General features: G+C 66.9%; 61 protein-coding genes and 3 pseudogenes (1 of these 64 cut by a window edge). 18 read left to right on the top strand and 46 right to left on the bottom strand.

Features of this window, described 5'->3' with window-relative positions; all coding sequences use genetic code 11:
- Positions 1–1,063, top strand: the 3' portion of a protein-coding gene (locus ON36_RS31685; RefSeq protein ID WP_157225130.1) for a phage exclusion protein Lit family protein. 362 nt of this gene lie to the left of the window's left edge; 1,063 of the gene's 1,425 nt are visible here — the last part of the coding sequence; the start codon falls outside the window, past its left edge; its stop codon occupies positions 1,061–1,063.
- A complete protein-coding gene (locus ON36_RS35255; RefSeq protein WP_043661500.1) occupies positions 1,060–1,401 on the top strand; it encodes a hypothetical protein in 342 nt (113 codons plus the stop codon). Before ON36_RS31685 ends, ON36_RS35255 begins: the two co-directional genes overlap by 4 nt.
- Positions 1,402–1,581: 180 nt before the next feature.
- Here ON36_RS35255 and ON36_RS37005 read toward each other — a convergent pair.
- A pseudogene (locus ON36_RS37005) lies at positions 1,582–1,683 on the bottom strand (alpha/beta hydrolase domain-containing protein); the annotation flags it as partial.
- Between the two features lie 562 nt (positions 1,684–2,245).
- On the opposite strand from ON36_RS37005, the gene ON36_RS31675 reads away from it, so the two are divergent.
- Positions 2,246–2,947, top strand: coding sequence for a TetR/AcrR family transcriptional regulator (locus ON36_RS31675; protein ID WP_281004933.1), 702 nt, complete (start codon positions 2,246–2,248; stop codon positions 2,945–2,947).
- 25 nt (positions 2,948–2,972) lie between these two features.
- Here ON36_RS31675 and ON36_RS34375 read toward each other — a convergent pair whose 3' ends face one another.
- From ON36_RS34375 to ON36_RS31660, 3 genes are all read right to left on the bottom strand, one after another.
- Positions 2,973–3,245, bottom strand: a complete 273-nt coding sequence (locus ON36_RS34375; RefSeq protein ID WP_157225128.1) for a site-specific integrase — start codon at positions 3,243–3,245, stop codon at positions 2,973–2,975.
- Positions 3,246–3,330: 85 nt separating this feature from the next.
- Positions 3,331–3,588, bottom strand: a complete 258-nt coding sequence (locus tag ON36_RS34370) for a hypothetical protein (RefSeq protein WP_043661496.1) — start codon at positions 3,586–3,588, stop codon at positions 3,331–3,333.
- Positions 3,589–3,724: 136 nt separating this feature from the next.
- Positions 3,725–4,042: a hypothetical protein gene (locus ON36_RS31660; RefSeq protein ID WP_043661493.1), complete on the bottom strand. Its 318-nt coding sequence runs from the start codon at positions 4,040–4,042 to the stop codon at positions 3,725–3,727.
- 105 nt (positions 4,043–4,147) lie between these two features.
- On the opposite strand from ON36_RS31660, the gene ON36_RS31655 reads away from it, so the two are divergent.
- The gene (locus ON36_RS31655; protein ID WP_043661490.1) at positions 4,148–5,002 is read left to right on the top strand and encodes a hypothetical protein; all 855 of its coding nucleotides are present in this window, start codon (positions 4,148–4,150) and stop codon (positions 5,000–5,002) included.
- Positions 5,003–5,244: 242 nt separating this feature from the next.
- Here the strand turns inward: ON36_RS31655 and ON36_RS31650 are convergent, their stop codons facing one another.
- On the bottom strand, positions 5,245–5,442 hold the full coding sequence (locus ON36_RS31650) for a site-specific integrase (protein WP_157225127.1): 198 nt from the start codon (positions 5,440–5,442) through the stop codon (positions 5,245–5,247).
- Positions 5,443–5,636: 194 nt separating this feature from the next.
- On the opposite strand from ON36_RS31650, the gene ON36_RS31645 reads away from it, so the two are divergent.
- The 6 genes and pseudogenes from ON36_RS31645 (at position 5,637) to ON36_RS33210 (ending at position 11,605) form a co-directional block, all read left to right on the top strand.
- On the top strand, positions 5,637–6,542 hold the full coding sequence (locus tag ON36_RS31645) for a hypothetical protein (protein ID WP_043661486.1): 906 nt from the start codon (positions 5,637–5,639) through the stop codon (positions 6,540–6,542).
- Positions 6,478–6,669, top strand: a pseudogene (locus ON36_RS37095) (NucA/NucB deoxyribonuclease domain-containing protein); the annotation flags it as partial. The gene ON36_RS31645 and the pseudogene ON36_RS37095, both read left to right, overlap by 65 nt.
- 63 nt (positions 6,670–6,732) lie before the next feature.
- On the top strand, positions 6,733–6,906 hold the full coding sequence (locus ON36_RS36515) for a hypothetical protein (RefSeq protein ID WP_245558287.1): 174 nt from the start codon (positions 6,733–6,735) through the stop codon (positions 6,904–6,906).
- 17 nt (positions 6,907–6,923) lie between these two features.
- Positions 6,924–8,021 carry a hypothetical protein gene (locus tag ON36_RS31640; protein ID WP_043661483.1) on the top strand — a complete coding sequence of 366 codons (1,098 nt, stop codon included), beginning with the start codon at positions 6,924–6,926 and terminating at the stop codon, positions 8,019–8,021.
- 487 nt (positions 8,022–8,508) lie between these two features.
- Positions 8,509–10,521 (top strand): AAA family ATPase, encoded by a 2,013-nt coding sequence (locus tag ON36_RS31635; RefSeq protein WP_043661482.1) that lies wholly within the window; start codon positions 8,509–8,511, stop codon positions 10,519–10,521.
- 295 nt (positions 10,522–10,816) lie between these two features.
- A complete protein-coding gene (locus ON36_RS33210) occupies positions 10,817–11,605 on the top strand; it encodes a hypothetical protein (protein ID WP_052314597.1) in 789 nt (262 codons plus the stop codon).
- A gap of 535 nt (positions 11,606–12,140) precedes the next feature.
- Here the strand turns inward: ON36_RS33210 and ON36_RS31625 are convergent.
- Positions 12,141–13,049, bottom strand: coding sequence for a hypothetical protein (locus ON36_RS31625; RefSeq protein ID WP_157225125.1), 909 nt, complete (start codon positions 13,047–13,049; stop codon positions 12,141–12,143).
- 154 nt (positions 13,050–13,203) lie between these two features.
- On the opposite strand from ON36_RS31625, the gene ON36_RS35240 reads away from it, so the two are divergent.
- Positions 13,204–13,806 carry a hypothetical protein gene (locus ON36_RS35240; RefSeq protein WP_157225124.1) on the top strand — a complete coding sequence of 201 codons (603 nt, stop codon included), beginning with the start codon at positions 13,204–13,206 and terminating at the stop codon, positions 13,804–13,806.
- 118 nt (positions 13,807–13,924) lie between these two features.
- Here the strand turns inward: ON36_RS35240 and ON36_RS31620 are convergent, their stop codons facing one another.
- Positions 13,925–14,296, bottom strand: coding sequence for a hypothetical protein (locus ON36_RS31620; protein WP_157225123.1), 372 nt, complete (start codon positions 14,294–14,296; stop codon positions 13,925–13,927).
- 398 nt (positions 14,297–14,694) lie between these two features.
- On the opposite strand from ON36_RS31620, the gene ON36_RS31615 reads away from it, so the two are divergent.
- Entirely contained in the window at positions 14,695–15,357 is a 663-nt protein-coding gene (locus ON36_RS31615) for a hypothetical protein (protein ID WP_157225122.1), read from the top strand.
- Between the two features lie 98 nt (positions 15,358–15,455).
- The gene (locus ON36_RS35235; RefSeq protein ID WP_157225121.1) at positions 15,456–15,707 is read left to right on the top strand and encodes a hypothetical protein; all 252 of its coding nucleotides are present in this window, start codon (positions 15,456–15,458) and stop codon (positions 15,705–15,707) included.
- 48 nt (positions 15,708–15,755) lie between these two features.
- Here ON36_RS35235 and ON36_RS31605 read toward each other — a convergent pair whose 3' ends face one another.
- Entirely contained in the window at positions 15,756–16,898 is a 1,143-nt protein-coding gene (locus ON36_RS31605; protein ID WP_043661470.1) for a hypothetical protein, read from the bottom strand.
- A 1,533-nt stretch (positions 16,899–18,431) separates the two neighbouring features.
- Here ON36_RS31605 and ON36_RS31600 point away from each other — a divergent pair.
- Positions 18,432–18,689, top strand: coding sequence for a DUF8176 domain-containing protein (locus ON36_RS31600; protein ID WP_043661468.1), 258 nt, complete (start codon positions 18,432–18,434; stop codon positions 18,687–18,689).
- Positions 18,690–21,268: 2,579 nt separating this feature from the next.
- On the opposite strand, the gene ON36_RS33205 is transcribed toward ON36_RS31600, so the two are convergent.
- The 3 genes from ON36_RS33205 to ON36_RS31585 form a co-directional block, all read right to left on the bottom strand.
- Entirely contained in the window at positions 21,269–21,682 is a 414-nt protein-coding gene (locus tag ON36_RS33205; protein ID WP_245558286.1) for a DUF6283 family protein, read from the bottom strand.
- Positions 21,679–21,945, bottom strand: a complete 267-nt coding sequence (locus tag ON36_RS31590) for a hypothetical protein (protein ID WP_043661466.1) — start codon at positions 21,943–21,945, stop codon at positions 21,679–21,681. The genes ON36_RS33205 and ON36_RS31590 overlap by 4 nt, the downstream gene beginning before the upstream one ends.
- 401 nt (positions 21,946–22,346) lie before the next feature.
- Positions 22,347–22,919, bottom strand: a complete 573-nt coding sequence (locus ON36_RS31585) for a hypothetical protein (protein ID WP_043661463.1) — start codon at positions 22,917–22,919, stop codon at positions 22,347–22,349.
- 151 nt (positions 22,920–23,070) lie between these two features.
- Here ON36_RS31585 and ON36_RS35230 point away from each other — a divergent pair, with 151 nt between their 5' ends.
- Complete coding sequence (locus ON36_RS35230) at positions 23,071–23,217, top strand: hypothetical protein (RefSeq protein ID WP_157225120.1); 147 nt, start codon at positions 23,071–23,073, stop codon at positions 23,215–23,217.
- 32 nt (positions 23,218–23,249) lie between these two features.
- On the opposite strand, the gene ON36_RS31580 is transcribed toward ON36_RS35230, so the two are convergent.
- From ON36_RS31580 to ON36_RS31455, 26 genes are all read right to left on the bottom strand, one after another.
- Positions 23,250–24,098 (bottom strand): hypothetical protein, encoded by an 849-nt coding sequence (locus ON36_RS31580; protein WP_043661461.1) that lies wholly within the window; start codon positions 24,096–24,098, stop codon positions 23,250–23,252.
- A complete protein-coding gene (locus ON36_RS33200; protein WP_052314596.1) occupies positions 24,095–24,940 on the bottom strand; it encodes a DUF4913 domain-containing protein in 846 nt (281 codons plus the stop codon). Before ON36_RS33200 ends, ON36_RS31580 begins: the two co-directional genes overlap by 4 nt.
- Positions 24,937–26,802 (bottom strand): type IV secretory system conjugative DNA transfer family protein, encoded by a 1,866-nt coding sequence (locus ON36_RS31570; protein ID WP_052314595.1) that lies wholly within the window; start codon positions 26,800–26,802, stop codon positions 24,937–24,939. Before ON36_RS31570 ends, ON36_RS33200 begins: the two co-directional genes overlap by 4 nt.
- Positions 26,803–26,814: 12 nt before the next feature.
- Positions 26,815–28,083, bottom strand: coding sequence for a hypothetical protein (locus tag ON36_RS31565; protein WP_043661458.1), 1,269 nt, complete (start codon positions 28,081–28,083; stop codon positions 26,815–26,817).
- Positions 28,084–28,264: 181 nt separating this feature from the next.
- Complete coding sequence (locus tag ON36_RS31560) at positions 28,265–29,218, bottom strand: hypothetical protein (RefSeq protein WP_157225119.1); 954 nt, start codon at positions 29,216–29,218, stop codon at positions 28,265–28,267.
- Positions 29,218–29,382 (bottom strand): hypothetical protein, encoded by a 165-nt coding sequence (locus tag ON36_RS31555; protein ID WP_157225118.1) that lies wholly within the window; start codon positions 29,380–29,382, stop codon positions 29,218–29,220. Before ON36_RS31555 ends, ON36_RS31560 begins: the two co-directional genes overlap by 1 nt.
- Positions 29,376–30,101 (bottom strand): hypothetical protein, encoded by a 726-nt coding sequence (locus ON36_RS31550; protein WP_043661451.1) that lies wholly within the window; start codon positions 30,099–30,101, stop codon positions 29,376–29,378. Before ON36_RS31550 ends, ON36_RS31555 begins: the two co-directional genes overlap by 7 nt.
- 92 nt (positions 30,102–30,193) lie before the next feature.
- Complete coding sequence (locus ON36_RS31545; protein ID WP_157225117.1) at positions 30,194–31,051, bottom strand: hypothetical protein; 858 nt, start codon at positions 31,049–31,051, stop codon at positions 30,194–30,196.
- A 21-nt stretch (positions 31,052–31,072) separates the two neighbouring features.
- A complete protein-coding gene (locus tag ON36_RS31540) occupies positions 31,073–32,068 on the bottom strand; it encodes a hypothetical protein (RefSeq protein WP_043661446.1) in 996 nt (331 codons plus the stop codon).
- 52 nt (positions 32,069–32,120) lie between these two features.
- A complete protein-coding gene (locus ON36_RS31535) occupies positions 32,121–32,426 on the bottom strand; it encodes a hypothetical protein (RefSeq protein ID WP_043661443.1) in 306 nt (101 codons plus the stop codon).
- A gap of 158 nt (positions 32,427–32,584) precedes the next feature.
- Positions 32,585–33,157 (bottom strand): hypothetical protein, encoded by a 573-nt coding sequence (locus ON36_RS31530; protein WP_157225116.1) that lies wholly within the window; start codon positions 33,155–33,157, stop codon positions 32,585–32,587.
- A gap of 83 nt (positions 33,158–33,240) precedes the next feature.
- Positions 33,241–34,368 carry a C40 family peptidase gene (locus ON36_RS31525; protein WP_245558285.1) on the bottom strand — a complete coding sequence of 376 codons (1,128 nt, stop codon included), beginning with the start codon at positions 34,366–34,368 and terminating at the stop codon, positions 33,241–33,243.
- 14 nt (positions 34,369–34,382) lie between these two features.
- The gene (locus tag ON36_RS31520) at positions 34,383–36,074 is read right to left on the bottom strand and encodes a putative type IV secretion/conjugal transfer ATPase (RefSeq protein ID WP_052314594.1); all 1,692 of its coding nucleotides are present in this window, start codon (positions 36,072–36,074) and stop codon (positions 34,383–34,385) included.
- Positions 36,071–37,546, bottom strand: a complete 1,476-nt coding sequence (locus ON36_RS31515; protein WP_043661438.1) for an SCO6880 family protein — start codon at positions 37,544–37,546, stop codon at positions 36,071–36,073. Before ON36_RS31515 ends, ON36_RS31520 begins: the two co-directional genes overlap by 4 nt.
- Entirely contained in the window at positions 37,543–38,943 is a 1,401-nt protein-coding gene (locus ON36_RS31510) for a hypothetical protein (RefSeq protein ID WP_043661435.1), read from the bottom strand. The genes ON36_RS31515 and ON36_RS31510 overlap by 4 nt, the downstream gene beginning before the upstream one ends.
- Entirely contained in the window at positions 38,940–39,749 is an 810-nt protein-coding gene (locus ON36_RS31505) for a DUF8175 domain-containg protein (protein WP_043661432.1), read from the bottom strand. The genes ON36_RS31510 and ON36_RS31505 overlap by 4 nt, the downstream gene beginning before the upstream one ends.
- A gap of 9 nt (positions 39,750–39,758) precedes the next feature.
- Positions 39,759–40,364, bottom strand: coding sequence for a DUF8175 domain-containg protein (locus ON36_RS31500; protein WP_052314593.1), 606 nt, complete (start codon positions 40,362–40,364; stop codon positions 39,759–39,761).
- 14 nt (positions 40,365–40,378) lie between these two features.
- The gene (locus ON36_RS31495; RefSeq protein ID WP_043661431.1) at positions 40,379–40,609 is read right to left on the bottom strand and encodes a hypothetical protein; all 231 of its coding nucleotides are present in this window, start codon (positions 40,607–40,609) and stop codon (positions 40,379–40,381) included.
- Positions 40,609–41,460: an alpha/beta fold hydrolase gene (locus tag ON36_RS31490; RefSeq protein WP_157225115.1), complete on the bottom strand. Its 852-nt coding sequence runs from the start codon at positions 41,458–41,460 to the stop codon at positions 40,609–40,611. Before ON36_RS31490 ends, ON36_RS31495 begins: the two co-directional genes overlap by 1 nt.
- Positions 41,460–41,756 (bottom strand): hypothetical protein, encoded by a 297-nt coding sequence (locus ON36_RS31485; protein ID WP_043661427.1) that lies wholly within the window; start codon positions 41,754–41,756, stop codon positions 41,460–41,462. The genes ON36_RS31490 and ON36_RS31485 overlap by 1 nt, the downstream gene beginning before the upstream one ends.
- Positions 41,753–42,349 carry a hypothetical protein gene (locus tag ON36_RS31480; RefSeq protein ID WP_157225114.1) on the bottom strand — a complete coding sequence of 199 codons (597 nt, stop codon included), beginning with the start codon at positions 42,347–42,349 and terminating at the stop codon, positions 41,753–41,755. Before ON36_RS31480 ends, ON36_RS31485 begins: the two co-directional genes overlap by 4 nt.
- 59 nt (positions 42,350–42,408) lie before the next feature.
- A complete protein-coding gene (locus tag ON36_RS33195; RefSeq protein WP_052314591.1) occupies positions 42,409–42,906 on the bottom strand; it encodes a DUF8176 domain-containing protein in 498 nt (165 codons plus the stop codon).
- Between the two features lie 335 nt (positions 42,907–43,241).
- A complete protein-coding gene (locus ON36_RS31470; protein WP_169334760.1) occupies positions 43,242–44,684 on the bottom strand; it encodes a cutinase family protein in 1,443 nt (480 codons plus the stop codon).
- A gap of 208 nt (positions 44,685–44,892) precedes the next feature.
- Positions 44,893–45,996 carry a lipase family protein gene (locus ON36_RS31465; protein ID WP_083885584.1) on the bottom strand — a complete coding sequence of 368 codons (1,104 nt, stop codon included), beginning with the start codon at positions 45,994–45,996 and terminating at the stop codon, positions 44,893–44,895.
- Positions 45,993–47,219 carry a cutinase family protein gene (locus ON36_RS31460; protein ID WP_245558284.1) on the bottom strand — a complete coding sequence of 409 codons (1,227 nt, stop codon included), beginning with the start codon at positions 47,217–47,219 and terminating at the stop codon, positions 45,993–45,995. The genes ON36_RS31465 and ON36_RS31460 overlap by 4 nt, the downstream gene beginning before the upstream one ends.
- Positions 47,216–47,815, bottom strand: a complete 600-nt coding sequence (locus ON36_RS31455; protein ID WP_052314588.1) for a hypothetical protein — start codon at positions 47,813–47,815, stop codon at positions 47,216–47,218. The genes ON36_RS31460 and ON36_RS31455 overlap by 4 nt, the downstream gene beginning before the upstream one ends.
- Before the next feature lie 918 nt (positions 47,816–48,733).
- On the opposite strand from ON36_RS31455, the gene ON36_RS31450 reads away from it, so the two are divergent.
- Entirely contained in the window at positions 48,734–49,540 is an 807-nt protein-coding gene (locus tag ON36_RS31450) for an MmyB family transcriptional regulator (RefSeq protein WP_083885583.1), read from the top strand.
- A 456-nt stretch (positions 49,541–49,996) separates the two neighbouring features.
- On the opposite strand, the gene ON36_RS31445 is transcribed toward ON36_RS31450, so the two are convergent.
- The 4 genes and pseudogenes from ON36_RS31445 to ON36_RS31435 form a co-directional block, all read right to left on the bottom strand.
- The gene (locus tag ON36_RS31445; protein ID WP_043661421.1) at positions 49,997–50,185 is read right to left on the bottom strand and encodes a YegP family protein; all 189 of its coding nucleotides are present in this window, start codon (positions 50,183–50,185) and stop codon (positions 49,997–49,999) included.
- 345 nt (positions 50,186–50,530) lie between these two features.
- Positions 50,531–50,839 (bottom strand): DUF1214 domain-containing protein, encoded by a 309-nt coding sequence (locus tag ON36_RS36510; protein ID WP_245558290.1) that lies wholly within the window; start codon positions 50,837–50,839, stop codon positions 50,531–50,533.
- Positions 50,840–51,360: 521 nt separating this feature from the next.
- Positions 51,361–51,528: pseudogene (locus tag ON36_RS36505) on the bottom strand (DUF1254 domain-containing protein); the annotation flags it as partial.
- A gap of 205 nt (positions 51,529–51,733) precedes the next feature.
- A complete protein-coding gene (locus tag ON36_RS31435) occupies positions 51,734–52,270 on the bottom strand; it encodes a hypothetical protein (protein ID WP_157225113.1) in 537 nt (178 codons plus the stop codon).
- Between the two features lie 186 nt (positions 52,271–52,456).
- On the opposite strand from ON36_RS31435, the gene ON36_RS31425 reads away from it, so the two are divergent.
- Positions 52,457–53,512, top strand: coding sequence for a hypothetical protein (locus ON36_RS31425; protein WP_157225112.1), 1,056 nt, complete (start codon positions 52,457–52,459; stop codon positions 53,510–53,512).
- Between the two features lie 9 nt (positions 53,513–53,521).
- Positions 53,522–53,926 carry a hypothetical protein gene (locus tag ON36_RS31420; RefSeq protein WP_157225111.1) on the top strand — a complete coding sequence of 135 codons (405 nt, stop codon included), beginning with the start codon at positions 53,522–53,524 and terminating at the stop codon, positions 53,924–53,926.
- Between the two features lie 20 nt (positions 53,927–53,946).
- On the opposite strand, the gene ON36_RS31415 is transcribed toward ON36_RS31420, so the two are convergent.
- The 5 genes from ON36_RS31415 to ON36_RS36500 all read right to left on the bottom strand — a co-directional run bounded on the left by ON36_RS31415 (position 53,947) and on the right by ON36_RS36500 (position 56,591).
- Positions 53,947–54,207 (bottom strand): hypothetical protein, encoded by a 261-nt coding sequence (locus ON36_RS31415; protein ID WP_218001268.1) that lies wholly within the window; start codon positions 54,205–54,207, stop codon positions 53,947–53,949.
- A 115-nt stretch (positions 54,208–54,322) separates the two neighbouring features.
- Positions 54,323–54,550, bottom strand: coding sequence for a hypothetical protein (locus ON36_RS31410; RefSeq protein ID WP_043661412.1), 228 nt, complete (start codon positions 54,548–54,550; stop codon positions 54,323–54,325).
- 356 nt (positions 54,551–54,906) lie between these two features.
- The gene (locus ON36_RS31405; RefSeq protein ID WP_043661409.1) at positions 54,907–55,413 is read right to left on the bottom strand and encodes a hypothetical protein; all 507 of its coding nucleotides are present in this window, start codon (positions 55,411–55,413) and stop codon (positions 54,907–54,909) included.
- Positions 55,410–55,664: a hypothetical protein gene (locus ON36_RS31400; RefSeq protein WP_043661408.1), complete on the bottom strand. Its 255-nt coding sequence runs from the start codon at positions 55,662–55,664 to the stop codon at positions 55,410–55,412. The genes ON36_RS31405 and ON36_RS31400 overlap by 4 nt, the downstream gene beginning before the upstream one ends.
- A gap of 45 nt (positions 55,665–55,709) precedes the next feature.
- Positions 55,710–56,591, bottom strand: coding sequence for a hypothetical protein (locus ON36_RS36500; protein WP_245558283.1), 882 nt, complete (start codon positions 56,589–56,591; stop codon positions 55,710–55,712).
- Positions 56,592–57,022 lie beyond the last annotated feature (431 nt).

The raw sequence follows: 57,022 nt of genomic DNA, 5'->3' as shown, positions 1-57,022 counted from the left end.
GAGTCGTTTTCGACTGTTATCACTGGGAAGGCGTATGTGGGCGGCGCACCGCGGCACGCTCGCCGAGACCAGCGATATGATTCTCGCCGGTGCCGCCAGCATCCGATACAACATCCTCTCGCAGCGGATCGAGGGTAGTTCGTCGCAGGTCGGTGTGCCTATCCGACTGAGTGACAGTGCACGCGTGGACGACGGGGTGCCCGCACTCCTTGCGTTGACGTTTTTCGTGGCTCACGAACTCGGGCATATCGTTCTCGGACACACGCGGCGCGCGCATGACGCTACCAGTGCCGTACGTCGCGATCTCGAGTTCGAGGCGGATGCCTTCGGATTCGACCTGGTGGTTCGATCGTTGGGCGGGCCGAAGGCGGCGACCCTGGTCGCGCAAAGCGCGGTCATCGGGTTGTCCGCTATTACCATCGGCGCGGACTCGCTGTTCATCCGATCGCCGGAGACGCATCCGAGCACCGCTGATAGAGTTGCCCGAATCGCCGCACGAAGTGGCGTCGACGCCACCGCGCTGGCCGCATTGGGTCACGGAACGTCGGCCATGGTCCGTCTGGGCGCCGATATGCGGGAGCCACTCGATCCTCGCTGTTGGGACATGCTGTTCTCCTCGCCGGCTTTCGACACAACGCTCAATGCGCCCGCGACCTATAAACTCGTGAGAGGGTACGACACATGGCTGGACGCTGATCCGTCTCGCACGAAGGGATTCCTGCGCACTATGCAACAGGACCGAGACACCCCGATGGACGACGATCTCGCGCTGGTCGACTTCGACGCATTGATCCGTGGCGTGGAATACTTCGAATCTGATGGTCCCCGTGCAGCATTGCGCTGCTGGGGTGTACGTCGGTTCGAACGACTCGTCGATACCAAGCGCTCGTTGTCCTTTCACGGACTCATGACCGCTGTCATCGATTCATCGGCATTCATCGACCTCCCTCCCGACCAAGCCGAACTTCCTGGTCGGGTCGAAAGCAACCTGTTTCTCAGACAGACGATCGCCATGACATTGACCAGTACCATCGCGAATTCCTTGAGGAGAGCCGAACCATGACCGAGATTCTGAGCCTGCTGAACGACAGTGACGATGACGAACTGTACGCCCTGCTCGGTGCTGAACTGTTGGGAGTTGGTTTCGGTGCGGGTGCGATGGACGACGACCAGAACCGGCGTTTCGGCATGCAATGGTTCGAGGATCGGATAGAGAGTTTCCGTGATACGGTATGCGCGACCGAGGTCATGGCAGCTTTGACCGGTGAATTCAATACTGATGCCGCTGCGATCGCGGGCGTACTCCCGATTCAGGACAACAAGATTCTGGCTCTCACCGTCGCCGCGATAATTCTGCGCCGGGGGCTGGCAGCGTTTTGCCGAAACCGCTTGCCCGCCTGATCCCACTTGTCGCTTGCCCGCCTGATCTGTATTGAAAGGCCGAAAAGTTCTTTTGCCCAAGGGTTTCGTCGCAAACCTTGGACGGGGCAGGCAAGCGACAGTGTCGGAGTCCAGGACCGAACGCCCGCCCAGCGGTGCGGCGGGGCCGAACCGCGAGTGCACCAGATACCCGCCGAAGATCTCGGCGAGGTGCGTGACGGCGTTGACGTAGGTGGTCAGGAACATGCCCGACTGGGACTCGCCGACCGCCAGGATCCGTTCGGGGCACAGTTCGCCGAGCAAATCCGCGCTCCGGCACCGCAGCGCCCCGACTTGTCCGGCTGCGGTGTACGGTTATTCCAGGACCGACGTTGCGACAGCCTTGCGGATCTCAACGGTTTCCCACCGAGCTCGGGTGCACGCAACATAGAGCACCCGATTCTTTTTCATTTTCAAGTGGAAGCCTTCGTTCAGCGTCGGGCGTGCTCGTTCGGTCAAAACCACACCGACCCGATCCCATTCTTGGTCTCGCGTTCATGGTTCGATCCCGTTCATTGAAGTGATGAAGCCGGGAACCCAGAGTAGCCTCGAGTTGACGAAATCTAGCTTGTACCAGTGGATTTCCGCAACGTTGCGTGCAGCACCGGCCTTCAGGTCGAGCTGCAGCTGGATGTCCGGCGCGACCGCCGAAAACCAACGGATATGGCGTAGTCGCAGCTGATCGTTGGTGAGGCCGGGCCGCGATGTCAGCGGCGAAGCGGCGGTGGCGTTTGGCCTATGTCTGACTGCTGCTGGTGTTGTCAGGCTGCTCCGGTTGGGTGCCCAGTGCTGTGAGCATCGCGAGGGTGTCCTGGTATTCGCCCCAGTGGGTGATCTCGCGCTGCCAACCAGCCCTGCCGCCACAACCCGGAAACGCGCACCACGCGGCGGTCTCACCCCGGATCGGATCATCGAGGTGGCGATGGGAATCATCGAGGCCGACGGGTCCGATGCCCTCACGTTCCGGCGGCTCGGCACAGAACTCGGCGTCGACCACACCGCGGTCTTGCGGCACTTCCGCGGCAAGGACGATCTGATGCTGGCCCTGGCCGATCGGCTGATGACCGAAGCGCTCGCCGGTGTCGAAGTGAGCAGCGACTGGCGAGCCACGCTCAAAGGCCTGGCGCAGCGTGTGAGGCTCGCCTGCCACGCGCTCCCGCAGGTCGCGGTAGTTGTTTCCGGTCGCACCACCCGCCGGGCATCAGAATTCGAGGGCGCCGAAATCGTCCTCGGCGCCCTGCGGCAAGCGGGCCTGCGAGGCCGCGAAGCCGCATCGTGCTACCGGGCGCTGGTCGAAATCGCGCTGGCCTACGCCTCCATGGAAGCCACGCTGATGGCCTTACCCGCAGAAGCCATGGCCAGGGACCGCGACGCCTGGAGCCGCGAATATCTCGCCCTGCCCCCGGCTCAATACCCCAACATCGCCGCGGTCGCCCCGTACCTGGCCGAAGTGGACGAGGAAGACCAGTTCGACATCGCGCTCGACCTGTTCATGGACGCCATCGAGGTACGAGCAAGCCGCAAGTGACATGCCTCAGCTCCTGGTGGACTTTCTACAGCCCGGGGTCGACGCGGGCGGAGCATCGTTGGCGGTTTCGATCGTAGGACAGGGCGGTGGCGGGGTTGGCCCAGCGACCCAACGCCATGACGTCTTCGAGGGGGTTGCCGCGGTCGAAGGCTTCGGTGCCCGCGCCGACGCGTAGGGAGTAACCTTTCAGGTCGGGGTATCCGGCGGCGGCGCCGCGGGTGGCGATGACGCGGGCGATCTGGCGGTCCGACAGCCGCCCGTCCTGCGGCAGCCCGGTGCGGCCCAGCGGCCGCAACAACGCCCCGTCCGGTCGGTCACCGGCGCGCCCGCCGCAGCCAGGCAGGCAGCGGGTGCGCGGTTCGGCGGCGGGTCGAGGGCGTCCATCATCGTGGTCCTGTCTGGTTGTCGATCATCGCGTCTGCCGCGCGTTCTCCGATGCGGGCGAGCAGCCGCTCGGCGGTTTCGGCCCGCGCGAGCTGGCTGTCGGGCAGGTCGTGCTCGGCCCCCTCGCGCCGGCGGGCGGCCCACTCTTGCAACGCGTCGGTGAGCACGAAGTACAGGTCGTCCTCGGCCGGGTCGTCGAGGTCGATGGTGATCTGGTGGCGGCGCTGGCTTTCCAGTGCGGCGAGCACGGTGGTCAAACAGTGATCGGCTACCCGGCGTCATCCTTGGGGATGGATGACTCCTCCAGCGCCCCAGTTGTCCCCACGATCATTGACGATCTTCCGACTCTGCCGCCGCCCGGATCTCGCTTTCGCGATTTCCTGTGCATGCCATTCATCGGCGAGCGACCTCGACCGTCGCGATCAAGTTGCCGCTCGGGACTTCGGTGATGGTGGCAGTGCGGACCTCGGTGTACCGGCGAGCCAGGTCCAAAAGCTGGTCGCCCGTCACGAGACTCTCGTCATCTGCATCGAGCGCGGCCTGGACCAACTGTCGATCCGCCTCTAACTGGCGGATCTCCAGCTCCTTCAGCCTTCTCGGCGCAGACGATCCATGGGCGACAACGGGCGCCATACTGCCAGCACCGCGCTCCAGTGTGTTGTCGATGGAATCCCGGATCCGGGTCAGCGTGGTCTTCCGAAGCGGTCTCATGCATCGATGCTGGCACGCGCAGCAGCTTGCTTGCGCCTTCTCGTCCGCGTGGCGACCCACCCGACTTCGTGTCGTTGCACTAACTTTCGGGCAAACTGGGCTGCCATGGACACGATCTCCACCGCCACGCTGGGACACCTCATCCCGCTGGCCAGCCAGCTCTCGACTACGATCCTGCGCGAACTGCTCCTGCAGTCGAACGTATTCGACGTGTCCGGTCTATCCGACTCGCACCTCGATTCCGCCCAGAACAAGAGCGAACTCCTCCTACAACCCCTCCTCAAAGCGCAGAGGAAGGCGGCGAAAGGTGGCACAGACGCACACACTGCGGTCATCGAATTCATCACCTTGTGGTTGCGTCGCCGGGGTAGTCACAACCTCATCCCCGGCGCTAGCTTTCGGATCAAGATCGAGCCGCTGCTCGAGTCCCTGCGCAGTGACGGCTACGAACTGGATCTGCCGGCCGACGGCGAACCTCGGCTCCTCCCCACCGGATCGAGCGCGGTACCTTTGACAGACGAGATCACCGCGTTGACCACCGAACTCGCTGACCGCGGCTATACCGAGGCACTCGAAAACTACAACAGCGCGGTACGCGCTCTGCGGAACAACGAGTACGAAGCCGCGAACAGCCGCACACGTACAGCACTCGAGTCACTGCTGATGAGCTTGGCGACACATCACACAGGCTTCACAGCGACCAAGGCCGGGCAAGGACGTTCAGCGCTGCAGTCCCTCGTGAAAGGTCAACCTGCGCAGGGTGTGAAGTACGTCGACAGCATGCGCGGCGAACCTCTGGAGCACCACGACGGTGGCCAGCTGGTGGAGGGATTCTGGGAGATCTGCCACACGAACGGAGCGCACCCGGGGCGCTCCAACGCCAGGGAAGCGCGAATGCGACTGGGGATGATGACGTACATCGCGCTCTATCTGCTGGATCACTTTCCACACCGCGAGTGAGCAACCGATGGGAGGCGCGGCGGCCAGCCCGCGCTGGCCGCCCGCAACAAACCTCGCCTACGCCTACGAGTCGGCGGGCCGACTTGAGCAGACGATCGCGCTGTACGAACCGACCCTCGGCGCCGAACACCACGCCAGACTTGCGACGGTTTTCAGAAGACTGTCGGAGGTCGGTAGCTGCCGCCCCAGGCTGCTCGTGTCAGGTTGATTCTCTATAGGCCGAGGTCGACGCGGCCGGAGCGTCATTGGCGGTTGCGGTCGTAGGACAGGGCGGTGGCGGGGTTGGCCCACCGGCCCAACGCCACGACGTCTTCGAGGGGGTTGCCGCGGTCGAACGCCTCGGTGCCCGCGCCGGCGCGCAGGGAGTAACCTTTCAGGCCGGGGTATCCGGCGGCGGCGCCGCGGGTGGCGATGACGCGGGCGATCTGGCGGTCCGCCAACCGCGCGTCCTGCGGCAGTCCAGTGCGGCCCAGCGGCCGGAACAACGCCCCGTCCGGATCGGCGGGTTCGGGCCACGCGCTCGTGCAGCATCCTCGGTTCCGCTCACCCGCCGGCTGGACTCCTTCCTCCGGCAACACGCGACAGTGAAAACGAGTTGTCACCAGTCGTCCGCCCATGAGGTTAGGGTTTACTCGTGGCCGACACCTCTGGTTACTCCGAACTGCTCCCGAATCTGAAGGAGTCGAGGCCGCTTCTCGCGCAAGCTCTGATCCTTGCAGAGCAACGGCGGTCCGAGCGGCTTGCGCGCCTCCTTGAGGGAGCGCGCCTCCGTGGTCTTGAGCAGCTTTTTACCTACCTCCGGGCCGCCAAGAAGGCCTACGCGGAAATACCTGCGATTGCAGGCGTGGCGTTCTTGGTCGAGCGTGTCAGGGCGGACTTCCAGACTGCGCTTGAAGCCACCCTTTCCGGCTACCAGGGGGTCGCAGCCGATGCGATGCGCGACGTCATGGAGATCGAGTGTCTGTTGCTGGACTTCGCGGCGAGTCCCGGCAATGCGCAGGAATGGCTCGCTGGCGACGAGAACCTGAGGCGGAAGAAGTACTGGCCGGTAAAGGTTCGCGAGCGCTTGCAAGACCGTGGGGTGGAGCCGTTCGCAAACGACGACTTTGAGCCGATCGACTACAAGGCCCACAGCGAATCACTCCACGTGACGCCGAGGCAATCGGGGCTAGCACCACGTGGCCCGGACCCGATGCATGATCCCGTACCATTCTACGGCGACTTCGGATTCATCGAGATGTTCGAACACGGTGTTCGGGCACTGCGGGCGATCGAACTGCTTCGTGTGCTGGGGATGGGTATGAACCCCGACAAACTATCCGACGACTACGAGCCGCTGACGCCCAGGGACGCATTCGATGATGCACATGCACGAACCCACCAGATGCAGGTGATGATGGTCGGGTTCATTCAAGGGCCCGCAGTGCTACGAGAGCGACTGGGGCGTGAACCAACGGCCGCCGATCTGCTCAGATATGTACAAGATGAGGTCGCGATCAAGAGCCAACCGTTTGGTCCCCGCGACGAGGGTTCGGACTAGCGTTTCACCATCCCGGCAGCGGCGCAGAGCCCGGTTCACGTTGAAACCGGCGACAGTTACATACGCGACCTCGCCAGTCCAGAACCCCCAGCAGTGCGACGAGTACCCCTTCGCATCCACGCTCGAAGGTGGAGGCGGCGGCCCGGCCCGCACATACGGCTACACCGTCGACGACCCCTGCCGCCAAACCTTGCCCGGCTGGGTCACCGTCCTGGGCATCCCAGTCGGATACTTCGCCTCCAACGGGATCAGCATGTGCATGATGCCCGGCCGCGACAACATGCGTGGAAGTGGGATCCTGAGCTGGTCTTGTGTGAAGAACCGCGTCCACGACGGCGACACCTTCTACGTGAAGGGCCTGTAACCGACAAGGAGTAGACGATGACCGAAACCGGGACCGTCCAGGTCGATCACCACCAGTTCCTGCTGACCTCCGGTGACACCGTTACCACCGACGTCACAGCCGAAGGAACCCTGATCTGGACCGGTCCCGGATTCGTGTCCGTGCTGACAGGGATCGCCCGGGGCCCGGTGACCTTGACCCTCGACCCGTCACCAGCGGCCGACACCGACCTCGACGAATGGGACGTGGCTGAGGAGACCGTGATCGAAACCGCCGCACCCCTGTACGTGACGACCCTCGAAGGGGACCTGGCACCAGCGTTCGCACCCATCCCCGCCGGCCGGTACCGGGTTCGTGTGCACGCCCGCGGCCGTGACGCCCACTACGACTGCGACGTCACCGACCCGCGCGAGGAATACCTGATCCAGATCACCCCCACCACCGACACTGTCGGTGAACTCACCCGACTCCACAGCACCGATACCGCCCACCACACTCCCGACACCTTTGCGGGTAAACCGATACCGCGACTGGACAGCCGGGTCTATGTCGGCGGTCCTGACATTGGATGGGTCAAGGTGGACCCCGACAGCTCCGAAGCACGTGCCACCTACGCAGCGCGCGGCACCTGGGGCGGGCGAGCGCCCTCGGAGTATCTGGATGCCGATCCACGGCGACGTCACACCGCGTCCTTCGTCGCCGACCTCGACCGCGACCTCGTCGACGAGGTCGCCGCGCTCGGCCCCGCGCATCAACGTGCCCTGGCACGCTGGTGCACCCGCCGCGCCTTCGAACGGGCCGGGCTGACCGAGTTCGCCGACTTCCGCGCAGCACTGGAGGCCGTAGACAACGACACCACACCCCCACGCCGGTTCGCCGTCCCCTCCCAGCTGAGCCGGATCGTCAAGGACGATCCCGCCATCCCGCTCACCGTCGTCGCCCGCTTCGGCGGCTACGGCGACACGATCCCCCAACTCGACGCAGCAACCGCCTACATGTACACCGTCAGCAGCGACGACGACCTCGAACCCGCCACCAAAGCCTTCGAAGCCATCCGCTGGGCCTCATTCGTCTTCGGCCAGGACTACCCCGAACTCATCACACGCCTACGCACAGAGTTCTTCCACCGACCGTGAGTCCCCAGTTATCACCGCGCCGACCGTGGCCGCGTCCACGCGACCATCCAGGACCCGAACGGTGGATCGCGGCTGCGGCAGGCCAGCGATGCGCCTGCCGCGAGGATCTCGGCGACGGCAGCACCCGGTCGCTGAAGTCGACGTGGGTGGTCGGCGACCAAGACTGAGATCGCTGTTTCGGTGTCAGTCGGTTCGCCAGCATGCTCACCCTCGGTTATCTACTATCTCGCCGACCGGAACGGGTTTTCGGTAGTGCCGCCGAAAGCACCGCACTCGGGCTTGGCCCCATGTAGTTCCCGGCCGCGAGCCCTCTCGCTCGGCGCCATGGAGTCTGTCCCATCGACAGCATCGGCGTAACTGACTGTACTGGTGGAGATTCCGAGCTGGTAATCGGGTCGCTGGGTGCTATCCGCTGCCGAAACCTGTGTTAGCTGGTGCGCTGCTGGACTAGCATTGCGCGGACAAACCGCGATGAAAGAGGGCCGCTGTGCGCCTGAGCCGAGTACGCATCCGTGATTACCGACCAGTCAACGACAGCGGAGAGTTCGAGGTCGAGCCCGGCAAGACGCTGCTGGTAGGGATCAACGAGGCGGGAAAGACTGCGCTACTCAAGGCCCTGCAGCAGATCAACGCTCCCGAAGATGCCGACGAGTTCGAGCCGTTGCGAGACTATCCGCGGGCCAGGTACATCGAGATCCAGCGCGGTGAGCGGAAGCCCAGCGAGATCCTGGTCGCGGAGGCGACATTCACACTGACCGACGAGGAGAAGAACCTCGTCCTCGAAGAAGCACCGGGGGCCACCGACGTCACTGAGTACACTCGCTTGCGCTATCTCGACAACAGGTGGGGGTGGAGCCTCGGCTCCGCGAAGCGGTTCTCAAGGTTCGGTGAGATCCAGGCGGATCTCAAGCGCCTTCGTGCGTACCTGGTGACTCGGGAAGAGAGCGACTCGGAGGTTGCTGCGCTCGATGACCTAATGAAGGGCTGCACCGTCACTACGGCGATCTCAGGCCAGCTGGCCGTGGATTTCGATGCATGGCTCGAGACAGCCTTTCTGCTCATCGAGGAGGGCAACGCGAAAGAGGAGGAGCGCCACGCCCGACTGAGCGAGGCAGTCGGCTACTACGACGCCGTTCTGAGGGCAGCAAGGGTGCTGCATAAGCGAGTGCCACTGTTCGTCTACTACTCGACTTACTTCACCGTTCGACCACGGATCAACCTCGCCCAGCTAGCTGCACGGCAGGCTGCCGACGACACCGATCCCGAGTACGACTTCGGGAACCTGTGTCTGCTCCAGCTCCTGGGTTTGACCGCACAGCAGCTTTCCGCGCTCGCGTCGGGGGAGCCCAATCCCGCTACGTACGACCGCGGCCGCGATTCCGAGGCGTACCAGCAGGCGTTCAGGGACTACCAGCACAAGCTCGACCAGCGTCACGCCGTTCTCAACTCGGCCAGCGTGGATCTCACGAAGTCCATTCGTGAAGTCTGGGGTGACGACAAGGTCGAGCTGCGGATCGTCGCGGATGGCCAGTACCTGAAGGTCAACGTTGTCGACGACCTCGGCGTCGAGGTGGAGCTCGACCAGCGCAGCGAGGGTTTCCGCTGGTTGGTGTCATTTTTCGTGGTCTTCAAAGCGCAGGCCCGAGGAGAACTCAAGAACGCGATCTTGCTGCTCGACGAGCCCGGCCTGAGCCTGCACGCGCTCAAGCAGCAGGAGTTTCGCAGCACGGTCACCCGCCTGGCACAGGACAATCAGGTGATCTATACGACCCACTCGCCGTTCATGGTCGGCACCGATGAACTCGATCTCGTCCGCATCGTCGAGATGACGGATCGCTCGACCGGTACCAAGGTCCACACCAGGTTGGTGGTCGACGACCCGCGGTCGGTGTATCCGCTGCAGGCCGCGCTCGGCTACGAGCTCGCCCAGAGTCTGTTCGGCCAGCCACGAAACCTCGTCTGCGAGGGGATGACCGACATGATGTACGTCGAGGCCCTCAACACCGCACTCGATGGGGCAGGGCTGAAGAACGCGGTAGCGGTGGTGCCCGCGGCCAGCGCGAGCAAGGTCCTCTACTACGTCACTCTTCTGCACAGCCAGAAACTCAAGGTCGCGGCGCTGCTGGACTCCGACCAGGCAGGCGACAGAGCGGCGCAGCAGGATGAGCTGGTCCACCTGCTCACCAACAAGCAGATCCTGCGCACCAAGGACTACTGCGCCGGCACCATCGCGCGCGCCGAGATCGAGGACCTGCTTCGAGAAACCCTGGTCCAGGTCGCGAAGCATAATCTGGGATGGGATGTCACTGCGACGGCGGGGTCGCAGGCCGGTCGCCCGATCATCGACATCTTCACCAAGGAGATCTCGGGGTTCTCGAAGTACAAGTTGGCCCGTGCCTTCGTGCGTTGGCTAAGCTCGCACGACGTCACAGATCTCACCGCAGATGAACGCACTGGCGTCACTGCCCTGTTTAAGGCGATCAACAACGCAGTGAGGTAACTGCTGGTCAGACTCGGGACCCGCCCGGCGGTCTCGTTGTCGAGCAGGAGCTTGTCGCGGGTGCCATCATCGGCCGGGTCACCCCCGATCAGAACGGTGCTGGGGCAGCGAACCTGCCGACCTGCGGCGATGCCCTCGTCGTTATCTCCCGCAGTCGGCGACACCCCGATCGGCACAGCTCCGGTCTCACCTACCGCCTCGGCAGGCCCTTGCATGTCCACGGGGCGAGCGGTGATCAGAGCGGTCACGGCGCGGATAGGTACCGATCGGAGTATTCAAATGATGAAATGGCCGTGTGGATGAAAGGCACTCTCCAACGGCAGAGCGGAACCTGTTGCCGACCTGGGAGAACTTGTCGGCAAGGATTGATCGGTGGCAGAAACTTGTCGACAGCGAGGAGTCCCTAGCGATCGATCCGCGATCAAGCATCGCTGGCGACGACAAGGCCAGTGCGCCGTATCAGGTTTCGTTTTGCGTCGGCTCGTCACTGCATGTCGCGGTCGACAACCTCCATGCCCTGAAGACGCTGATACATGAGCGGCAGCTGCTACACACGATGGCCCCGTTCACACTTGCGCGGGGAGCGCTGGAAACGCTGACAGCGGCGTTCTGGGTCCTGCACCCGTCTCGCAGGGATGAACGGGTCTCGCGGGCGCTGCGGTGGCACATGAAGAACTTCGTCGACCAGAACACCGCGTTATCGAGGCTGGCGGGGTCGGGGTACGACGGCATTGAGGCTCGGAAGACGAGTCTCTTCGAGGTTGCGGACCGGCGGGGCATACCGCGCGACCACATCGCGAAGGGCTACAGCAGTACTGAGGCGGTCCTGTACACCGCAGATAATGGGTATTTCCCGCACGTGGCGTTCTTATGGCGCCTGTGCTCGGGGTATGCCCATGGCCGCCCGTGGGCGGTACTCGGTAGTTCGGAGAAGGAAAAGGGGGAGTCCCCGACTCCCGACCGGCTGCATCTAAGACTTTCGGCCAGTCCCGAGCATGTCCAGACGGTCGCCGCCGCATCGGTTCGTCTGATGGAGGTTGTTGGCGAGCTGCGGACCGAACGCTCGTCGAATCAGCTCGCCTGAAACTGACTTCGCTGCCGATACCCCGGCGCTGACGTCGGACCACCGTCACTTCCTTCATTCCGGGACACCCAGAGTCTTGGCGGTCAACTTCACGTGATCGCCGACCAGGCCGCGTCCGATCCAATTCCACGTTGGCCAGTTCGCTGACACGCCAACACCTCACTTTTCTCACTTTAACTGGCCAAACCGCAGTTCGAACGCATGACTCCTGACCAGATTCAATGAGACAGGACAGTTGCGCAGATGTCTGTGCTCGCTGCGAGTTCCCGGCAGGATGTCAGTGCGCTGAGCAGCACGCTTCCCACCTCATGTCAGTAGGTTTTCCCACGGGATGTGCGACTCCTCACCCGCTCGTCAGTGCGTTGACCTGCCGATTCGTCACCGGAGTCAGTAGGTCTCGTCACTCGAATGTCAGTAGCCGGGCCGAAAGGAACTGCGGGTTCCTGCCCAGGAAGGAGGCTGGGAATTCGAACCTCGCTGCCCGCACAGCGCCCGGTGGGGCGCTGACAGCCATTGAGCGGGCATGCCCCGACCGTCACTGTGACAGGCTACGGATGTATTCCTCGATTTCCTCGATCCGCGCTTCCACATCCGACAGCAGATACTGATCAGGCGGAACCGGCTCCGTCATCGCCATGAACATTCCGGTGAAAGCGATGGCCGGGGCCGACCACGGCTGAGGATTGCCGGTGCCGAAGGGATCGGAGACTCGCAACCACTCTGCAAGATCAGGAACCGACCCGATGTCAGGAGTGGTGATGCTGCGAAGAACCAAGCCCTCCATCATCGCCGATCCTGTCGCCGCGACCTTGCCGAAAGCCGACTCTCCGTTAGCTGTGGCGCTGAACTCCTCACGCACCCGTCGGCCGACTACGGCACCGACTAGCTCGTAGAACCTTGCCATGCTGGCCACATATTTGGCCTCATTCACGGCTATTGCTTCCTGTAGCCTGGCGCCCAATGGCTCTGCGTAGGACAGCGCCGTCGCCGACAGCGCGATATATGTCCGCCAGTGCTGGCGGCGTACGACGTTGTCGTAGTTAACATTTGCGCCGTTCCTGCACATTTCTATGACGATGGCCCGACGCATAGCCGCATCTTTGAGCAGCTCCGGGTCGGCAGTGAGCGCTTCTCGGAGGGTGCGCAAAGCAGTGTGCAGCGTCTCTGGGTCGTGCACCGAGGGTGCCGACTCTGGATCGCTGGCCAGCTGAAGGAGCAGCTCATCAAGGAACTCTTCGCGGCGTGGCCAGATCCGATAGGCCGCGCTGCGTGCAACTCCAGCTGCCGCCACGATGTAGTCCATGGAGATGTGCTGAAGGCTGACAGTGAGCCCGTTCTCGTGAACGAGATCTCTTGCCGTCGCGAGCATCTCCCTACGTACATCCTCGGCACTCATCCGCCTCGGCCGCTTCGGATCGAGTCCACGCACCACGTTCCTGTCCACTGTTCCACCTCTCAGGATTGGGACAGGCTGTCCCAAAGTATTGCCTGTCCCAAATACCTGTCGTACCCTAGTTGCAGGGTAGGCAAACGACGCGGGACACGCTGGAGGTCACTGCGAACACGACCTACACGCTCCCGTAGTGAGGAGATCTCTCGTGTATCTGCGTATCGAAACCTCAACGACGACCACACCGGAATCGGAGGACGGGAGCGGCAGGTTTCCGCCGGTCGCTACGTTCTCTGGGTCCCATACCCAAGGTGGCGGCCGCGTCAAGCGCCGGGTCGCCGCCGGTCTCGCGGCTCTGGCGGTCAGCACCCTTGGACTGATATCGGCCGCGCACGCAAACGCCGCGGCTGGCGGGTTCAATCCGACCAAGGACCGTTGGAAGGACTGTGATGGCGCGACCTACTGCACTCTGTACTACAGCAAGCAACGTTCAGAAGCGCTCTTCAACGACACCCAGTCCTTAGCATGGGGGGCTGCCCGAGTTGCTGAAACCCTCAGCCCTTTGATCGCTGCAGGCGTCCAGAAGGACCAGGGGACGCTTGACGGGATCGAGTCTGCCGCAAACCAGGCAGTTCACGACGGAGGGTGCCTTCAGTTCCAGTGGCGAAAGGATGGGAAGGGGCGCGGGGTCTGGTCGTCTACAACGCACCCGGGCTACTGCTGGCGTGAGATCCCCAGCAGTTATGTCGACGGCAGCGGCCAGAAGTGGACGTACGACGAAGGTCTGCGCGGGTACGTTCCCAACTACTGACCCGCTCGTGCAGTCGAAATGATGCGGGGCACGGCATTCCTGCCGTGCCCCGCAGTCGCTTCAAGGCAGACGCAGTGCGACGGCCGTTTGATGTTGGTGTTCTGGAAAGCGCCTGCGGCTACAGCAAGATCAGTTGCTCCGATTCCGGATCCCACCAGTGCTTCTGCGGTCCCTGCAGGGCGTCGTCGTACTGCTCTCTCCAGGGCGGCTCGGTTCCATCCACACTGCGGGCCGACACCGGGCACCACCAATTTCGCTCGCCGACAATGACGCCGAAGAGCCCAAGATCAGCCAGAGGGATCGACGGCGCCGACGCGTTCACGAGGTCGCGAGGCACACGCCACTCACGCTCTTCGAGCCAATCCGAGTTCTCGCCCAGCCGGACCGCCCACCGACGCAGCCGTGACGTCGCAAGCTCGTCCATGTCCTCGTCGCGGACATACCAGACCGGACCGCCGCCCGCGGCGAACACCGCTTGCGGGTCGAACATCAACCGGCCGATAGCCACGCCGTCCGATCAGGAACTCCAGCCCCGCCCCTGAGCACTCCGTCATACACACGGCCGGATGATCTGTGAACGTGGGAAACGGATTGATGCTCCCCTGGCGCAGGATCGCGGCCAGGCGCTCGACAGGGCTCATCACCTTAATGTCCTCGGGCACCGAATGGTGCGGCGTACGTTCGCGGGCGACGAGGTGCACCAGGGTGTCGGCCAAATCGGGATGCTCGACCTGACGGAGCCGCGATGGCCTTCGCGATACTGATGAGGTCTCCATGCCCGAGTTCTCGACGCGGCCTGAGCCCCTGTTACATCGCGACGATTACCCGCCGCTTGGCTGTTCGGTCGTGCACGGGTGGTCGCGGTAGCGACCCGATAAGCTCGATACCGTGGCCAAATACTGCGGCTGCGGCAACAAAGCCGACATGCGCTGCGTTCGATGTGGGACGCCGACCTGTACCTATCAGGATCCCGCGCATGAGGTGACGTTCCGCGGTGTCTCGGTTGGCGGCGGGTTCACCGCCGACGCAACCGCATCCCATTGGAGGGGACGTGGAGTGTGCCCGGATTGCGTCCCAGCCCTGGCCGAAGACGAACTGCTCAGGTATGTCTTGCCGGCGGCGGTACCCCCAGGTGAATCAGTCTTCGAGCAGGCGTGCGCCGTCGCGTACCTGAACTACTCCCTGCTAACAATGCAGTTCCCAGCGCGCCGGCTCATTGCCGACGCCGAGCTTTCCTGGTCGGTCAAGGGGTGGCGAGGGCCTCTGTTCGACGCGATGGTCGCACGAGACTTCGCACGTGACTTCGCAGCCGCCGCATCACACCATGGCGCCACCACTCAACAGCTCAAGCTCGGCCTGTTCCGACGAACGGAGGCGTTTCCCATCCGCGTCGTGGGCACCGACAGCGAGGCCCTCATCTTCCTGGTCCCCGTCGACGGCTCCGCACTGTACACCGCCCCAACAACAGTCGAGGGAAAGTTCGGGCAGATATCGCCCGATGCGCCCATGCCGATACCCCCCGGCGCCGCTGTTGCGCTGAGACTGATGTGAACGCTGGTGCGGTGCCATACCACGCGCGCGTCCGCGATGTCGAACGGCCTGCGGCAGCCAGCCGCCGCACTGTCTCATCATGTGCAGAGGAGCTGATCGTGACCACGACCGAAATCGTGCTGGCTGGGGCCATCGCCAGCGGCGCGGGCGGGCTGTGGACGTGGATCCGCCAAGACGGGCTGATCCGCACGGCCGCGGCCTTCATCGCGATCTTCCACCAAGACCCCGTCCGGCGCCGGGATGCGCGCCGGGTGCTGGGCGATGTGTACCTTCGCGGCCGAGCGCCCACCTGCTCGCCGAGCCAGACCGCACCCTGGGCGGGCACCGGCTCTACCCGCAGAACGCGGTGACAGTGCTTCGGGTGATCAAGGCCGCTCAGCGGCTCGGGTTCCTACGATCTAGGGCAGTTCGGCGGATCGAGTGTCCCGCCAGGGAGTGTTGTCGAAGTACCTGATGACCTCGTGTGGCTGCGCGATCAGAGCAGCAAGCTCACGCAACCGCAGGTGATATTCGCCGGGCGGGAGTTCGTCGCCGTCGGCGATGGCACCGTCCACGCGAGCGCGCAGTTGCGGATTGACGTCGGGTAGATAAATTTCCGCGAGTTCGGCGGTCAGGCTCGACAGGGCCTCACGTTCCTGATTACGAGACTCCTCGAACTGCGAGGCGACCTTGCTTGCGCGTTGTATTGCCTCGTCGTCAACAATGCGGCCGCGAATCTGTGCCATGGTGAGGTCCAACTCCGATTCGAAGATCTCGTCTTCGGGGATTCCGGTGGTGTCGGGTCGGCACTGTTGTGCCGCCGCTAGTGCAGCGACGGCTCGCCCCACGGCCTGCTCGCCTGCCTCGGCGGCGGGCAGCGCCGCGGGCGGGAGCGGGATGGTCCGCACATGCACGATCACCGTCGCGTCGATTGCCAGTGAGATCGACCCGGGTGACTCATGGGTGTTGACGTAGCGCACCGCCCGCGCGCCAAGGTCAGTCAGCGCCGTCATCGGCACCTCTCCGAACCATGTGCTCAATTCGCCACGGACTCCTGGCGCCAGATCGGACGCACCGAGTTGGATCTGGACCTGATGAAGCCAGTACCGATCTGTGGGCGAGGGCTGATCCCGCATGCGTCGCAGCATGTTCTCGACTGCTGCGGCATAGGTTCCCAGATGAAGGGCCAGCGAGGTTCGTCCCTCGATTGCGCTCTCGTGCTCGGAGGGCGATAGCAAGGAGCGCTTGATCATCGCCGCGATGTCACTCCGATACCTCGGAGACGGCCAGTCCTGGTATGGACTGGTGTGGTACCAGAGGTGCCGGGCCACCTGATCATCGTGACAGTCGATGTCATCGAGGTCGCGAAGGGCAGGGCATGCTGCGGAGATGTCGATGCTGTCCCCGCACTCACACACAGGGTATGACTCCTCGTCCCCGCCGCATTGCTGTTCATACTCGGCGGCCGTGACCTCGACGCGTCGACCGCAGTCGCAGTCGAACCAATAGCTGAAATTGAACTCGAAACCAGCAGGATGCTCAGCCGATACACCGGAACTCACCAGCGCAGTGTACGAACCCGGCCCGCACACGCTCGTGCGCAACGCGCAGCCGCGTTGAACGGTTGAAGCGAATCTACGAGGGACCGGGCTCGGAGCTGACCGCTTGCAAGATCGCCGGATCGTGTGCCGAAATCGACCGCAGCCTCCCGATAGTCGGCGGGGTCAAGGGCGTAGTCACCACCGACACCGACTACTGGCCCGCCGGCATCGTCCGCCTGGACTGTGGCCTCGGCTTCGAGGTGGACCCGAACCGTCGCGGCCATCCGAACTCGGATCCGGCTCGATCACCGACGTCGCGCCGGGCTGCCGTGGCGGAGAGTTCCTGCGGCGTCCTTGACCGACCACAGCGGCTGAAACCTAAGGCCGGGACTCAGTTTCCCGGCCTCCGCACCAATCGACCCAGACAAGCGAATGGGATACACCAGATGTCCACCACCACCAAAGCCCTCGTGTTCACCCGCATCGTCTTCGCTGGGATCGTCGTCGGGATGGCCGCAGGCCGACGGCTCCGCAGGACGCTGCCTACCTGGGCTATGCCCGGGCATGGGGCCTGCCCCGGGACCCGCTTGCATGCCGATCCCTCCAGGCGCGGCTGTTGCGCTGAGACTGATGTGACCGCCGGCTCCCAATTCCTCACCCGACGATGTTCCAGATTTCCCGCAGATGATCTCGCGCTGCGGGAGAAAGTGGCTGACTGGACTTGACGGCCTGTCGCGCAACTACCTCCAGCGCCTGCAGCAAGTCGTCCCGGATCTCGGTGAACCTTCTGGGGCATTCGGGTGGTTGTCTACGAGACTGGCGATTTGAAGCCCGATCCCGGCTGCTTCGACTGAGAGTCATATTGCCGGACGACGAGCGGCCAATAAATCAGGCTGTCGCCGGCATCTGCCTCGACAACCCGTCTGAGGTGACCGTGCTGCTGCGCGAGTTGCAGGCTGTCGGGGGCGGACGAGCAGACCCAGGCACTGCTCGACCGCGACCCCGCCAAGCGTGTTCCCCTCAACCACCCTCTCGCGGTGACCTGGCTTCTCCACCAGCTTCGGGAGGTCGGCGCGCAGCATCAGAGTTCGGTGCTGATCAGACGATGCGCGGCTGCGGGGCCGTTCAAGGTGTACAGCGCAATGTGCCTGGTGCGCGGGAAGAGTTCCGCTTCGGTCCGGAACCGGCCAATGAACTCATTCCAGCTGCCTCATGGTCATGGACCGACCTCGACTGACAGGTTCCGTAGGCAAGTTCGACCGACCTGCCCACCCACCGCCACTCCCCCGTTGGGACGGACGTCATCTCATCTCCAGCGACAATCCCGGCCACCGGGTCGAGCCGTCTCGTGGGCTATTCGGTGTCGTTCGAGCCGATGTCGTGGTTGACGGCGCATGCGGGCTTCGAGGGCGGTGAGGAGGTCGTCGAGGTCGCGGCCGACGTCGTGGGCGCGGTGGCGTGCGGCAGTCTCAGGTCGGTTCAGGCGCTTCCTTCGCGAAAGGGTTTCGGCGGCCTCTCTACAATCCCAGGTCGACTACGACTACTACGTCCCGGGTGGCCGAGGCCGACCACGCAGTCATCACCGACTCGGCTGATGTGTCGACCCGAAGCCAGTTGCAGGCCGGGATCGACAGCCTCCCGGCCGGCACCCGCTACTGCCTCACCACCACCCCGACCAGCACCGACACCTACGAGGTGCCGATACGCGATCAATGGCCCAGCAAAGGCCCGGAACTGCTGGCAACCATGACCTTCACCACCACAGCCCTTCCCGACGGCAGCCACCGCATCAGTGCAATCCGCCCAGCATGACCTCCCGCTTCCGGCTCGGCGCCAGACCATCCCCAAAGGACCCGCAGAGCGCATCTCGACAGGCCAGCACATGGCATCACGGCCCCGCCGCCTTCGACACCAGCCGCCCAACCTCGGCCGCCTCTGCTAGGTGCTCAACGGCGCCCAACTGTTTGAGGTCGTAGGCCTGGCGCACAGCTGCCCTGCGGATGCCTGTGTTGTCCGTGTCCTGCCGGTTGAAGGGCCCACGGTGGTGCGCCGCCAAGGCAGCGGGCCCTTCTCTACCGGCGGACGCGACGGGCGGGCAACCGTCCGTGCGCCACGTACCATCTGCGGTTCCGGTGTCCGGGGTGATGATCCAGGACCTCTGTCTAAGCGCCGTCTTTGCGAAGTCGCCTACCGTGGACCTGCTTACGACACTTCTCACCACAGTATTTCCGCGGTCGTCCCCGACCACTCTGGGACAGCTCCGAACCACACTTGGCACAGAACCGGACCCCTGCCACCACATCGCCACGCACGTACGCCAGGATCTTTCTCCTGAATTCGGGGTAGTGGTCGAGGTTGCGCGTGACCCGGATAGCGCCGTAATGCACTTCCCGCGCCGCCGCCATCGTCTCGGGATCCGCGCTGGCGAATGCCTCACTGCACCGTCGCACCACCTCGACCGCGGACCTCTTATACCGATCCTCGTGACAGAGGTGAGCCATTTCGGGGCTCTGCGCGAGTTCTTCGATGGCATTGAGGATTTCGGGCTGCAGTAGCAGGCGCACTGCCGCGCCGTCTCCTGGTCGCAGCCATCCCTGCAACGGCTCATCGCTGACTTGCTGAACCAGCACGGTGTTCGCGACCCGACTGCTCAGGGCGTCGCTACGACGACGACCACGGCCGCTCATCGATCTGCCCGTTCGGAGTTGGCATTGGTCCGCAAGCGAGCGTGCTCGGGTCGCGTCGAGACGCGCAAGCATCGGCCGACAACGTCTCCCACGAGTTCCACAACCTTCGGCACATCCTCTCTGCGGGCACGTAGCAGCGCGATCCCAACGACCACCGCGATCGTTGCCCACCCGCCACCGACCACGACTGCCAACCCCGTCGAAATGGACACTCGGCACCTCCAGACGAAGAAAGCCCCCGCACGTGCGGGGGCTTCTGGACACGAAAAAAGCCCCGGTCCGCCGAGACCAGGGCTTCATCGGGCACACCTGTGCCCGATCGCGGCTGATATTACTCAGCGACGCGACAACAGTCAATTACGCGCGTTTCTGCTGGTAGAGCCGTCGACATGACCAGCGTCGACAGCTCACCTCCTGCCCGGTTTTCGTCCGGATGTCGGTGATAAGACGGTGCAGCAGACGACGTGCACAACCTCGCCATCGATGCGGGTGTCCGGCCACTTTCACGAGAAAGTCACCCTGGCGCGATGGGTGTTCCAGTCTTTGGTTCTGTCTCGAAGTGAGTAGTGCAGGTTCGACCGAAGCTGTTGCCCGCGTTGGCGTCGAGCCGCGGTCGTCGCTGCGTCCGGTGTCGATGGCTCATGCAGGAACGCCGACAAGCCCCGAGTGGACATCAACCCACGGTCTCGTCGGCGAGCCAACCGAGGTCCCAGCCGCCCCCGAGCGTGGCCCGAGCACTCCGCAGTAGAGGAACACGTCGGCCACTGCGTGATCCGGACGCTCCCTACGACGAGTCAGCCCGCCACTCCGGGCCCGCCTCCCTCATCCATTTGCCGACCGCGGCTCGCCGGGCGTTCCAGGCGTTGACCGCCGCAGCGCCCCACAGCGATTCGAGTGCCGCGCCGAGCAGCAGGACCTTGGCTGGCCGGTCCCCGCCCCAGGTTGGCCAGCTCGGTCAGCGACCTACTCACCTGGGGCACTCGTGCTTCGGCGTTATCGATCACCACCAACAACTCGGTCACGACCTGCCCGAGCACCGGCAGTCCTTCGGGCGGTGTCGACGGCCGGGTCGAGCCACAGCACCGACCGCCGCTGTGCGGCGAGTTCGGTACCGAGCCGACGAGCGAGGTTGTCAGCAGCGGCTATCAACCCCTTTGGGCAGCAGCCCGACTACAGGCTCGGCGGCGTTCAGGTGAGGGTGTGGTGGAGGTAGATGTGGCCGGGGTGCGGGTCGCTTCGGGCGAACACGGTGGCGAAGCGGTGTACCGCGGCGACCGGGCAGGCGCGGGCGCACCGGTGGCGGGCAGCTCGACTTAGAGGCAGGGAGTCAACCACGACCGTGGCGTCGTCGAGGCGGATATCGCGTTGACGTAGCCCGGCGATGGTGTCCCAGAGCTCAGCCAGGTCACGACCAGGTGCAGAGCGAGTGAGCGGCCAGGGAGTCGAGTCGGGCGCGGGCAGCACTGGTAGCCCGTGAGCGATCCCCACGACACGAACTGCAGCCACTCACGCTCGTTTCACCGCTCAGCCGAATGACGCGGTTGAGGTTGTCCTTGAGCTCGGCCGCGCCCCGATCGCCGCCGGTGTGCTGTGTGCCGGTGTCGGTCACCGCTGTGCCTCGGAAAGGTCGGTGCGGGCGCGGGCGATCTTGGCGGCCAGGCGCTGCGCGGCCGGGCCCGGGTTGTCGATCTCGGCCATCCCGTGCTAGGCGGCTTCGGCGCCGGAGGCAAACAACGGCACCCGTGACCGGTAGGTCTCGCACGCTTGCGCGGTCTCGGCGCTGATGCGGCCGTCGAACACGGCCACGCGCAGGGCGAGTAGGTGGGGTTGGTGACAGCCCACCCATCCTCCGCACAGCCGCGCTGTGGCGGCATCACTGTCGTGGAGGTGGCATTGGAACAGCTTGCCCGGCTGCTCGGCGGTGTCGTTGTCGTAGGCGCGCAGCTTCGCGTACTCCTCGGCCGCCCACACCCCGCTAGGGACATCGCGGCGGTACGGGCAACCCCCGCAGGGCTGCACGGCCGGCGGTCCCATCCGGCCGCGGTCTCCCCGGTCGGTGGTCTCGGCGGCGGGGGCTCTGGACTGGCCAGTGTGGTTGGGTTGGTCGTTGCTGGTCATCGCGGCGCCGATGGGTGGTCGGGTCCGACGAGCATGAAGTACCATCCGGTGTTGGCGGGGTCGTCGCGCAGGTAGGTGACCGGCTCGATATCGGTGGCCTCGCTGAGGTAGTAGCAGGCGCCGTCGCCGAGGACGATGCGGTCGCTCTCGATGCGGTCGACGGTGGTCGGGGTGGTCTTCTTGACACTGTAGTCGCGGCTTGATCGATGCAGCTCGAATACGGTGGTGCCTGGTACAGCCCAGGCTGCGGGCGGCGTGCTCATTTCAGTTCCTTATCGGACGTTGTTTGCTGACGAGCGGATGTCCCCGTGCCTCGGCAGCTGCGCGGTTCATCCACGATGATCGATCACGGCCGCGGCTATTCCTAGTATGTGCGCTTCGGGCCGAGGCGGTCGGGCGGTACATCGTTCGTGCTTCTGCTGGTCTCCCTGTGGTGTGAGCACGTTCGCATCCGGCGGGAGATCGGCGTCGCGCTGCGGTCGCTGGTGCGGCCCTCGTATCGCGCCTCCCACGCGGCGTTAGGCAGGGCCGGGCTGTGATTGTCGAGCCAGCGGCAACCGCGCAGGTCTGAAGTCCTAACTAGGCAGGACCTTCCTGGGGCCCTCGCTGGCGGCGGGCTTCGATCGATGGTGAATGCGATCCCCGGCGTAGGCGAAACGCCGCGCTACAGATCGGCCACAAGATCATGCCCATTGGAAGGGGCTGCGAGCAGGTCGTCAAGAGATTGATTGAGCACTGCACCCTCGGTTTCCTGGTGCAGGAAGGGCTCGGGCAGTGCCGCGACAACAGCGTGCTCGATCTCCGCGCCAGGAGCAGTGCCAGAGGTCGGCGAAAGCAACGCCAAGGCTTCCTGGGCACGGCGCAGGAGAGTGGCGGGGTCAAACGGCGTGGGCTCGGGCAACCGACAGGAAGCGTTGGCGGTGCGCCGAAGGTTGGCGAGGGAGCTGCGGACGCTGGCTGCGATGTGAGGGCTGGTGTAGTCGCGCCAGCGAACCTCGACATCGTCGGGGTTCTGGACCGAGAGTGCTTGGACTCGTTGCGCGAGATCAGCGTCGGTGATTGTTGTGGCGCGCCGGAACTGGGCGGGTTTCATGCCGATCGCTTCTGCGGTCGTGGTGATCCGGGTGCGGAGTGCGTTCATGTTGCGGTGCAGTTGTTCGTCGGCGACCGGGTCCGGGCGGCCGGGGTAGCCAGACTGGGCGAGGAGGTGTTGGCGCACGGCAGCGGTGGCGGCCATGTCGGCCAGGCGTGCGGTGTCGGTAGACCCGCTGGGCCGAGCGGCGTGTGCTGGCCCGGCGAGGTAGCTGGCGCAGGACGGTGTCTGGTCGCCAGTCCTTCTCTGCGGTGCCTGCATCGCGCGCCTGAGTCACCCACAGCGCGGGAACACCGTGGGAGGTGGCGACGATCTCGGCGACGCTGCGTTCCCGCTCAAGCGCTTCGAGCTGCGTGGAGTAGCCGGTCTCGCGGCGGGCGAGCGCGACGCGGCGGGCAAGCCCGTGCACGACGGCCAGCAGCTCGGCCTGCGTGCCAGGTAGGTCGGCGACGATGTGGACTGGCGGCGGCCGGGTCATAGTCCCGTGCTCGTGTCGAGGTCGTGCTGACGGATCTGCGGCAGAACGGTCTGCTCTGGTTGGTGTTCGAGGGTGGCGAAGTTTGGTGGCAGGGCGGCGGCGATCGCATCGTCGATGGCGGCCCCGAGGTTCCGGTGGCTCAGGGCATGGTCGACGACCAGGTCGGCCAGCTGCTCAGCGTCAGGGACACCGGTGACGGGCGTGATCCCGGCATCGGCGAGAGCGGTAGCCTCTCGGCGGACGAGGCTGGTGTCGGAGTTAGCCATTTCGTGCCAGCGTTCCCGCAGGTCGGTGACGGGCAGGTCTGCGGTGGCGGTGGCTGCGATGTCGAGGAGGCGGGTTCCTCCCCACAGCTTCTCGGCCTCGGCGGGATCGAGTTGCAAAAGGCCGTCCACAAGGGCGATTCGTTGAGTGGCCAGCCGCTGGTTGCGTTCGATGGCGTGGGTGGTGCCGATTTCGGAGGCGGCGCGGACGGGGTCGCGGTGGCGGTAGTGGGCGTGCACACCGATACCGACGGCCAGGACACATGCCTCGCCGTCGAGTCGGTGCAGCAGCGCGTCACGATCCACGGGTTCGGCGGGTCGCAGGAACGCGCCGGCGCGCCATCGCATGCCTTTCTGGCCGCGTTCGCGGACGTGGTCGATCCATTCCATGGGTATGCCGCCGGCGAGTGCGGCTGTGGCCAGGGCGTGGTGTTGGGCGGCGCGGTTGTCGTAGCTGCGGTGCCACGCGGTCGAGGGGGTGCCGCCGTGGTCGGCTTGGCGGGTGAGCATGGTGTGCAGGGACGCGGCCTGGTTCTGCAACGCCGAGAGCACTTTGCGCTGCTGCGGTGTCGGTTTGCTCATGGCAGGTCCCCGGACAGGGCTCGGAAGTCGGATCCGAACCCGAGCAGTGCGGGTGGGATGGTTTCGCCGGGCAGGTTGAACCAGTTGGCGGGGACCGGCGCCCAGGGCAGGCCGGGGGCGTCGATGTGGAGTTCGGGGGTGCATCGGTGCAGGGGCCCGTTGGCGGCGTCGAGCAGGTAGCGCATGGTCGGGTCGATGTATCGGGTGAACAACCCCGACATGGCCATCTTGTCCTCGGCGGTGACGGCGGCTTCGAAGCAGGCGTGTAGCCCGGCCATCCGTATGCACATGCCTTGGTGGCGCCACCATTGCCGGCACCACGTGTATTGGCCTTCGCGGTTGTTGGCCGCGATCCGCACCGCGATCACCGGCAGCAGCCAGTCCTGCACGAACAGGCTGAAATGCGTGAACTGGCGCTGCGGTGCGCGCTCGGCGGCGGGTTTGATGTCGAACCAGCCCTCCGGGATCGGGTCCATCGACAGTGAGGGGGTGGGTTGGTGGTGGGCGCGGGTGCAGCGGTGCAGGGGTCCGTTGGCGGCGTCGAGGATGGTGTGCAGGTGAGGGTCGAGGTGGGTGAGCAGCAGGCTGGTCAGGCTGGAGCCGGTCTTGGAACGCCGCATCGCTTCGAACGCGGTGTGCAAATGGGCGAACCGGACCGCGACTGGACGATGGGCCCACCACTGCACGCACCAGGTGTAGGTCTGTTCCCGGTTAGCCTCGGCCAGGCGGACGCTGATGGTGGGCAGCAGCCACTGCTGCACGAACGGCACGAAACCGGTGAACTGTGGCGGCACCTGCCTGCCCTTCCCGGACCCGGCCGCGGCGCTGGTCGGGGTCGTCATGACCGCACTGACGCGTCGCCGTGGTCATCGTTGGATTTCGCGAGCAAGCTGGGTGTGTCCTCGAACGCCGCGTTCGAAGCCCGGATGGTGGGTGCGAGGTCGGTGTCGGTCCAGGGGATCTTGCGGACCACGACCGGGCCGTGGCCGGGGAGTCGGATGAGGGCGCGGTCTTTGGGCAGGGCGGCGAGTTTGGCGGCGTCGAGGATGTCTTCGGCGCGCCAGGACAGGGTGCGCTGGGCGCCTTGGCCGCCGTAGCTGCGGGAGCGGTCGGCGACGTCGTGCTGGCCGGTCATCGCGGTCCAGTGGGCGAGGTAGTCGGTGGCCGCGATCGAGCCGCCGTAGACCTCGATGCTTTGGGCGCGCATGATCTTCAACCCGTTCGCCCCCCACAGGTCCTCGCCTTGTTCCACGACCTGCAGGATCGTGAACAGGATGATCCCGGCGCCGGCGGCGTAGGTGTAGTAAGAGGGTAGTTCGGCGATGCGGGCGCAGTTGGCGGCCTCGTCGAGCACGCACAGCAGCGGCACCGCCAGACGCCCATCGACCCGGGCCCGAGCCGCGGCGAGCCCGGCTTCGAGCACCTGCCCGACCAGTGCTGCGGTCAGCGGCGTCGCCCCGTCCGGCCCGGCCTGCGACAGCGCATACAACGTGTCGGTCGAGGTCACGAACTCGGACGGATTGAACTCCGGCAGGTCATGCGACGCCGCCGACGCCACATCCACCTCGACGGCTACACCGAAAGTGCGGTGGGCTGTGGAGGTTTCGAATGCACGGATGGTCTTGCGTCGCGGTGGGGTGACCAGCGCCGCGTAGCTCTCGTCGGACAACGTGTTGAGGAAGCGGCGGGCCATGTCGTAGAGGCCGTCGCGCTGGCGTGCGTAGAGGGCTTGGGCTTCCAGGATCCTGGCTGCGGGGCGTAGCTGCCCGTAGTGGCGCAGGATCAGCGCGGGTGTGGGGTCCTGGTCGCGGCCCAGCCACTCGGCCACATGATGCAGGTCCCCACCCACGCACGCGGCAGCGAACAGGTGCAGCGCGAGCAGTTCTTTGGCGCCGCCGTCGAAGTAGCTGTCGGATTTGGCATTCGCGGCCTGGCTCGCCGATCCCGACTCCCCCGACACGAAGAAGCCCGCCAGCTTGCGGCCGGCGGCCAGGGTGGTGATCTGGTCGAGCAGGTTCACCCAGAACCCACTTTCGCGGTGCCCGGTCACGGCCTGCAGATCCGACAGCCACACCCGCCCGGCGCCTTCGCGACCGAGCACGGTGGCACGGTAGAGGTCGGGTTTGTTACTGGTCGCCAGACACGGTCCCCAGGCGGTCAGCACGGCGGGTACAGCCCAGGCAACGGTCTTGCCGGTGCGCTGGCCTGCGGTGGCGACCACGCTCATCTCCGCCGGCACATGCAAGGCGACATCACCGATCACCGTGCGCCCCAGCAACGGGCCGGGGTTCAAGCGGGCGGCTTCGGGGGCGTCTTTGAGCAGGCGCTGGTTCTCACGCAGGTTGTCGGCGACCCGGGCCATGCGGATCTTGCTCGGGCGCTGCATGGTCCTTGCGGCGGCGTCGATCTCACGATCGGTGACAAGCTTCGGGTACGCCCACACCACGGTCCCGCCTCCGACCGCGAGGACTCCGATCGCGATAAGGGTCGAGGGCCAAGGCCAGTACCGGTCGCCCGCGATCACCGCGAGCAGGCCGGTAAACGGGTTCCACGTCATCGGCTGCCCGACCATCGCGCTGCCGAGCTTCAGAGCCGCCCACAGGGCGACGACGACCGCGATGATCGCGAGAACAACGAGCAGCAGCGAGGTTTCCTCGCCCAGACCGCCGGTGGTGCGGCGCCGGGCTTCGCGAGAAGAGAACATGTTCGGTTTCCTTCACAGGTGTGGTTCGGCGGCCGGATCCGGCCGGAATTCGATGACGCCGGTGACCTCGGGTGACATCCAGGCGGCGTGTTCGGTGGCCTTGAGGTCTGGGAGTGCAGCCTCGACGGCGCTGGAGATGACCCCGCCGCTGCCGGAGGCGGCAGCGGGCTCGGTGGAGGGGGTGGAGTGTTCGGCCCCGACTGCCAGCGCCAGCACGGCGCCAGGCTCGTGCCCTAGGCCGGCGCGGAGCTGGTCGAGTTGGGCGTGGGCGTGGTCGCGTTGGGTGACGAGTTGCTCGACGAGGGCCAGGTGGGGGACGCCGGGCTGCTGGGACCAGTACTGGCCTTCTAGTCCGGCTCGGTAGGCGGCGTCGATGTCGGCCGGGCTGACCCCGGCGGTGACGGCTTGTTGGCGGGCGGTGCGGGCGGCGGTCAGGACGCCTTCGAGGCGGTCGATGAGGGCTTGGCCGCCTTCGTGGGTGCGGTCGAAGGTCTCCGACAGGCGCAGATGCTCGGCGTAGAGGTCCTGCAACGCCCGGACCGGCGCGACCTGGCGCAGCACCTGCTCTTGGGTGGCGCTCAGATCCGCGACGACTACCGCCTCGCGTTGCGCGGCGGGGATCAACGCATCCAAGGTAATAGGCGGGGCTGGTTCCGGTGCTGGTGCGGGGTCGGTCGGTTCGGTGGCGAGGTCGTGGGTGAAGTCGATGAGGTCACCGATGCGCGCCATGTCGAGTTCCTCAGCGGCACGGCCACCGAGGGCCCGGTCGGCCGCACCTGGCCGCGCCGCCGCGTTTGCTTCGGTACTGGTGTCGGTACTGCGGATGAGGACGAGGTGGCGGCCTTGCGCGCGGAACGCGGCGGCGTCTTGTTCGGAGGCGGTGTTGACAGGTTCGACGGTGCCGGTCAGCTCGGCCATCTGCCGCCAATTGCGGTCGGCGAGATCATCGACCGACTCGACGCCGGCGGCGCGGGAGCGTTGCAGGTGCCCGAACCGGGACTGGAGGGTGGCGGGGTCTGACATCCACTGGTTGCGCAGTAGGTTCAGCTCCCCCCACAGCTGGCGCGTCTGCTGGGCGGGGTGATCGGCCCAGCGGCGCTCGATCTCGTGCGCGCGGGTGAGAAAGTCCATCTGCCCCGCCGCGTCGGCGGCATACGGGGCGATCTCGAGAAGGAAGTGGCGGGACGCGAAGTCGGCGCGCAGTACGGCCTCGGCACGATCGGCAGCGTCGGTGTAATGCTCCGGATGGCACGAGCGGGTGCCTTGATGCAACCAGCTCATCGCGCGCCTGCTCGAACGGGGAAAGCCGCTGCGGTGGAGCAGGGGTCGGGAATGGGGTGGGGAAAGGGCATCGCTTCTCCTGGTGTGAGAAGGGCAGATGTCCCGGTGGTGTGGTTCGGTCGTTGCGGCCAGTACCCGTGGCCGTCACGCCGACAGAACGCGAAACGAGAGAACGGCGGTGTCAGGGGTCGATGCCGAACCCCCATTCCCGAAACGGGAACGCCTCGATCTGGGCTTCGGGGTCGGATTCCCAGGTCGTTTCCGGGCGTGGTCCCAAGGCTGCGTCGACGCTGCCGGCGATCGCGGCGGCTTCGCCGGTGGTGGCCGCGCGGTCGAGGGCGGTCTCGACGAACTCCGCATGCAGGGCACTGCGCGCGGTGACCAGCATGTCCCGCACACTCGGCGGCGTGGCCTGCTGCGGAGAGGTCGGGGCACCAGTGTCAGGGTCGGAGGGCACATAGGGCGGCACTCGCAGGCCGGGGTCGGTGGCAGCGTAGGTGTTCCACTCGCGTGCCAGGTCACTGTCGTCGAGGGCGGCCATGGCCACGGTGTGGACGCGGCGGATCCCTTCCACGCTCGCCCCCCACAACGCCTGTCCCTCAGCCTGGTTCACTCCTGCCGCCGCGGCCAGGACGGTCAAGCGTTGCTGGCGTAGGTGCATGTTGGCGTAGAACTGCCGTTGCGTGACGGGGTCGTCGGTGAAGCTCCATCGCCCGCTGGCGAGGCGGTCGGTGCGGGCGGCGTCCATCGCGGCCATCCGCTCGAGATGCCACAAATCCACCTCGAGCATGTCCAGGAAGAACTCCTGGGCACCGGTGGCGCGGTGGGGGTGCTGGCGCACCGCGGCCCGATCGGTGGCGCTGGCGGTGCGGTAGCCGAGTTCGCGGGCGTCTTCGATCCAGTTCGGGTCCGCCCCTGCCAGCAACGCCGCCCGCTCGGCCGCGACGCGTTCGGCCTCGAGATGGTTCAGGCGCTGCTGCCACACCACCACCGGCGGGTCCGCGCCGCCGCCGTCGAGGAACATCTCGGGCCCGGCCCGCTCGATCTCGCGTTGCTCGGCTGCGAGCATCTGCACTCTGCGCAACGCGTTGCCTTGCCGCTGCGCCGGCCCGGGCGGGACCGTCGGCTCGGTCATCACCACACCCCCGCGTCCCGGCCAGCGCCTGGCCCGGGGTCGGGAGGCCGCGCGTGCGGCTCGGCGTCGGGTTCCCAGCCCGCCGCGACCCCGGTGTTCGTGGCTTCGACGGCGGCGCCGATGCCGTGGTCGTAGCGCTGCCTGTGCCCGTCGGCGATCAACACCGCCGACAAGGCTGCCTCGGCGGCGTCGGCCATCTGCTCGGCTCGGGGGGACCGCCCACCAGCCCCCGCACAGCCAGGTTCCGGATGTCCTGGTTGGCGCCGGCCTCGACACCCTTCCACGCGAACTCGTGCAACCGGGTCTGCAACTCGGCGTCGCTGTAGCTTGCTGCGGTCAGGCGTGCGATCCGCTCCCACGATGCCGCGTCTCTGCCCCACAGCTGAGTGCGGTCTTCGGCGGTGAGGTCGGTGACCGCGGCGGTGGCGGCGGCGCGGCTCCAGACCGCTGCCATATTCGAATGCAACTGACGCATCGCGGCCTCGGCGTCAGGCACCCGGCCCAAGTGCTCGCGGTGCAGGTACTCCGCTTGGACCAGGGCCATGTGCTCGAGGCGCCACACGTCACGGGAGATCTGGTCCAGGAACGCGGTGCGGGTGTAGTTCCCGCCCGGCTCCAACAACGACAACTGCGCAGTCTCGGGGGTGTCGCCCCACCGCAGTCCACGCCCACCGGCCTCACGGACTTCGGTGATCATCAGCTCCGGTACACCGATCGCGCGGGCATGCAATTCCAGCCCGGTTCGCTCCGCCTCGCGCGCGGCCGGCCCTGCCTGCCAGTTCTGTAACTGGATGTCACCGGATCCGCGGGTCCAGGCCGGTGGATTCTGCAGCACCCGCCAATGCTCGTAGCTGACGTTGTGGATCCGCTGCAGCAACTGCACCTGCCACGACGGCAGCTCAGTGGCTCTCGATGGTGGATGACTCACCTGAATTACTCCTTCACCTCAGCAACAGGGCTCTCGGGTAGCGGTTTTCACAGGCCAGGACCGATCTCGGGACCTGGGCTGGCGTCGGTGGTCCGGGAGTCGGGTGCGGGATCACCGGGTTCGGGGCCGGTGTGGGTGTCGATCCCGGTCGCCGCGATCGCGGCGTCAATACCGGTCCCAGGCGCAAGACCCTTCGCGCGGAGGGCGGTCGCTAGGCGCTCAACCATCTCGTCAGGTCCCATCGGCATCTGCGCGGCGATATCGGCGGCAGTGACACCCGCTTGGTTCAAGACCGCCAGCGGCATCAGCGCCACCGACGGTTCCTCCGCAGCAGTGAGGATCACCCGCGCAAGCAACGCCTTCCGGTCGGCAACCGCGGTCTGCTCCGCGACCGCGGTCAGCCAGCTGGCGTCGCCGCGCGTCCACACTGCGGCGCGTTCGGCTTCGTTCAGGTCCAGCACGTGACCGATGGCGCCGACACGTTGCCAGGCCGCGCCGAGCGACTGCCGGTAGGCGGCGAAGACGCTGCGATCCAGCAGGTTCTGTGATGCGGCCGCCGCGCCGTCGCCGGCGCGGTCCTGCAATTCATGCACCAGCTGCTGGTAGCCGGCGAGAAGGTCTTCGCGCGAGGGCCGGTCACTGCTGAGCAGCGCTTGGCCGGGGCGGTAGCGTTGTCCGCGCTCACCGACCGCGCGGTGGTAGGCCAACACCGGAGCCGGCACTCCCACTGCGGTGGCGACCTGCTCGAGCTGGCGGCGGGCGCGGTCACCCAGGTCGATGTGGGCTCGGCTCGCCGTGGAGAGTTCACCGTCGCCGCCGTTGCGGTGGGCTTCGCGCCAGTTGTCAGCGGCCAGATTCTGCACCGCCTGCAACAACCTCGCCTGGATCGGGGTCGGATCGAACACCTCACCCACCCCCGAACCCGGTCACCGCGCGACCTCCCCACCCGCGCCCCGCTCCCGCGGCCACCCCGCGCCCGCGACCGGATCCACGCCGTCCTCGATAACCGGGTCTGGTGCGGTGGGGTCGATATCGCTGACTCCGGTGGCGTCGACGGCCGCGTCGATCACCGTGCCTCCGGATGGGGGATCTTCAGTGATGTCGAGGATCGAATCGGCGCCAAGTTCCAGCAGCTCGCCCCGCACTACCGCCTCACGGGTGAGGCCCTCGGTGATCCGGACGAGCTCCCCGCTCGGAGCCTGCAGATCGCCGGGCTGGTCGCCCAGCTCGGTGCTGGTGGGTGGGGTGTGGCCGGTGTCGGCGGTGTAGCGGTCCCGGAATGCGTCAGCGTCACCAGCGTGGGTGGCCGATTCCTCAGCGGTGGCGTCGGCGGCAGCGAACGCTGCGGTAGAGGCAGCGGTCCGTGCTGCGGTCGGACCCTGTTCATTGGCGAGTGTTTCGGTGAAACCGGCGTTGCGGCGCAGGATCTCGATCCGCAACCTCTTGTTCTCGACATCGAGGTCGTGCAAGGCGGACTCACGGGCCTCGCGGTTGGTGTAGCCAGCGATCCGTGCCCGGTGGAACTCGGCTGACTGGCCGGCTTCCTGAGCGCCGGCGTGCTCGCGGCGCTGGAAGTCTTTCTCCGCGCGTTCGTTCTGGCGGGCCTTGTGCGCGACCTCGGCCTCGGTGACTGCTTGCGCGTTGGCGATGCGTGCTTCGACTTCGCGCAGTTTCGCGGCGTGGAGGGTGGCGCGTTCCTCTGCGGCGGCCGCGGTATCGAGGACCCGGACCTGATGCTCGAGCCGGGAGCGTTGCTCTTTGGCCTCGGCGTGGGCTTGGCGTTGCTCGGACTCCGCTTGTGACCGGGATTCGCCGCCGCGGCCACGCATCAGCCCGGCGGTCATCTGCGCGGTCTGCAACGCCTGGATGAAACCCTGCCGAACCTGCTGCCCGCCCTCCTCGACCGGGTCCCCGCCGGTCACGACAGCACCTTCACATCAGCCAACAGCCACCCCCGTGCCGCGCCAGCACGGGTCACGCGGGCATAGACCGCGAACTCCACCGACGCCCGCCCTTCGGGGTGAGGTGCACAGCCAGGACCCGGGCGGTGCTGGTGGCGGTATCGGCCGGGTGATCATCAGCGGTGACCTTCACATCCGAGGTCACAGTGAGGTGGTCGTCGACCCAGGTCTGCCATTCGGTGACCGTGATCGGCGACCACATCGACACCCCCGGTCCCGCCGTCACCGCGAACTGCCCGCTCATCAACGGACGAGCCGCCTCGAAAACGACCCGCGGGTCGAGACCGCCGGCGGGGTCGAGCCGGTAGAGAGTGCGCACAGCTCCGTGCAGGACATCGACCGCCGAGCACGGCGGGATCTGCGCGTGTGGCGGCGGGAACGGTTCTGCCCCACACGTCGGCGTGATCAGCGGTCGATCGTGAGCACTGCACCCCGCCACACCGGCGAGCAAGATGGCGAACAGAACACGCGGTGAGGTCATGGCAGAGCTCCGGGGTCGAAGAGATCGGACAGGTCGAGGTAGCGCGGCGACACCGGTTCGCGGTGCAGGCACTGTTGGGCGGCGGGATTGTCGACCGGGACGGTGGCGATATGAACCACGAGGGACAGGCCGCCGGCATGGCGATGCAGACGTGCCCAGTCGATGCCGTGGTTGCAGGCCAGGTGCAGGCGCAGGGTCCCGGCACGGGCACCCCACTCCCCGAGGCACCGGCCGGCCAGCCCGATGGCTTTCATCGCAGCGACCGTCGACACCGCGCCGAGGGCGAGCTCGTCAGCGGTGAAACGTTCACGCCAGACCGGCCGGCCGTCACCGGTGCAGACGGTGAACAGGTCAGTGGTGGCCGCGGAGCAGAGATGAAAGTGGGGGCCGACCCTCGCACGGTCGGCCAGCACCGAATCCACCCCGGCACGCGCGGCTTCCACACCCAGCAACTGCTCGTAGTCGATCCCGGCCTGTTCCCGCACCGCGGTGATGAAACGCCCCGCCAGGTAGTGGGTGTCGATGCCATGACCGATGGCGAACCGGTCCAGCTCCTCGGTGCTGGTCATCGCCATCAACACCAGCCGGTAGCGGTCGACGAGACTCTCGGGGTCGATGTACCCGGCCTCGACCGCCGGAGTGTCCCGCCCGCTCATGAACGTGCTCCCGGCGCACCGGATGTGTCACCGATGGCGGCGGTCTGCCCAAACCGGCGTACATCCATGCGCTCGCCGTCCCACGCGGAGAGTGGGGTGATCGTGACCGTCTGCCCGGTCTGCGGAGCATGCAAAAGCAGGTCCCGGCCCTGCTCGTCCCGCCCGTAGTACACCCCGACGTGGTGAGAATCCGCGTCACCGGGCGAGGTGAAGTAGATGAGGTCGCCGGGCTGTCGGTCCGCGAACGGCACGACTTGGGCGCGGGAGTCGTCCTGTTGGGCTTGGGTGTAGTGCGCAAGCCGGATCTGCCCACCTGAGGCCTGATACACCGCATACAACGTCAGGCCGCTGCAGTCGAATCCGCCCATGGTGGGCCCGTCGGCGTCGCCGCCGCCCCAGACGTAGTCGGTGCCCAGCCACCGGTGGGCGGCCGCGATCACCTCCCGCCCGAACCCACTGGGTTCCGCAGCGGTCAACGGAGCACCCGATCCCCCAGAACCGCACCCACCGAAACGTCCTGCGGCGAAAGCCGATGCGCCCGTGTCGATACCAGAGAATTCGTCATACAGGCGCGCGGCCAGGTCGAGTTGGCTGGCGTAGGCGTTCGGCGAGGAGCGCTCGATGGCCTGCGCCAGATCGGCCGGCGCCGTCGTCTCCGCGCCGGGGATGGCTTCGGCCTTGTCGTAGAACCAGTTGATCTGGAACACCGGATCCATCAGGTCGGCCAGCGCGAGATCGCTGTGGACGCTGACCCGGATCTGATGCGGGCCCACGCTGTCGTAGTTGGAGCCGACCCCGTCATTGGCGTAGCCCAGACTCGCCGGCACGTTCGAGTTGGCGAGGTTGCGGAAGCTGGACTCAGTGGCCTGCGCGGCGAGCTCGGCCAAGATCACTGATTCGGGCATGCCGCGCTGCTTGCCGATGACCACACCGTTGCGGGCCAACGCGAGCTGCGCCTCCGACAGGCCCGCCACGCTCACCCCGGCCTCACCGTTGACGCCGGCGCTGTGGCCGGTGCCCGTCGTGCAGTCTTTCGGGGTTTCGCTGCCGAGGGCGACCAGAATCAAGATCAGCAGCACGACCAGCGGCATCCCCAGGATCGTCCACACCAGGCCGGCGGGCATAGCCTCGGACTCCATCACCGCTCACCCCGCTGCAGCGGTTCGTCGAAGTCGAAGCGTTTGTTGGTGTTGTGCACATCCGCCGCCCGCTCTGACGGGGTGAAATGCACCCGGAACGGAATCCCCGGCTCGGCGGCTTCGCCGGTCTTGAGTAGGAAACAGCCTGTTCCGGGCGGGGTTTCGCGGCGGCCGGTGGTGAGGTCGTCGTCGGTGGGCGGGCGCGGGGCGGCCCAGGAGGTGACGAGGAGTTTCTCGGTCGAGGTCATGCCCGCTACGGCCGCGATCCGGGTGGCTTCCTCGGGCCCGACCGGGCCGATGATCTTCGCCCGCGCCCGTTCGAAGAAGCCGAGCGCTTTGGTCTGCGCGGCAGTCGAATCGAAGGCGGCGAGGTCTTTGATCGTGTGTGAGCACATGATCAGCCCCGTCGCGAGGCCCCGGTTGAGGCGGGTGAGGGCATCGACCCGGTCGACCATGAACTCCCCCACCCCGAGCACACGCCAGATCTCGTCCATGACGACCTCGAACGTGCGTTTGCGCGCGAGTCCGGCATCAGCGAGGGCGTGGGCGGCGGCGACCGCGCCGAAACCAGCGGACCAGCACACCATCAGCACCGCCGCGAGCAGCTTCGTGTCGCCCTCGGGGATCCGGGAGATATCGACACACACCGCCGAGGCGTCCAGGTTGAGGCGGGTGCTGGTGGCGCCGTTGAAGATCGCGCCGAACGGGCCCTCCACCAACGCCCGCAACGACCGGCGCAGGGGTTTGGTCGACGCCCGGTAGGTGGCCTCGTCGTCTTCCTCGGCGAACTCGCGCAACCGGTCGGCGCCGGTGGAGATCACCGCCAGGAGATCTCGCAGCAGCGGTGGCTGATGGTGGCTGAAACCACCACTGCTGCTGTAGAGCTCGCGAAGGCCCGCCGCCAGGAGGACTTCTTCGTAGTCCGCGACGCGGGACCCGCGGACGAGTTCGATGAGTCCGGCGACGATGTTGACCTGTCCGGCCTCGATCCGGGCCGCGACCTGACGGCGCTGGTCGGGGTCGGTGAGCCGGTCCAGGACCGAGCCGAGGGCGCCGACGTCGAGGGGGTTGATGGTGCCGTGCCCGTACCCGACATCGACCACCTGACCACCGAGCTCTTCGACGAGGTCGCGATAGTCAGGCTTGGTGTCACCCATGCACAGCACCGTCTCCCCCGCCGCCACCGCACCCACCACAATCCGCCGGATCAGCGACGACTTGCCGAAACCGTTGAGCGCGAGCACGAACGCGATGGGGGCGGTGATGAACCCGCTCCGGAACCAGCTCATCGGATCGAAATGCACCGGCGCGCCAGTGATGTAATGCGAGCCCACCGGCACACCCGCGGTAGGAGCCGTCGCGCCCACACAGAACGGCCACAGACCGGCCACCTGCACCGTGGTAGCCCGCCACTCCGGCGTCCGCGGCACCACCGCCGCGCGACCTCCACCGAGACCGGCGTAACCGCGGTCGGTGACCAGAGGCGGGTCCAGGGCGAACCCGTCAGAACGGCCGCCATCTTCACGGCGGGCGGCAGTAGCCCGCCGGTGGTCGTCGCTAGACAGTGCCGTCCGGGCCAGCCAACCCCGCCATCCACCAGTTTGCGCGGCGGCTTCGAACTCGGCACGACGGCGGCTGGTCAAGACCCGGATCCCGCCAACCAGTTCAGTCCGGGGTTCGCGGCGGGTCATGCTGAGACTCGCTTCGAGATCGACGCGTGCTCGGGCAGGACCAACCCGATACCCAGCGAGGCCGCGAACGCAGCGGCCTGGTAGCCGTAGCAGCGCCGCACCGACAACCGGCTGGCCGCAGCCATGCCTTTCACCGAGGCTTCGATGCCGGGCAGGTCACCGTCGAGGTGATCACTCACTGTCACCAGCACCCCGAACCTCGTGAGGCCGGCACCGCGGGCTTGTTCCTGGCGGGCGGCTTGCGTGTTGCCGACCCGGATCCGCGCCGACGCCGAAGCGATCCCACGCTCGGTCTGCTCCGCGGCGACCGCGTCCCGGAAATCCGAATCGACCAGCGAGGTGGCCTCAGCGGCCGAGTGCAGGCGGTACACGATCGCCACGCGTTTCCGCGGCACGTCCGGACGGGGCCGCAGCAGTTCCTCGAGGACGGTTTCCATGACCGCCCCGCGGGGGGCGCTGTCCATTTCCCAGGTGATCGAGCGGGCTCCGTCATGGACGTAGTGATCCCAACGATCCAGATGCGAGATCGGGCCCACCGAATCCCAGGACTGCGACTGCGTGATCGCCGTACCGGCGGCTTCCACGTCACGCTGGGAGGCGAGGTCGTAGCGGGAGCGGACCAGCCCGAGCAGTTCCCACGCCTGCATCGGGGTCGCGGGCAAGCCGGCGCGGGCGAGCTGGGACAGCACCGACTGCAGTCGCTGTCCGATCTCGCGGGCCTGCTCGGCCTGATTACGACGGATCCGGCCCCGCCCGATCGCCCGGAAGGTGATCGAGATCCGGGCTTCGATCCGCACCCCGACCCCGCCGCTGTCGGCGGCGGCTTCGCGCATCACCCGGGCCGCGAAATCAGGAGCCTCGGGACGGACCAGGCGCGCGACCTCTCGGGCTTGTTTGAGCCGGGTCTCGACGACTGTGTCCAGTACCGCGGTCACCGCGACCACTTCCCCGCCGCGGGACTGTGCGGCCAGGAAATGGCCGTAGCCGTCGACCCAGGCGTCGATCTGGGCTTGGTCGACCAGTTCCTTCCCGCGCGGGATCACGCGCAGGATCACGGTGTAGTGGTCGGTGCGGCGAATGTGCAGCATCGCGAACCGATGCCCACCGGGGGTCTCGTACTCGGTCAGACGCGAATCAGCCAACAGCCCTGGCAGTTTCGCAATGCCGGGGAGACGGGAGAACCGCCCAGAGCGGTAGGTGAGTTCGCCACGGGATCTCGCTATCGCGAACTGTGCCCGCAGCAACACCAGCTCCCAGCCGGTCCGCCCGCCTCGCGTGATCGCCAACGGGGTGAACACCAGCGCCGCGGCCCCCAGCAGTGTCCCAGCGACCGGCAGTGACCGGGTGATCATGAACCCGACCATCACTGTCACGATCAGCCCCAACCCGAGCAGCGAGACGCCCCAGGTGAGGCCGAAAAATCCTGCACTGCGAGGTTTCTCCCAGCGCCCGTACATGCGAGGGGTGCTCATCGCCGCACCTCCCCCGGACCCGGCATGTCCATGTCGGTCGCCGCCGATTCGGGCGGCAACGCCTGACCGGCCAGCGAAGCGGCCTGCTGCAGCGCGGCAGCACCGGCATGGGCCGCGATCACCGCCGCACCGGCGGGACCTGCCGCCGCGGCACCACTCATACCGCTGGCACCGCCCGACCCCGCTGCCTGACCGGCACTGGCTCCCTGCCCGGTACCGCCACCGGTCCGAACACCACCACCTCCACCAGAGCCACCGGATCCGCCACCACCGGCGGAGCTGCCTCCAGAACCAGACGGCAGCGCAGCCATCACCCGGCCGCCGGCCTCTTGCGATCCAGAACCGCCTCCACTGCCACTCCCGCTGCTGCTGGCGCCCGAGGTGGCGCTGCCACTGTCGGTTTCGCTCATCGGGCGGGCTTGGGAGCGGTTTCCTGCCGCTGACATCGCGGTCCCCACGGCAGCCCCGGCCAGCACCGCGCTCGCTCCGCCACCGCCGCCGAGCGTGGCAACTGCGGGGGCGACGAGCCGGATCAAGGCGGGCAGGACGACCACGGTCATCAACAGCAGGATCAGGCCGAGCAGGAACGTGTGGGTGTCGTCCTTGTCAGCGCGGCCGGCGACGGTGAACGCCACCGCGTAGACCAGCGCGCCGACCGGCTTCCACAGAACGAACGCCAACGCCCACGACAACAGTTTCTTGTAGGCCTGCCCGCCCGCGGTGGTTCCTGAGGCGGCGGCGACGATCGGGATGACGGCCACGACCAGGATGAGCAGGGCTTGGCGGACGACGAGCATCGCCAGCTGGATCAGGGAACTGATCACGCCGAGCAACCCGATCACGATCAAGACTCCGGCGCCGAGGCCCGCGCCGCCGGAGGCGTCGAAGTCGCTCATCCTTTGCACGGTGGCGGTCAGGTCGGCGCCAGCGGCATCGTAGAGGACCCATTCGGCGAAGGCGTCGCCGGTACTGGTTGCGACCGCGATCACCGTGCCCAGCAGCGAGGCGGCGATCACCGCGCGGGCGAGCATGAGAAACGCTTCCTGCGCCTCCCCCGCGGCCGCGCCGCGTTTGGCCAAGGCCAGACGCGCGGCGGCCAACACGATCCCGGTGGTGAGGAACAGTGCCTGCAGTTCGCTGGTGTAGTCCCGTACTGCTGCCAGCGCGCTACCGCTACCGCCTCTCGTGGACAACAGATCCGGTGAAGGTAAGTTCGTCCACCACACCGTCACGACCCGCAGAAGTCGGGTGAATCCGTTGATCAGCAGGTCAGCCAAGTTCTCGATGGCGCTGTCGGCTGCTTTGGAGGCGGTGTCGGCCGCTGCCTTGCAGGCCGCTGCCGTGGGTAGTGGCAGGTCACACACTGATTCGGGGAGTTGGGTGTGCAGGGTGGTCATGGGCGTGGCTTCCAGGTGCCGAATCCGGTCAGGCTCGCCGCGGTGAAGGTGTTGGGGCGCCACAGCGACTCGAGGTCGTCGGGCACTCGCACCCGCCAGTCGCCGTCGATCCATGCCATCGGCCACGCCGACACCGCGTATCCACTGCCGGAACGGGAGGCGATCTCGACGACTGCCATGTCCGGGTCGTAGCCGGCCTGGACGCGGACACCGTCGGGGACCACGACATAGCGGGCGGCATCGGGGGTGTTCGCGCGGGAACGTTGGAAACGCGCGACCAGCGCGTCGGCGGGGTCGCCGATGTAGTAGCGCTGACGCACTACCTGCTGCCACACACCCTCCGGGGCCGACAGCGCCCGCCCGAAAGCATCGAGACCAGCCAGCACCGCCCCCTGCGGTGTACGCGCGAAGCCTGAGGCGATGCCGTCCTGCACCCGGGCGGGTCCGTCGCCGGTCGAGACCGGGACCGCGGCGCCATTCCAGATCCGTTGCCACTGCAGTCCTTCGGGTGCAGCGCAGAGATAGTCCGGGCGGCCGGGATCGATCGGTGTCCCGGCCTGTGGGCGTGCTGTCCCGGCGTCGGTGGCGGGGACCTCGAGTCGGTTGCCGTACAGGTCCACCGTCGGCGGACGGCTGGTCGGCACCGCCGAGGACGTGGCGGACAGACCCGAGCTCGGAGCCGGCGACGGGGATGTTCTACCCCGGGAACTGGAGTCGGTGTCGGTGTGGGTGATGGCAACGAACGTGGCGGTCACGACGACGGCGAGCAGGGCGAGCAGGATGGTGAGGAGTCGGTAGGAGCGCACGGTGTGTCCTCAGGGGTGGGTCAGGGCGACCAAGTCGGGCGGTGTCGTGGTGACGGCGGTGATCGCGGTGTCGCCGGGGTTGGACAGGGTCAGGCGCCAGTCGTTGCCGTGCCAGATGACGGTGGTGTTGTGGCAGGTCAGGGACTGGTCGCGATAGCCGGCATAGATCTGCACCCGCGCCTGCGCCTCGGAATACTCGGCGAGGGAGTAGCCGAGGATGGAGGGTGCGTCGTCGCCGGCGGGGCCGGTGATGGAGACCTGCGCTCGCGCGGTCGCCCAAGCGTCCCGGGCCAGGCCGGGGGCCAGCATGTGTTGTCCGACCTGCGGCCATTGCCCGTCCGGGGCGAGCGCCATGCGGACCGAGGCATGGATCGCGGCCAACGCGGCACCGGCCGGTGACCGGTCGAACCCCGAGGCGACCGCACCGTCGGCGTGGGCCGGGCCTTGCTTGGTGTAGGGCAGTTCGACGCCCTGCCAGCTCCGCCACGACAACCCCGAGGGGACCAGGGGCGCGGTGGTAGAGGCCGGGGGGTCAGGGATGGTGGGGTTGGTGTCGTGGCCGCAGCCGACCACGCTCACCAGCAGTAGTGGCAGCAGCCATTTCGTGGCAGGCATCGTGGATCCTTCGGTCAGGTGGGGAGTAGGGCGACAGCCAGAGCGCTGGCCGATCCGAGCAGGACCGCAGCGCACAGGGCGGCGATGAGGCCTTCGACGGCCTCGTCTCGGTACATGCGGATCGCGAGTTGTCCGCTGACCCAGATCGTGCGGGCGATACACAGCAGCAGCACCAGCCACGCCAGCCAGCCCACGAGTTGCACCAGCGGCGAAAGGACCTGCGCGGGTAGCTGTTTGGCCAGCATCAGCGGATCCTGTAGCGGGCGGACTCGTGCACGATCTGGATCGCTTGGGTGATGGTGTCGGCGACCTCGCTGCGGTGATGGTTGGCCAGGTCGTGGCCTGCGGTGGGCATGGTGTCGTGTTCTGCCCAGATACGTTCGCTGAACTCGCTCACCTCGCCGAGGCCCGCGATGGGGTCCCATCGCCCCGACAGCACCCAGGTGGGGGTGGCACGCAGCATGTCTTCGACGACAGCCAAGTCCGCGGGCTGGCGGCGGTAAGAGCGCAGTAGCCGGCGGGCGGGTTCGAACCTGTCGCGCAGCCACGCTTCGTCGGTGCCGAACTCCGACGAGAGCTGAGCGATGAAGACCTCCCCTGCCTGCCGCACCGCGTGGATGGGGTCGGGGTCGAGGCTGCCGGTTGGGTCGGGCAGGGCGGTGACCGGTGAGAGGGCGACGATCGCGGCGGCGGCCAGGGTGTGGTCGCCGCGATGGCGGTACAGCCATTCCTGCAGCACGATCGCCGCCAGCGACTGCACAACCAGCACCACCTCTCCGGTGGCATGTCCCAGCACGAGGTCCAGGTCATCGAGTATCGACGTCATGGCCGCGCCCTCGGTGGCCTCGGGGTGATGGCCGCGCTGGAGGTAGGCGAGCTGGCTGACGCGGCCCTCCGACTGCGCCTGCACCTGCTGCGCCACCGCCGCGAATCGGGCCGGCCCGGAGAGCGGGCCGTGGAGATAGACCACTATCGCTGGAGCCTGGCTCGGGCCGAGGCAGGTGAGGCGGAGTCGATGACCGCCGTTGCCGGTCAGGACCTGCTCGGCGTCGTGTTCACCGAGACGAAAGCCAGGCTGAGATTCGAAGGCGGGCATCAGGCGCCTCCGGACACGGCGGCGTTCATGATGGTGCCGGCGGTGGTGGCGATGATCCCGCCGATGAGGGCCGCGGCCACGATCTTGGGGGATTCGACGGCACCGCCGTGCCAGCGTTCCCACCCGAACTTGCCGCCGGCATAGATCAGGGCGGCGACCCCGGCCAAGATGACCAGCCACGACAGGTAGCCGACGAGATTGGTCAGCTTCTCCGCGCCCGGTGGTCGGGTGGGGATGACTTTGATTTCTTCGGCCAGGACGGCCAGGCCCTCGCCGAGGGTGGACAGGGTACTCATCGAACCTCCGGAGCAGGGGACGCGGATCTCGAGTGATGGAGGTGGCGGACGCGGTCGATCACCGCCGCCCCGACGCGGTGCACATCGGGCGGCACCGCCGAATGCAGGTCCGCCCGTCGCGGTGGTGGCGGGTCGAACGGGCGGGAACTGGCGAGGTGTTCGGGCTCGGTCTCGAGAAGCCCGTCGTGCCAGCCGATCTCCCACACCACGGGCGCCATCTCGGTGACGTTGGCGCAGTAGCGGCGCACCGACCGCGGCACCCGGCCCGGCCGCGCCGGGATCAGCACCACACCGAGCACCTGCACCCCCTCGGGGGTGACCTCGGCATGCCATTCGTGCAACCGGTCCAGACACGCGACCAACCCAGGCAGACACAGCCGTGCCACGATCACCACCAATTGGGTGGTCTCGGGGGACGCGGGCCAGGTGCGGCCGCTGTCGGCAGCGGGCGCCCACCACGCGGCCAGGGTCGAGGCTCCGGCGCCGCCGTGTGCGCCCAGGACCGCGAACAATGGCGGGTGCTCGCCGGTGACGGGCAGGGCGTCTGCCCGTACCCCGGCCGCGCGGTCGCCGACCGGGACCGCCACTGTCAACGGGTCCCGCTGTCCGTGCCGATCTCGGTGTGGAAGGTCCTGGGCTGCAGAGAGGCTCATCAGCCGCCCCGCTTCTGGATGTTGACGATGACCAGCCCCGACGGGCCGGGTGCGACGTTGATCAGTTGCAGGTAGTCCATGCGGCGACCGTCGGGGTGCTGTTCGGCCAGATGCACCTCGGCCAAGGCCTCGGTGCGCACGGTCACCGCGACACAGTGCGTCGTCCCGGCCGGCAGCGCGGTGATCGCCGCGGCGAGAGCGTCGCGGTGGAGTCCCGCTTCCGGCGCGGTCGCCGCGAGGGCGAGGTCGGGATCGCGGCGCACGTAGTAGGCGTGCTCGAACCGCAGGATCGCCCCCACCATCGTCACGGTGTCTCCGGGACCGTCACCGACGACGTCACCGGTTAACGCCTGGCAGGCTTTGCTGCCGGTGTGTGCCGGCGAGGACGACACCGGTGTCGAGGGCACGGTGACCGGTGGCAGTGATCGCGCGGGTTCGCGCGCGGTCAGCGCGTTACTGATCACCGCGCCCGCCAGCGCGGCTGCGGTGACCGCCAAGCCCGCAGCCGCAGCCCAACGGGCGACACTGAGTCGGCGCGGCCGGGGTGGTGGTGTGGGCTCGATGTCGGAGGTGTCGAGCCATGCGGAACCCTGTGCGGGTGCGGCGGCCGATGCCCGAGCCGGCAGGACGACCGACGAGGTCTCGATGTCAGCACGGTTGTCGAGCCAGGCAGCGCCGTGGTGGGCTGGTTCGTTCGTCATAGATGGTCACCTCCGTTCTCGGGATCGGCTGTCGGGTAGGGCCCTTCGGGGGCGCTGCCCACCGGGTGGAAGAAACCGGCGGGGTGAGTCGGGTACGACCCCGCTGGTGCTGCAGCGCACCCCGAAGGGGTTCAGGGACGCGGTGTCGTGGTCACCGCGTGGACCGGCGACGAACTCGTCGCCACCGGCGCGATAGTGGTCGCCGACGGCGCGGCGGACGTGGTTGTCGCGGACGGTGCGACCGAGGCGGTGGGCGTCGATGGTGTAGCTCTCGGCGCTGTCGTCGACGCCGGGCTGGTCGGGGGGAGGTGGGTGAGGTCTTTGGCCAGGGCGGTGAACCAGTCCGCGACCGCGGTCATCGGGCTCGTCCCGGAGCTGGTCGCGGAGGTGCTGGTGTAACTGGAGCGGCGGCCGACGTTGTCGGAGTATTGCGCGGTGCCCGAGGTCGTGTACAGGTCGCTGGTGTCGGTGATCGTGGAGGTGATGGCCTCGAACGCCGAACTCACCCAGGTGCTGATGGTCTGAGGCGGAACCAGATCCACTACCGCCTCACCGACTTTCACCGCCAGCGCCGCCACGGCCGCGGCCGGGTTGGTGAGTCCGACGGTGGCCAGTTCGGTGATCGTGGAGGCGGTGAACACCTTCTGCGCGACCGTGATCACCGAGTTCAACCCGATCGCCCCGATCTTGAACAGCGCCGAGAGCGCGTCGCTGCTCGTGGCGGTTGTCGCGGTGGGCGAGGAGGCTTCGGCGATCCGCTGCCCCAGGGTCTTGCTCGGGTCATAGGACAGCTGATCGAGGCTGCCGCCGGAGAGGTCGTCGCTGACCACGCCGACCGCGGTCGTGAATACCGTCGAAGCCAACGCTTCGGCGACCACTCCGATCGCGGTGACCGGGTCCTTGCCGTCGGCCTGGCCGGCGATGTTGGCCACCGCGGTCAGCAGCGGACTGCCGGCCTGCACATCACAGGTCGCGTCCCCGGCCACGCACAGATCCGCGACCCGGCCCATCAATGTGCCGTAGCTGACCGGCGTCGCGGCAGCGGCGATGCCCGCCCCGGACAACCCCGTGTTGGACAACACGATCGAGCGCACGTTGGTCCCGTCGGTGCCCGGCGCGGCCGCCGGGATTGCCGAGTCTGTCCCGGGCAGGACCGTGGCCGCGGCGCGGCGAGCGGGGTTGGCTACCAGCGCGACCCCGGCGACACTGTCCGCGGGGACCGCCGAGCCGCCGGCACCGACTCGTTCGGCCCACGACGCGGCAGCCGCCGCTCCCTGGGCGTAGCCGGCGACCGCGACCCGCACCGCAGGACAGCGGCCGATGGCCTCGACCGCGCTCTGCTCGATCCGCTCCGCCGCCGCCGACACCGCCGCCCCGTAGGTCGACGAGCTGCTGTCGGTTTCGGTGCCGTAGACGATGTAGGTGCGTTGCACCGAACCCGCGCTCGCCGCCGCCACGCGGGCGAAGGCCTGCCCGAGCATGCCCGTGTCCCCGGCATCGCCACCGGTCGTGGTGGCGCCCTCCCCGCTGCTCTGCACCCCGATCACGAACAGCGCGGGGCAAGCCTGTGCCACCGTCGTCGTGGTCGAACCGCTGCGAGAAGGCGAGGTCGACGGCGCCGGTTCGGCTGCCACGGGCCCGGTCACCACCGTGATCGTCAGAGCCGCGATCACCGCACCGGCTGTCCAACGCGCGCCGTGGCGTGAGCTTTTCGTCTCGAGAGTGCTGCAGGTCATGTGCTCGTTCCTTTCTGTGGGGCAGCTGCGGGCGTGCGGGAGCTGGTCAGGATGTGGATGGGGAGTCGGTGAACCCGTTACGGATCGCGGTGAAGACGTCGCTGGTGCCCAGGTCGGCGGTGGCGAGGTGGGTGGCGTCGTACTGCGACCAGCTCACTTGCACCCCGCGGGCGCTGTAGTCGGCGAACAACGCCCGTGTGGCTTCGATCGGTACCAGTGCGTCGAGGAGTCCGTGGTAGAGATGGACTGGCACGATCGGGGTCTGCTGTGGCAGCACCTCGCTGGCCAGGACGTGACGCCAGATCGGGTCGAGCCACGGATCCGGCCGTTCACACCAGCGCCCCAACGGTGACCCGTAGTCGACCAGCAGAGTGGCAGCATCTGCCGTGCAGGCGGCGGTGATAGCGCGCACCCCGTCGTCGGTGAGCAGGTGATCTATCGGCAGATGCGCATACGCCCGCCCCAAACCGACCATGCCGGCGAAGGCGAACCCGGCGAACGGGCCACCGTCGATGCTGGGGATCAGCGCGCCGGGATCGGTGACGACCGCACCAGCGGCGACCGCCCGCAGATCCACCTCCGGCGCGTAGGTGGGGTGCTGCTCGCCTGCTGCGGCAGCGATCCTGCCGCCGTCGCCGTAGCCCCACACCGCAACCGGGTTCGACTGCCGCCCGGCGGTATTCAATGTGGTGAGGGCGCGGGCGAGGTCGAGTGCGGCGTGCGCGCCGGACTTCGCGGCCAGGAAATGGTGCGGTGCGGCGCCGATGAGTCCGAGCCCGATTCCGTCGGGGACCGCGACCGTCCAGCCCATCGCCAGCGCCGCGGCGATGCTCGCAGCGTCCGGCTCGACACCCGCGACGAGCAGCTGCGACGGCGCGCACGCGCCACCCAGGCCGTGGAAGGTGGGGCAGAAGACCACCACCTCGCGCCGGGAACGGCCGTTATTGGAGGGGGTGCGGGGGTCGAGCACGATCCCCGACGCCGCGACTGGAAATCCGGTCCCAGCGGTGGTCGTGTAGACGATCTGCTGGGCACGCCCCACACCAGCGGGATGCGTCACCGTGACACCCCGCGAACGAAGAATGACTCCCGGCGCGCGCCCCGAACTGACAGGAGTGTTGGCGTAGAAGTCATCGACGGCACCGGTCATGACCCGTCCCCCGCCGCATCACGGGCCAGCGCGATCATCCACGCCGTACCCGACGCGAGCTGCCCGGTCAACGCGTATCCGTTGTGCCGGCCGACAGTGTCCGCGAAGCGCAACCACACCGCCGGGTCAACCAGCTCGGCGTTCTCGGCCACCAACTGCCCCCACGCTCCCCCGAGAGCGGCCAGCAGGCCGGGCACCTGCCACGGTGCTGCCGCGACCGCTGCGGTGATCTCGCCCCATTGGGCATCGGCCGCGCCCGCGTCGACGGTGGCCGAGCGGGGGTCGGCGGCCTCGACCAGGCGCTCGCCCAGACTCATCTGCGGCGCGTAGGCCACCTGAGTACCCACGACTTGGAAGTCGTTGAGGACGACGGTCTTCCAGGTGTCACCGAGCGCTTCAGCCAGGGTCGCGCCGAGGGTGGCGACCGCGGCGACGGGGTTCGTGAGGTCGGCGTGAGCGAAGACCTGGGCTGCCAACCGCAGCAAGGTGGCGGTCGGTGGCGCCGAGCAGGCCAGGTCGCCGTCACTGCAGATGTCGGCCACCCGCCCGGTGAGCGCCCCATACCCCTCGGAGGTCGTCGCGATCCCCGCCCCACCGGCCGGTGCCGCGAGGATCTGCACGCCTGCGACCGCCGCACCCGAGGTACCGGGCGCGGGGTCGGGGACGGTCTGGCCAGGACGGCCCGGGAACACCGGCTCCAGCACGTCGCGGTCGGGGTTGGCATACAACGCCACCCCCGCCACACGCTCGGCCGGAACCGGACCATTGCCCGCACCGACAGTGCGGGCGAAGTCCGCGACCGCCTGCGCACCCTGGGAATAGCCGACCGCAGCCAGCAGCGTGCCCGGGCAGGCATCCGCGACCTGGGTCGCCGCCGCGTCCAAGGCGGTGCGGGCACCGGCTACCGAGTCGACGTAGGGGTCGGCTCCGCCGCCGGGCACGATGCCACCGAACCCGGCGTTGTAACCGACATAGGCACGCTGCACCAAACTCGGCGCCGCCGAGACGACGGGGCCGATCAGGGATCCGACGACACCGGTGTCGGCGAGGGGGTCGGCGGTCGGTGAGGACTGGCCGGTGCCCTGCACCCCCAGGATGTAGAGGGCCGGGCAACCGTCGAGCGGTACCGCGGCGGCCGGGCCGATGGGTGCGGCGGCGGTGATCGCTGCCGCACCCAGCACGATGGCGGCGAGCCCTGCGGGGGTGCGTGCGGTAGCGGTCACTGTCCGACTCCGACGCCCGCACCGAACCCGGCGCCGATCGTGCCGCCGACGACACCGCCGACGGCCGCGGCCGGGACGCCGGTGATCGCAGCGCCCGCCGCGGCGCCGGCGGCGGCGCCGAGGGCGGTGCCGGCGACGCCGCTGGTGGCTTCGCCGATGATCGGGACCGGGATCACGATGCCCAGTGCGGCACCAGCGATCCCACCGACCGTGCCACCGATCAGCCCGCCGACCGTCCCACCGACCGCGGCGGCCGGGGCACCGAGGGCGGCCGCGCCGGCGGCGGCGCCGATGCCGGCTCCGGCCAGGGCCGCGCCGCTGACCCGGTCCGAACGTCCAGCCGGGATTCCGACCGAGTCCAGGGCGGTGGCGATCTGGGCTTCGGCTCCGGCGGCGGTGTTGTTGATGGTGTCGCGGACCTCGACCGGCAACCAGTCCGGGCTCGGGGTCTCCCACTGCCCGATCCGGATCGTGCCTTCCTCGGGCACGATCGGCGCGACCGGCTCCACCGGCTCGGGCAGATGCAGCTCCTCGATCCGCACCGGCTCCACCGGCTCGTCGGCCTTCGGCGCCGGACGCGACGGCGCAGTGCGCACCTCCTGCGGCTGAGAGTAGTACTGCGGCGCAGCCGGTTCCGGCTCCGGAACGGGTTCGGTCGGGGCGGCGGGAGCGGGGGTTTCCGAGCCCGGCTGGGCGGGGCTTGTCACGCCCCCTTGATCAGCGACCGCGGTAAGCGGATCGACGGCGTGAGCGTGTGCAGCGGCACAGACGATCGCGAGGGGCAGCGCGCCCGCCAGGATCAGGTTGCCGTGGCGCGGTAGCCGTTTGTGGTGGCGGCCGCCTCCCGACTGGGGTGTGGCAGAAGCATTCTCGGGCATGGCTGAAGGAGCCCTTTCTGTGCAAGGGTGCAGCGCGGGGTTGGTGATTCGCCCGACACGGGGCGTGAATTCGGTTCGACCTGGCGTCCGGTCCGGGCCGCCGACCGGGCGTGGTGCCCGAGCCGACGGCGAGCATGGACGTCTTGGCAGCTCAGAGCAGGGTCAGCGCCAGATGCGCGGCCTGCCCGGCCAGCGAGAGCACGTTGGACACCAGGGCTAGGCCGGCGTTGAGGTAGCTGATAACCACGAACGGATCCACGGATTTGCCTTTCTCGACGGAACTGTTTCCGCCACCATCAAAACCCCGAAATCCGCCATTCCGCCAGGGCCGCAATGACTCCAAAAATGAGACCCCCGACGATGAGTCATCCGAAAATGGGACCGATGCAGCGGCAGTTGGAAAAATGACTCATTTTATGAGTCATGAGGAAATTTTCGAGTGGGGGGAAATTTCGTGATACAGGTCACGGAACCGCGATCGACGATGGGCGGCCCCGCACCAATCACAGCCCCCGGCAACCCATCTGAGTTGCAGCCCCAAAGGGCCTCTGGTAGGAAGAATGGCGAATTAGGGGGGCCTTCTTCGCATCAAACATTCAATCTTTGTGACATGAGACACATCATCTCGGGGGAGACATGACAAAGCGATCGAAAACCCGTAGCAAGCGGATCGAAAACCGGAAAACTTCGCGCCGCAACAATTGGGCAATCGTGCCCAATTTCGCCGACACCGTTAGGCGAATTCGCGACGACTTGGGACTCACGCGTGACGATGTCGCCGCCATCAGCCGCGCCCATCTTGCCCGCCTCGAGAACGGCCACCGCCCGACCGAGCAAATGATCGAACACCTCGTCACCGCCTACGACGCCGACGAGGACCTGACCCGCCACCTACGCGAACTCAGCTCCCCAGCAGAACACCTCGACGCCGACAGCAACGTACGCGCACGAATCCAGGCCGATCCGATCCTGCGCGAACAACTCGACCACCTGGATCGTCGCGGCATCCTCGGCGCCTACGTCGACCCACTATGGAACGTACTGTTCGCAAATAGGGTCTTCCACGAAACCCTCTCTGGCATAGACGAACTACAGTCGCTGGCACTATGGCAGTTCAGCCAAGCCGCCGAAGAGATCCTGCTCGACATCGAACACGAACGCGCCCACACCGTCGCCTGCCTGCGCGCCTCAGCTGGCCGTTTCCGCGACTCCCCGCACACCAATCGGCTGCTGCGCCAGCTGATCGCCATCCCCGAATTCCAGCGGCTTTGGTCCGGCCCCATACGCGTCGAATACGGCCGGCCCCTGCAAGATCTCATCCACGCCCGGGACAGATCCGGCCAGCACGCGTCCTTCCGCGTCGGGTTCACAGACTGGATACCACCACACCGTGTGCAGCTCATCACCGCCGAAAGGGTCCCTTCTCCGGGTCCGTCCGCGTAGCCAAGCTAGCCCCGCCCTGTGTGCCCAACTGGCCACTGCTACCACAGCGAAGCCTGCAATCCCGCCGGTCTACCACGAGGTCTGGTGAGGCCTGCCTCGTTCCGGCTCGGCCCACTGACCACGCCCGGCCCACCACCGCCCCACGGCTCGTCGGACGTGGGGCGGTGGGCGGCGGCAGGGCTGTGAGCCGCACGGAAACCGATTGCGGACCTGCCCCCGCCCACCTGTTCTTCCCCACAGCGGGCCGGCCGGCGTGAGCCGGGCACATTCCAGCCCTCTCGACGCTCCCAGGGTTGTCAAAGGTGAGGCGGCTGGCCTACCCGACAACCCTGGGAGCTCCGGCGACCTGAGGTTCGCCCGAATCCCAGGTCACCCCGTATTCGACGCCCGACCCCGCCTGGATACCCCTCTCAACGATATCGGCCCGTGACCGGCCGTCAGCAGCACAGCACCCCGCTACTTGGTGGTGAGATCGACGATCTCCGCACCCGGCGCGCTGTTCTGCACCGAAGCGATGCCCTTCTTCGCCCCGTCCTTGGACTCATACGCCTGGCTGGCCGCAATCGTTTCCCCGTTGCCAGCCTTGAGCCGCCACCGCGCCTTGCCTGCCGCATCAGTGAAGATCTCGAACTTGCCAGCTGCCATGAGCGCCTACCTCACCTCGAAGGAAACCTCTGGTCGTCCGCAGAATAGGACCGCGACACAGCAGGGAAGGAATGCCGCGCCGCATTCGCGGTGTTTCATCAGCTCATGCCCAGGTAGACCAACTACACGGGCCACAACTCCGGCGCGGCTTGATCGTTCCTCGTCGCGCCGGGTAAGCGTGGTCGGACGTGGGCTCCCCCGGGTTCGCGTCCTGTGGCCCCGCGTTCACCGCTGGGTTCGGGACTGGGTCCAGGAAGGACAAGACTGGGTCCTGACCTGTTGGTCTGTCGAGCACCTCCCGGAGACTGTTCCGCCACGGAATGTGCTGGGGTCATGCACGTGTGATCACCGGACCCGGTGTACCGGTGGTGGCGTCCAGGAGCGGTCGAGTGCGGCGAAATGGGGAGCGTAGAGGCGCAGCGTGATGCCGAGCGGTCCCAAAGGGGCTGGAAGCCAGTTGGATTCGTGGTCGGGTCCGGGGTTGGTGTGGGAGATGTGGATATCCAGGGAGCCGTCAGCGCCGTAGCGGAGGTCGTCGCGGTCGCCGATGGCGAAGCGGTCCAGTTCGTTGGGACTCTGGAACCCTTCGGCGCCGTACATGGTGATCGACCAGAAGGCGTCGACGGGTGGGAGCGTGTCCGCGTCGAAGTGGATGGTGTAGTCGGCCTCGCCGACGGGCGCCGCACCGTCGGCATCAGCGAGTAGATGGCGTCCTCGGGTGGGTTGGCGCCGAGCCCGGCCTTGGCAATCGCCGCGCGAACGAGATAGTCGTTGCCGTAGACTCCCGTGGGCAGAGTTACCCAGCCATCGACCGGCGACAGCAGAGTGCGCGGAGCACGGGTGATCGCAGCCTGAGCGTCCTCGACACCGGCCTCGATCTGAGCCATCGCCTCGGCGTCGAACGCGCCCGCATCGAATTTGCCCCCGGGGGCGATGCCCAGCAGTGCGAGCCGGTACAGCTGCGAGTAGTCGGTACTGTGTGGGGGCTTGACAGCCAGAGCCGCGCTCGCCCGGGTGAAGAAGTCGACCGCGGACAGGCCGTCGACCACATGCAGTGGCTCGACGCTGGTGTCGACGGTGGGGTCGGGTTCAAACGGGGCGCGCTTGCCGAGCGTGGTGATCTGTAGACCGTCCTGGAACGCGTTGACCGCGGCGTAGTCGGCGGGGCCGTTGGTCTGTGGTCGGGCGATGATCCAAACGTGCGGCGTCGGAGCATGGATGACAGGGATGCCGTCGGGCAGGTTGCCGTCGTATCCGGGACCGACGAGCACGTAGTCCTGGGGCCCGGTGCCGGTGGTGCGTTTGCCCGGCGCTGCGAAGACGTCGGTCCAGGCGTCGAGCATCGGCAGCATGTAGTAGCGGCCGTCGCTGTCGGTAGTGGAGCCGCACGGCCGGCCGCGGCTAGCTGCCAGCTGCGAACGCCGGTACCGACCGGTCCACAGCCGGGGCGACCCACAGTCGGCGGGTTCCCGTCCAGGCGGCCGGGCCTGGTGTTCACAGTGAAGCCCCCACCTTGTAGAGGGTGGGGGCTTCTGGCTGTCGCCAGGGTCAGCGGTGGAAGGCGGTCCAGTCGCCCTGCCAGATCACCGAACCGAGAGTAAGCACGGCCGGGTTGAGCTCCGACTTGGTGACCTTGAACGCGTGCTTCACCGTCTGGCGCATGCCGGGCGGAAGCGCGCCGGTCATACCGTCCCCATACCCCTCCGACCCCGAGAACACCTGCTCGGCCGGGGATCCGGGTGGACCGTACACAAGTTTCGGTGTGGGCCAGTTGTAGTCCTCCATCACCTTGTCCCCACCGTTGTACAGCTGGAATGTGAACACGGTCACCGGCCCGTACTTCGACACCACGTCCTCGACGGACAGGATCGTCACCTCGACGCCGGTGCTCTTGCTGACGCCGGTGTCGGTGGGCGCGTACACGCCAGGGGTCTTCGCGACGCTGGTCGACACCGCCGGGGCCGCGGCTGTGGTGGACAGGGGCACGAATGGGGCGGTTGTCTTCTCCGGCTCGTCGGATGAGCAGCCGGTCAGGGTGAGCACGGTCGCGGCAAGCGCGGCCGTGATGAGATGTCGGGTCTTCAACGTGTTCCCTCCAGATGGTTAGGGAGCGTCACGAAATCACTGGTAGCCCCCTGTTTCCTGGGGTGCATCGTCGCACAGTGCGGGTTCGTTGCAGGACCGCCGACACACTCAGCGCAGGCGATCGGGGGACCCATCCGCCGTCAAAACCCTCGCTGACTCTCGGCTGGCTCAGTACCTTGGATGTTCGTGAACAAGGTCCAGCTCGAGATCCGAGTGAACGAGATCGTCAACCATGTCATCGCCGGCGGCAAGGTCGAAGACGACACCGTCGAGGCGAAGCGTGAATGGCCGAAGCTGGACAAGGCAGGCCAGCTAGCAGGTATGGCGAACGCCGCTGGCGGTCAACCGATCCTGTGGATCATCGGGCTCTGCGAAGGTTCCCACAAGATCATCCCTTTGGACGACACCGACCCCGCAAGCTGGTGGCAGCAGATGCAGGGCGACTTCGCGTACGGCGTGGCACCGTCGATGAAAACGCTTCGCGTCGTCACCGACCACGGATCGGTGATGGCCTTGCAGTTCGAGACCGACCAAGCGCCATACCTCGTAAAACTGCCCAAGGCGCCTCGAGACCCGAATAATCCGCATAGTGGATATCGGTGGGCGACCGCGGCTATCCCGTGGCGCGAGGGGACGACCAACCGTACCGCTACGCGTGCCGAACTACTGTCGGCTCTGCGGTATCACGCGTCCGTTCCACAGCTCGACGTCATACGGGCGGAGTGTCGCCTGTACGCCGAGATGGAAGCCACCGTGCCCGAGCCCCCGTCGGCACTCGACTTCAACGCATCACTCCTCATCGACACGACACCAGGTACCCATACGTTCTTTCCGGCCTATCGGCAGCGACTGACTCTAACCACCTCCGAAGGAGACGAGCTCGACATCTCGGGCACGAGGTTCATGACCTCATCGGGTTTCGAAAGCAGCACGCAGTTCAACCCCTACGGCGCAACTGACCGTGGCATCGGACTGATCGTGTGCGCCCCTGACATCGTCCGGGTCAGCTGCATTTTCCGGGTGCCAGCCAACGTTCACTATGCAGTGGCCGCTTCACGATGGATCGATCTGAGTGTGTTCCTGCCGATTAGCGGGTCAGAGCAGGCCACGACGATACGACATAGACTGTCCCGTGTCCTTAATGATCAGGGGGAGATCATTACGTTTCCCGTGGTCAAACGCCGTGAAGGGTTCTGGACATCCGACGGACACGCTGACGCAAAGACCCGACGGCGGGGGTAGGTTGCCATCGTGAAGTCGTTGACGTGGACACCTACCCACCTGGTGTTCGAGCATTTCGACCACCATCCGCGGTGGAAGGCCAAGCAGTCACCGGTCAGTGTCCCGATCGGTGACATCGAGCGAGTCGACCTGTTGCCGATGGCGACATCGAAATCTATGCGGTGGTGTCGGATCATCATTCGGGACAGGCAAACCCCGCCAGACCCGTTCGACGATCTGTGCTCGATTCTCTATGACGCAGGTCGTGACACGAAGAAGATCGAGGATATGCAGGCGCGCATCGCGCGTGGCGTCGTGCGAATTCCGGGCTTCGCTGCCGCCGCTCCGGTGACGGCGGAGCAAGCGTTGCGTGCATCGGCGGAGCTGCGGCGGCGTCCAGGATGGGTCTCGAACCTGCTGTTCCCGCGCGAATAGGGTGCTTCCGTCATCACCATTTAGGTAGCGGTGAGCTTCCGCACTTCGTCGGGGTGTTCGTCGCGCCACCGCTGCCAGCTCGGGTCGGTCAGTTTGTGTGTGATCCACTCCGGCCGGTCCGGCGTCGGGGTGAAGGGTTCCTCGTCGCTCAGGCACCGGTCGCAGCGCTGCTCGCCGTCGATGTGGAGCGCGTCGTCCTCGCCGTCGAGCAGGAAGGCTAGGTGGTTGGCGCAGATGTAGAGCCCGCAGCCTGTTTCCCGCTGTACGGTTCGCCACCGCACACGTAGGCGAGGCCGCGGTGGATTTCGGCGCCGCAACCGGTCTGGTCGCAGGTTGCAGACACGCCGTATCCGATGTCGCGCCGCCAGTTGGCGTCCTATCCGACTGCCCAGCCCATCAGTGGCTCGCCTTCGCCTTGTTCGGCTTCTTCTTGTGCTTGGGCTTGTCGTGGTCGGGTTCCCACTCGAAGCCGGGCAGCCCGGCATCGCAGTAGGAGTCGGCGACGAGCACGTCACCGCGGTCGAGTTCGCACCAGCGCGTCGGCCGGTTGCAGGCGGTTGCTCCTGCGCCGGCGAGCACGGTGAGAGCGAGTACCGCGGCGGCGGTGCGGGTTCGGGTGGTCATTTGACCTCGCTGGTGGTGAAGAAGACGACCAGCCGGTCGTCCTCGTGGGTGACGTGCGCCCAGTCGTCGGAGGTGGGGATGCTGCCGTGGTGCGCGGCGTATCCGCTGCGGGCGAACGCGACGGCTTCGAGGATGTCACCGACCGCGACGCGGCCGGCGTACAGCGGGACGACCCATTCGTGGTGGGTTTCGACGCGCGTACGCGACGGGACATGCTCATGCTGCCTCCCAGAGAGTCAGGATCGTGGCCGGTCACCGGTCGGCCGCCATGTACGTGTGCCACTCGCCGAAGGTGCGGAAGCTCTTCTCTCGCATGTCCAGAGCTATCGCTGTCCAGAGCCTGATGCCTTCCTCGATCATGTGCGGGGGGCGCCGTGTGAGGTGAGGACTTCCCGCATCTGGATCGCCTTCCGTTCGAGATCCTCGGGGGTATCGGTGGGCAAGGCCATGATGGCCGTGTCCTTGACGGACATTTCAGGCATCGGGGTTCTCCCTACGTCGGCGGGCGCGCGCGATGGCGTCTTGCATGCGCTGGTGCGCGCCGGCGTGATGGACGAGAGGCCGTCGGCGAGCACCTTTTCGACGTCGGCCGTGCTGAACACCCACTCCCCCGCGGACAGGGTGACTTCCAGCTGGCGGATGCGTTCGGCATCGCGCTGCTGTTTGGCGTGGATCGCCGAGTAGTTCTGCTGGGTCTCGGCACGCAACGCCCCGAGCTGCTTGGTGCGTGCGATGGCGAGGTTCACCACATCCACCAGCCGGCCGAAGTCCAAGTCGATCGCGCAGGTGTAGGAGTGCTGGATCGTCGCCTCGCGGATCTGCTCGAACTCGGCGACGGTCAGGTCAGGGGTGTCGGCGGTCATGCGTTCAGCTCCTGCCAGTCGGTGACGTAGCGACGGTGGGCTGGTTCGCGATGCACGACCACGCCGGAGGGATCTCGGTCTGTCCAGCCGTACTGCACATCGACACCCGTGGGCAGCAGGTCACCGAGCGCGTCGACCATCCGCGCGGCCCATCGGCGGTAGGTGTGTTGGAACGCAGGTCGCTCCGACTCCCACGCTCGACCGTCCAGCTTCGCCTCGGCGCGGTGGTGTTCGGCCCATTCCGCGCGCACGATCCGTTCGATCGCTTCGGCGCGAACCTCTCGGCGGTCACTCGGTCACCGCGCCTTCAGTGCATGCAGGACATGCAGAACGTGCTTGGCGTCGGTGAGCGCGTTGTGCTGTCCCTCGGTCTGCTCCGGGGCCACGAACCCGGCCGGCGCGTTCCGCGGCGCCTGCTGCAGGTCGTTGGTGAACATCGGCACACCAGCGGGGAGGTCAAGCATGCGGCCCCAGAGCTGGGCGAGCGCCACGTGGTCGTAGGCGGCGTAGTCGGCCCGCAGTTCGACGTCCGGTGCTGCGAGCAGGAATTCGCGGACCTCGTTCGCGATCACCCACTTCGGCTTCACCAGCGCGCTTTTCGTGTCGACGCTGACGAAGTTGATCGACGGCCGCGGGAGCATGTTGCGCTCGTAGGCGATATACCTGTCCAGGCTCGCGCGACCGGTGATCGGCAGGCTCGGCATCATGTTGCGCAGCAGCCAGTCGTTCTCCCGGATCCGCTCGATCGTGCGGCCGTCCTCAAGGAACTCGGTGTCGTAGGCATACCGGGTCATGCGGTGGGCTCCTGCGCGGTGAGGGCGGTGATGATGCGTTCGGCGTGCTGGGTGGTTTCGCTGTGGGTGGCGATTCCGCCGCCGGGTGGTTTCGACGAGCGACACCTTGCATGCGCGCTGGCCGTTGACCTGGAGGCCGTTGAGGATCTGCACGTAGCGTTCGGTGAGTTCCCACATGAGCCCTTCAGCGTCGATCCAGTCGGCAACCAGCTCGACGAGCCGGGCGTGGCTGATGGCGTCGGGGTTGTCGCGCAGGGTTTGGGCGCCAGCGGCGAGGCGGGCTTGGAGGTCGCGGGTGATCATCGGCTCGCTGGCGACGTCTTCCGGTTCGGGCTGGTCAGTCATCGGCGCGGCCTTCCTCCGGGTCCATTCGCTGATGCGCACATCTTGACTCCACTACTCATGTCAAACCCAGACTTGGCACGCCGCACTTCTGTTCGCCACCTGTCGTACCTGCGCAGTACCGTTGAAACAGCAACCATGCGGCAAAGGAGACTTCTTTGAAGCACCAAGGGCTCTGGGCTGGATTCGAGCGATACGAGTGGGTTCCGAGCCCCGGAGGTGGGCGAGAGCCAGGGCTCCCCGACGACATTGGCACCATTCACGCGGTGCACAACTCGCGCACTACCGGATTCGACAACTGGCCTCGGGAACCACACTTCCGGGAGCACGGCTGGGTCGACTCGCTATGCCATAAGGGCGTTCGGGTCGTCGTGCCCACCACGTTCGGTGACACCGAAGCTGGCGCGTGCCCGAAATGTGTCCAGCGAGCACAGTTCCGTGCGCGCGATGTCGACGGATGGGAGGCCCGGCGG

The organism is Nocardia thailandica NBRC 100428, assembly GCF_000308795.1.
Lineage (GTDB): Bacteria > Actinomycetota > Actinomycetes > Mycobacteriales > Mycobacteriaceae > Nocardia > Nocardia thailandica.
Note: the sequence above shows the minus strand (reverse complement) of the source record. Positions and strands in the feature narration are given on the sequence as shown.

What these genes read in the sequence shown, in the direction of transcription:
- ON36_RS35255 (WP_043661500.1), top strand. Translation starts at nt 1,060, where the DNA reads ATGACCGAGATTCTGAGCCTGCTGAACGACAGTGACGATGACGAACTG.
- ON36_RS31660 (WP_043661493.1), bottom strand. Translation starts at nt 4,042, where the DNA reads ATGAGACCGCTTCGGAAGACCACGCTGACCCGGATCCGGGATTCCATC.
- ON36_RS31655 (WP_043661490.1), top strand. Translation starts at nt 4,148, where the DNA reads ATGGACACGATCTCCACCGCCACGCTGGGACACCTCATCCCGCTGGCC.
- ON36_RS31640 (WP_043661483.1), top strand. Translation starts at nt 6,924, where the DNA reads ATGACCGAAACCGGGACCGTCCAGGTCGATCACCACCAGTTCCTGCTG.
- ON36_RS31620 (WP_157225123.1), bottom strand. Translation starts at nt 14,296, where the DNA reads ATGTTCGACCCGCAAGCGGTGTTCGCCGCGGGCGGCGGTCCGGTCTGG.
- ON36_RS33205 (WP_245558286.1), bottom strand. Translation starts at nt 21,682, where the DNA reads ATGACCAGCAACGACCAACCCAACCACACTGGCCAGTCCAGAGCCCCC.
- ON36_RS31590 (WP_043661466.1), bottom strand. Translation starts at nt 21,945, where the DNA reads ATGAGCACGCCGCCCGCAGCCTGGGCTGTACCAGGCACCACCGTATTC.
- ON36_RS31585 (WP_043661463.1), bottom strand. Translation starts at nt 22,919, where the DNA reads ATGGCCGCCACCGCTGCCGTGCGCCAACACCTCCTCGCCCAGTCTGGC.
- ON36_RS31580 (WP_043661461.1), bottom strand. Translation starts at nt 24,098, where the DNA reads ATGAGCAAACCGACACCGCAGCAGCGCAAAGTGCTCTCGGCGTTGCAG.
- ON36_RS33200 (WP_052314596.1), bottom strand. Translation starts at nt 24,940, where the DNA reads ATGACGACCCCGACCAGCGCCGCGGCCGGGTCCGGGAAGGGCAGGCAG.
- ON36_RS31570 (WP_052314595.1), bottom strand. Translation starts at nt 26,802, where the DNA reads ATGTTCTCTTCTCGCGAAGCCCGGCGCCGCACCACCGGCGGTCTGGGC.
- ON36_RS31565 (WP_043661458.1), bottom strand. Translation starts at nt 28,083, where the DNA reads ATGAGCTGGTTGCATCAAGGCACCCGCTCGTGCCATCCGGAGCATTAC.
- ON36_RS31560 (WP_157225119.1), bottom strand. Translation starts at nt 29,218, where the DNA reads ATGACCGAGCCGACGGTCCCGCCCGGGCCGGCGCAGCGGCAAGGCAAC.
- ON36_RS31530 (WP_157225116.1), bottom strand. Translation starts at nt 33,157, where the DNA reads ATGACCAGCACCGAGGAGCTGGACCGGTTCGCCATCGGTCATGGCATC.
- ON36_RS31525 (WP_245558285.1), bottom strand. Translation starts at nt 34,368, where the DNA reads ATGCCCGCCGGCCTGGTGTGGACGATCCTGGGGATGCCGCTGGTCGTG.
- ON36_RS31520 (WP_052314594.1), bottom strand. Translation starts at nt 36,074, where the DNA reads ATGACCCGCCGCGAACCCCGGACTGAACTGGTTGGCGGGATCCGGGTC.
- ON36_RS31515 (WP_043661438.1), bottom strand. Translation starts at nt 37,546, where the DNA reads ATGAGCACCCCTCGCATGTACGGGCGCTGGGAGAAACCTCGCAGTGCA.
- ON36_RS31510 (WP_043661435.1), bottom strand. Translation starts at nt 38,943, where the DNA reads ATGACCACCCTGCACACCCAACTCCCCGAATCAGTGTGTGACCTGCCA.
- ON36_RS31500 (WP_052314593.1), bottom strand. Translation starts at nt 40,364, where the DNA reads ATGCCTGCCACGAAATGGCTGCTGCCACTACTGCTGGTGAGCGTGGTC.
- ON36_RS31495 (WP_043661431.1), bottom strand. Translation starts at nt 40,609, where the DNA reads ATGCTGGCCAAACAGCTACCCGCGCAGGTCCTTTCGCCGCTGGTGCAA.
- ON36_RS31490 (WP_157225115.1), bottom strand. Translation starts at nt 41,460, where the DNA reads ATGCCCGCCTTCGAATCTCAGCCTGGCTTTCGTCTCGGTGAACACGAC.
- ON36_RS31485 (WP_043661427.1), bottom strand. Translation starts at nt 41,756, where the DNA reads ATGAGTACCCTGTCCACCCTCGGCGAGGGCCTGGCCGTCCTGGCCGAA.
- ON36_RS31465 (WP_083885584.1), bottom strand. Translation starts at nt 45,996, where the DNA reads ATGACCGGTGCCGTCGATGACTTCTACGCCAACACTCCTGTCAGTTCG.
- ON36_RS31450 (WP_083885583.1), top strand. Translation starts at nt 48,734, where the DNA reads ATGACAAAGCGATCGAAAACCCGTAGCAAGCGGATCGAAAACCGGAAA.
- ON36_RS31445 (WP_043661421.1), bottom strand. Translation starts at nt 50,185, where the DNA reads ATGGCAGCTGGCAAGTTCGAGATCTTCACTGATGCGGCAGGCAAGGCG.
- ON36_RS31410 (WP_043661412.1), bottom strand. Translation starts at nt 54,550, where the DNA reads ATGACCACCCGAACCCGCACCGCCGCCGCGGTACTCGCTCTCACCGTG.
- ON36_RS31405 (WP_043661409.1), bottom strand. Translation starts at nt 55,413, where the DNA reads ATGACCGCCGACACCCCTGACCTGACCGTCGCCGAGTTCGAGCAGATC.